Origin of the sequence: Halarcobacter anaerophilus (assembly GCF_006459125.1) — a bacterium.
Classification (GTDB): Bacteria; Campylobacterota; Campylobacteria; order Campylobacterales; family Arcobacteraceae; genus Halarcobacter; species Halarcobacter anaerophilus.
Map to the genome: position 1 here is coordinate 519,045 of NZ_CP041070.1, position 57,671 is coordinate 576,715.

56 protein-coding genes and 1 pseudogene (2 of these 57 cut by a window edge) are annotated in these 57,671 nt (G+C 30.2%); 31 read left to right on the plus strand and 26 right to left on the minus strand.

Going from position 1 to position 57,671, the window contains the following annotated elements:
- The 5 genes in view from AANAER_RS02575 to AANAER_RS02595 are tightly spaced (at most 18 nt apart) and all read right to left on the minus strand, a layout consistent with a single transcriptional unit that may run on beyond the window.
- Positions 1-389 carry the start of a FecR family protein gene (locus tag AANAER_RS02575; protein WP_129082896.1) on the minus strand. Its footprint begins 592 nt before the window's first position, so the window shows 389 of its 981 coding nt (coding positions 1-389); it begins with the start codon at positions 387-389; the stop codon falls past the left edge of the window.
- The gene (locus AANAER_RS02580; protein WP_129082897.1) at positions 382-867 is read right to left on the minus strand and encodes an RNA polymerase sigma factor; all 486 of its coding nucleotides are present in this window, start codon (positions 865-867) and stop codon (positions 382-384) included. Before AANAER_RS02580 ends, AANAER_RS02575 begins: the two co-directional genes overlap by 8 nt.
- Positions 868-876: 9 nt before the next feature.
- Positions 877-1,377, minus strand: a complete 501-nt coding sequence (locus AANAER_RS02585; protein ID WP_129082898.1) for a hypothetical protein — start codon at positions 1,375-1,377, stop codon at positions 877-879.
- Between the two features lie 18 nt (positions 1,378-1,395).
- Positions 1,396-2,976 (minus strand): PepSY-associated TM helix domain-containing protein, encoded by a 1,581-nt coding sequence (locus AANAER_RS02590; protein WP_129082899.1) that lies wholly within the window; start codon positions 2,974-2,976, stop codon positions 1,396-1,398.
- 2 nt (positions 2,977-2,978) lie between these two features.
- Positions 2,979-3,293, minus strand: coding sequence for a hypothetical protein (locus AANAER_RS02595; RefSeq protein ID WP_129082900.1), 315 nt, complete (start codon positions 3,291-3,293; stop codon positions 2,979-2,981).
- Between the two features lie 152 nt (positions 3,294-3,445).
- On the opposite strand from AANAER_RS02595, the gene serS reads away from it, so the two are divergent.
- Entirely contained in the window at positions 3,446-4,684 is a 1,239-nt protein-coding gene (gene serS, locus AANAER_RS02600) for a serine--tRNA ligase (protein ID WP_044416262.1), read from the plus strand.
- Positions 4,685-4,707: 23 nt separating this feature from the next.
- Here serS and AANAER_RS02605 read toward each other — a convergent pair whose 3' ends face one another.
- Positions 4,708-6,699, minus strand: a complete 1,992-nt coding sequence (locus tag AANAER_RS02605; protein WP_129082901.1) for an EAL domain-containing response regulator — start codon at positions 6,697-6,699, stop codon at positions 4,708-4,710.
- 71 nt (positions 6,700-6,770) lie between these two features.
- Positions 6,771-7,148 (minus strand): hypothetical protein, encoded by a 378-nt coding sequence (locus AANAER_RS02610; protein ID WP_129082902.1) that lies wholly within the window; start codon positions 7,146-7,148, stop codon positions 6,771-6,773.
- A gap of 67 nt (positions 7,149-7,215) precedes the next feature.
- Here AANAER_RS02610 and AANAER_RS02615 point away from each other — a divergent pair, with 67 nt between their 5' ends.
- Complete coding sequence (locus AANAER_RS02615) at positions 7,216-8,133, plus strand: glycosyl transferase (protein ID WP_129082903.1); 918 nt, start codon at positions 7,216-7,218, stop codon at positions 8,131-8,133.
- Positions 8,134-8,206: 73 nt separating this feature from the next.
- Complete coding sequence (locus tag AANAER_RS02620) at positions 8,207-8,836, plus strand: LysE family translocator (protein ID WP_044416257.1); 630 nt, start codon at positions 8,207-8,209, stop codon at positions 8,834-8,836.
- A 15-nt stretch (positions 8,837-8,851) separates the two neighbouring features.
- Here AANAER_RS02620 and AANAER_RS02625 read toward each other — a convergent pair whose 3' ends face one another.
- From AANAER_RS02625 to cobA, 5 genes are all read right to left on the minus strand, one after another.
- Positions 8,852-9,601 (minus strand): amino acid ABC transporter ATP-binding protein, encoded by a 750-nt coding sequence (locus AANAER_RS02625; RefSeq protein WP_044416255.1) that lies wholly within the window; start codon positions 9,599-9,601, stop codon positions 8,852-8,854.
- Between the two features lie 8 nt (positions 9,602-9,609).
- Positions 9,610-10,692 (minus strand): amino acid ABC transporter permease, encoded by a 1,083-nt coding sequence (locus tag AANAER_RS02630; protein ID WP_129082904.1) that lies wholly within the window; start codon positions 10,690-10,692, stop codon positions 9,610-9,612.
- Between the two features lies 1 nt (position 10,693).
- On the minus strand, positions 10,694-11,878 hold the full coding sequence (locus AANAER_RS02635) for an amino acid ABC transporter permease (protein ID WP_129082905.1): 1,185 nt from the start codon (positions 11,876-11,878) through the stop codon (positions 10,694-10,696).
- Between the two features lie 79 nt (positions 11,879-11,957).
- Entirely contained in the window at positions 11,958-12,974 is a 1,017-nt protein-coding gene (locus tag AANAER_RS02640; RefSeq protein WP_044416251.1) for an amino acid ABC transporter substrate-binding protein, read from the minus strand.
- A 172-nt stretch (positions 12,975-13,146) separates the two neighbouring features.
- Entirely contained in the window at positions 13,147-13,881 is a 735-nt protein-coding gene (gene cobA / locus AANAER_RS02645; RefSeq protein ID WP_129082906.1) for a uroporphyrinogen-III C-methyltransferase, read from the minus strand.
- Between the two features lie 160 nt (positions 13,882-14,041).
- On the opposite strand from cobA, the gene moaA reads away from it, so the two are divergent.
- Complete coding sequence (gene moaA / locus AANAER_RS02650; RefSeq protein WP_044416247.1) at positions 14,042-15,004, plus strand: GTP 3',8-cyclase MoaA; 963 nt, start codon at positions 14,042-14,044, stop codon at positions 15,002-15,004.
- On the opposite strand, the gene AANAER_RS02655 is transcribed toward moaA, so the two are convergent.
- Together AANAER_RS02655 and AANAER_RS02660 are read right to left on the minus strand one after the other, a co-directional pair.
- Positions 15,005-15,817: a hypothetical protein gene (locus AANAER_RS02655; protein WP_129082907.1), complete on the minus strand. Its 813-nt coding sequence runs from the start codon at positions 15,815-15,817 to the stop codon at positions 15,005-15,007.
- Positions 15,818-15,861: 44 nt separating this feature from the next.
- The gene (locus AANAER_RS02660; RefSeq protein ID WP_129082908.1) at positions 15,862-16,656 is read right to left on the minus strand and encodes an ABC transporter ATP-binding protein; all 795 of its coding nucleotides are present in this window, start codon (positions 16,654-16,656) and stop codon (positions 15,862-15,864) included.
- Between the two features lie 173 nt (positions 16,657-16,829).
- Between AANAER_RS02660 and rpsO the strand changes: the two genes are divergently transcribed.
- The 3 genes from rpsO to AANAER_RS02675 all read left to right on the plus strand — a co-directional run bounded on the left by rpsO (position 16,830) and on the right by AANAER_RS02675 (position 18,693).
- Positions 16,830-17,102 carry a 30S ribosomal protein S15 gene (rpsO, locus tag AANAER_RS02665; protein WP_129082909.1) on the plus strand — a complete coding sequence of 91 codons (273 nt, stop codon included), beginning with the start codon at positions 16,830-16,832 and terminating at the stop codon, positions 17,100-17,102.
- Between the two features lie 143 nt (positions 17,103-17,245).
- Positions 17,246-17,647 (plus strand): Rrf2 family transcriptional regulator, encoded by a 402-nt coding sequence (locus AANAER_RS02670; RefSeq protein ID WP_044416243.1) that lies wholly within the window; start codon positions 17,246-17,248, stop codon positions 17,645-17,647.
- Positions 17,644-18,693 (plus strand): DHH family phosphoesterase, encoded by a 1,050-nt coding sequence (locus AANAER_RS02675; RefSeq protein ID WP_129082910.1) that lies wholly within the window; start codon positions 17,644-17,646, stop codon positions 18,691-18,693. Before AANAER_RS02670 ends, AANAER_RS02675 begins: the two co-directional genes overlap by 4 nt.
- On the opposite strand, the gene AANAER_RS02680 is transcribed toward AANAER_RS02675, so the two are convergent.
- Both AANAER_RS02680 and AANAER_RS02685 read right to left on the minus strand, forming a co-directional pair.
- Positions 18,685-19,320 carry a carbonic anhydrase gene (locus AANAER_RS02680; protein ID WP_129082911.1) on the minus strand — a complete coding sequence of 212 codons (636 nt, stop codon included), beginning with the start codon at positions 19,318-19,320 and terminating at the stop codon, positions 18,685-18,687. The genes AANAER_RS02675 and AANAER_RS02680 overlap by 9 nt on opposite strands.
- Before the next feature lies 1 nt (position 19,321).
- Positions 19,322-20,773: an acetyl-CoA carboxylase biotin carboxylase subunit gene (locus tag AANAER_RS02685; RefSeq protein WP_129082912.1), complete on the minus strand. Its 1,452-nt coding sequence runs from the start codon at positions 20,771-20,773 to the stop codon at positions 19,322-19,324.
- A 149-nt stretch (positions 20,774-20,922) separates the two neighbouring features.
- On the opposite strand from AANAER_RS02685, the gene AANAER_RS02690 reads away from it, so the two are divergent.
- The gene (locus AANAER_RS02690) at positions 20,923-21,798 is read left to right on the plus strand and encodes an AraC family transcriptional regulator (protein WP_129082913.1); all 876 of its coding nucleotides are present in this window, start codon (positions 20,923-20,925) and stop codon (positions 21,796-21,798) included.
- A gap of 1 nt (position 21,799) precedes the next feature.
- On the opposite strand, the gene AANAER_RS02695 is transcribed toward AANAER_RS02690, so the two are convergent.
- A complete protein-coding gene (locus AANAER_RS02695) occupies positions 21,800-22,549 on the minus strand; it encodes a response regulator transcription factor (RefSeq protein WP_129082914.1) in 750 nt (249 codons plus the stop codon).
- Complete coding sequence (locus AANAER_RS02700; RefSeq protein ID WP_044416235.1) at positions 22,549-23,829, minus strand: PAS domain-containing sensor histidine kinase; 1,281 nt, start codon at positions 23,827-23,829, stop codon at positions 22,549-22,551. The genes AANAER_RS02695 and AANAER_RS02700 overlap by 1 nt, the downstream gene beginning before the upstream one ends.
- A gap of 132 nt (positions 23,830-23,961) precedes the next feature.
- Here AANAER_RS02700 and AANAER_RS02705 point away from each other — a divergent pair, with 132 nt between their 5' ends.
- From AANAER_RS02705 to AANAER_RS02715, 3 genes are read left to right on the plus strand one after another with little or no spacing between them, the layout of a single operon-like run.
- Positions 23,962-24,576 carry a hypothetical protein gene (locus AANAER_RS02705; RefSeq protein WP_129082915.1) on the plus strand — a complete coding sequence of 205 codons (615 nt, stop codon included), beginning with the start codon at positions 23,962-23,964 and terminating at the stop codon, positions 24,574-24,576.
- A gap of 11 nt (positions 24,577-24,587) precedes the next feature.
- Complete coding sequence (locus tag AANAER_RS02710; protein ID WP_228711182.1) at positions 24,588-26,234, plus strand: FAD-binding oxidoreductase; 1,647 nt, start codon at positions 24,588-24,590, stop codon at positions 26,232-26,234.
- Positions 26,227-26,553 (plus strand): c-type cytochrome, encoded by a 327-nt coding sequence (locus tag AANAER_RS02715; protein ID WP_129082916.1) that lies wholly within the window; start codon positions 26,227-26,229, stop codon positions 26,551-26,553. The genes AANAER_RS02710 and AANAER_RS02715 overlap by 8 nt, the downstream gene beginning before the upstream one ends.
- A gap of 89 nt (positions 26,554-26,642) precedes the next feature.
- On the opposite strand, the gene AANAER_RS02720 is transcribed toward AANAER_RS02715, so the two are convergent.
- Positions 26,643-27,860: an IS256 family transposase gene (locus AANAER_RS02720; protein ID WP_129083082.1), complete on the minus strand. Its 1,218-nt coding sequence runs from the start codon at positions 27,858-27,860 to the stop codon at positions 26,643-26,645.
- Positions 27,861-27,990: 130 nt separating this feature from the next.
- Positions 27,991-29,439 (minus strand): annotated as a pseudogene (locus AANAER_RS02725) (methyl-accepting chemotaxis protein); the annotation flags it as partial.
- Between the two features lie 154 nt (positions 29,440-29,593).
- Here AANAER_RS02725 and AANAER_RS02730 point away from each other — a divergent pair.
- Positions 29,594-30,025: a CoA-binding protein gene (locus tag AANAER_RS02730; RefSeq protein ID WP_129082315.1), complete on the plus strand. Its 432-nt coding sequence runs from the start codon at positions 29,594-29,596 to the stop codon at positions 30,023-30,025.
- Here the strand turns inward: AANAER_RS02730 and AANAER_RS02735 are convergent.
- Together AANAER_RS02735 and hsrA are read right to left on the minus strand one after the other, a co-directional pair.
- Positions 30,022-31,314: a sensor histidine kinase gene (locus AANAER_RS02735; protein WP_044416228.1), complete on the minus strand. Its 1,293-nt coding sequence runs from the start codon at positions 31,312-31,314 to the stop codon at positions 30,022-30,024. The genes AANAER_RS02730 and AANAER_RS02735 overlap by 4 nt on opposite strands.
- 17 nt (positions 31,315-31,331) lie before the next feature.
- The gene (gene hsrA, locus AANAER_RS02740) at positions 31,332-32,012 is read right to left on the minus strand and encodes a homeostatic response regulator transcription factor HsrA (protein ID WP_044416226.1); all 681 of its coding nucleotides are present in this window, start codon (positions 32,010-32,012) and stop codon (positions 31,332-31,334) included.
- Positions 32,013-32,337: 325 nt separating this feature from the next.
- On the opposite strand from hsrA, the gene AANAER_RS02745 reads away from it, so the two are divergent.
- Together AANAER_RS02745 and fbaA are read left to right on the plus strand one after the other, a co-directional pair.
- On the plus strand, positions 32,338-33,153 hold the full coding sequence (locus tag AANAER_RS02745; RefSeq protein WP_044416224.1) for a peptidylprolyl isomerase: 816 nt from the start codon (positions 32,338-32,340) through the stop codon (positions 33,151-33,153).
- 14 nt (positions 33,154-33,167) lie between these two features.
- Positions 33,168-34,235 carry a class II fructose-bisphosphate aldolase gene (gene fbaA, locus AANAER_RS02750; protein WP_129082316.1) on the plus strand — a complete coding sequence of 356 codons (1,068 nt, stop codon included), beginning with the start codon at positions 33,168-33,170 and terminating at the stop codon, positions 34,233-34,235.
- A gap of 16 nt (positions 34,236-34,251) precedes the next feature.
- On the opposite strand, the gene AANAER_RS02755 is transcribed toward fbaA, so the two are convergent.
- Positions 34,252-34,638: an ExbD/TolR family protein gene (locus AANAER_RS02755; RefSeq protein ID WP_129082317.1), complete on the minus strand. Its 387-nt coding sequence runs from the start codon at positions 34,636-34,638 to the stop codon at positions 34,252-34,254.
- Positions 34,638-35,111, minus strand: coding sequence for a MotA/TolQ/ExbB proton channel family protein (locus AANAER_RS02760; protein ID WP_129082318.1), 474 nt, complete (start codon positions 35,109-35,111; stop codon positions 34,638-34,640). The genes AANAER_RS02755 and AANAER_RS02760 overlap by 1 nt, the downstream gene beginning before the upstream one ends.
- 47 nt (positions 35,112-35,158) lie before the next feature.
- Here AANAER_RS02760 and AANAER_RS02765 point away from each other — a divergent pair, with 47 nt between their 5' ends.
- The 10 genes from AANAER_RS02765 (at position 35,159) to AANAER_RS02810 (ending at position 47,368) form a co-directional block, all read left to right on the plus strand.
- Positions 35,159-36,031 (plus strand): 1-aminocyclopropane-1-carboxylate deaminase/D-cysteine desulfhydrase, encoded by an 873-nt coding sequence (locus AANAER_RS02765; protein ID WP_129082319.1) that lies wholly within the window; start codon positions 35,159-35,161, stop codon positions 36,029-36,031.
- Positions 36,032-36,081: 50 nt separating this feature from the next.
- Entirely contained in the window at positions 36,082-38,991 is a 2,910-nt protein-coding gene (locus tag AANAER_RS02770) for an ABC transporter substrate-binding protein (RefSeq protein WP_129082320.1), read from the plus strand.
- Between the two features lie 79 nt (positions 38,992-39,070).
- Entirely contained in the window at positions 39,071-39,586 is a 516-nt protein-coding gene (locus AANAER_RS02775) for a shikimate kinase (RefSeq protein WP_084593210.1), read from the plus strand.
- Positions 39,583-40,878, plus strand: a complete 1,296-nt coding sequence (hisD, locus tag AANAER_RS02780) for a histidinol dehydrogenase (RefSeq protein WP_129082321.1) — start codon at positions 39,583-39,585, stop codon at positions 40,876-40,878. The genes AANAER_RS02775 and hisD overlap by 4 nt, the downstream gene beginning before the upstream one ends.
- Positions 40,879-40,880: 2 nt before the next feature.
- Positions 40,881-41,177: a DUF2018 family protein gene (locus AANAER_RS02785; RefSeq protein ID WP_228135487.1), complete on the plus strand. Its 297-nt coding sequence runs from the start codon at positions 40,881-40,883 to the stop codon at positions 41,175-41,177.
- A gap of 8 nt (positions 41,178-41,185) precedes the next feature.
- On the plus strand, positions 41,186-42,082 hold the full coding sequence (locus tag AANAER_RS02790) for a polyprenyl synthetase family protein (RefSeq protein ID WP_129082322.1): 897 nt from the start codon (positions 41,186-41,188) through the stop codon (positions 42,080-42,082).
- A 32-nt stretch (positions 42,083-42,114) separates the two neighbouring features.
- A complete protein-coding gene (hemA, locus tag AANAER_RS02795; RefSeq protein WP_129082323.1) occupies positions 42,115-43,413 on the plus strand; it encodes a glutamyl-tRNA reductase in 1,299 nt (432 codons plus the stop codon).
- A gap of 11 nt (positions 43,414-43,424) precedes the next feature.
- Positions 43,425-45,131, plus strand: coding sequence for a proline--tRNA ligase (locus tag AANAER_RS02800; RefSeq protein ID WP_129082324.1), 1,707 nt, complete (start codon positions 43,425-43,427; stop codon positions 45,129-45,131).
- Positions 45,132-45,189: 58 nt separating this feature from the next.
- Entirely contained in the window at positions 45,190-45,999 is an 810-nt protein-coding gene (locus AANAER_RS02805) for a mechanosensitive ion channel family protein (protein ID WP_044416203.1), read from the plus strand.
- The gene (locus AANAER_RS02810) at positions 45,992-47,368 is read left to right on the plus strand and encodes a CCA tRNA nucleotidyltransferase (RefSeq protein WP_170218427.1); all 1,377 of its coding nucleotides are present in this window, start codon (positions 45,992-45,994) and stop codon (positions 47,366-47,368) included. Before AANAER_RS02805 ends, AANAER_RS02810 begins: the two co-directional genes overlap by 8 nt.
- A 13-nt stretch (positions 47,369-47,381) precedes the next feature.
- Here the strand turns inward: AANAER_RS02810 and AANAER_RS02815 are convergent, their stop codons facing one another.
- Together AANAER_RS02815 and AANAER_RS02820 are read right to left on the minus strand one after the other, a co-directional pair.
- Positions 47,382-48,188 (minus strand): mechanosensitive ion channel family protein, encoded by an 807-nt coding sequence (locus AANAER_RS02815; protein ID WP_129082326.1) that lies wholly within the window; start codon positions 48,186-48,188, stop codon positions 47,382-47,384.
- A 48-nt stretch (positions 48,189-48,236) separates the two neighbouring features.
- A complete protein-coding gene (locus AANAER_RS02820) occupies positions 48,237-49,472 on the minus strand; it encodes an apolipoprotein N-acyltransferase (protein WP_129082327.1) in 1,236 nt (411 codons plus the stop codon).
- A gap of 28 nt (positions 49,473-49,500) precedes the next feature.
- Here AANAER_RS02820 and yajC point away from each other — a divergent pair, with 28 nt between their 5' ends.
- The 7 genes from yajC to leuS form a co-directional block, all read left to right on the plus strand.
- Positions 49,501-49,773 (plus strand): preprotein translocase subunit YajC, encoded by a 273-nt coding sequence (gene yajC / locus AANAER_RS02825; RefSeq protein ID WP_129082328.1) that lies wholly within the window; start codon positions 49,501-49,503, stop codon positions 49,771-49,773.
- A gap of 73 nt (positions 49,774-49,846) precedes the next feature.
- Positions 49,847-51,412: a protein translocase subunit SecD gene (secD, locus tag AANAER_RS02830; RefSeq protein WP_129082329.1), complete on the plus strand. Its 1,566-nt coding sequence runs from the start codon at positions 49,847-49,849 to the stop codon at positions 51,410-51,412.
- Positions 51,412-52,380 (plus strand): protein translocase subunit SecF, encoded by a 969-nt coding sequence (gene secF, locus AANAER_RS02835; protein ID WP_129082330.1) that lies wholly within the window; start codon positions 51,412-51,414, stop codon positions 52,378-52,380. The genes secD and secF overlap by 1 nt, the downstream gene beginning before the upstream one ends.
- 449 nt (positions 52,381-52,829) lie before the next feature.
- Complete coding sequence (locus AANAER_RS02840; protein WP_129082331.1) at positions 52,830-54,164, plus strand: hypothetical protein; 1,335 nt, start codon at positions 52,830-52,832, stop codon at positions 54,162-54,164.
- 133 nt (positions 54,165-54,297) lie between these two features.
- Positions 54,298-54,780, plus strand: coding sequence for a hypothetical protein (locus AANAER_RS02845; protein WP_129082332.1), 483 nt, complete (start codon positions 54,298-54,300; stop codon positions 54,778-54,780).
- Between the two features lie 79 nt (positions 54,781-54,859).
- Positions 54,860-55,204 (plus strand): DUF6394 family protein, encoded by a 345-nt coding sequence (locus AANAER_RS02850; RefSeq protein ID WP_044416188.1) that lies wholly within the window; start codon positions 54,860-54,862, stop codon positions 55,202-55,204.
- Positions 55,205-55,206: 2 nt separating this feature from the next.
- A protein-coding gene (gene leuS, locus AANAER_RS02855) for a leucine--tRNA ligase (protein ID WP_129082333.1) crosses the window boundary here: on the plus strand, positions 55,207-57,671 show its 5' portion. It continues 1 nt past the right edge of the window; only the first 2,465 of its 2,466 coding nucleotides appear in the window; the start codon lies at positions 55,207-55,209; its stop codon straddles the right edge of the window (only 2 of its three bases are visible, at positions 57,670-57,671).

The window sequence follows — 57,671 nt, forward strand, 5'->3', positions numbered from 1 at the left end:
GAACCGTCAGGTAAAATGATTTTTTCAGGATTTATTTTTGTAATAAAGCTTTTTTCATAATTTGGTTGGAAGTAGTAATTAAATCCTTGAAAAAAACCTGCAAAAATCACTATTAAAAAGCTTGCAGCAACTGCATAAGTCTTTAATTTTTCAAAAATTTTTGTTTTTTTTGCCCCTTTTTGTACTTCGTCCATAAGGTTTTCAAGGTAGTCTTCGTTTAAGCACTGGCATAATGCTTCAATTTTATTTAGATCTTCATAGGCTTTTTTATTCTCTTTATCTTCATTTAACCATTTTTCAAAATCGATTTTCTGATTGGGGGTAAATCCTTCTTTATTACAGGCAAACCAATAAGCAGCTGCTTTGTCAATCTGTTTTTGTTTATTCATTTATATCCCAATCCTGCAATGATATTTGCTCTTTTATTTTTTGTGTAGCTCTTGTAATATGTTTTTGGGCTGCATTTGTACTTATTCCCATTTTTTGGGCAATTTGCTGTCTTGTAAAACCTTTGATAAAGTGTAAAACAAATGCCTGTTTACTTCTTGAAGGAAGTTTTTCTATAGCCTCTTTTATCAAATTTTCTTTTAAAATATTAAGTATTTGTTCTTCCGGTTGTTCTTCTTTTGGAATTGTATACTCTTCTTCTTCAAAAATAACTTTTTGGAATTTACTGTTTTTTCTTGAGTCGTCTATTACAATATTTTTTGCAATTTTATATAAAAAAGCTCTTTCGTTGTTTATTATTATTTTCGAATCAACTTCAAGAGCTTTTGTATATGTTTCTTGTACTATTTCTGCTGCATACTCTCTATTTCCGACCATTCTTTGTACGAAGTTTTGCAACTCTTTGTAGTAATGCAACATAAAGATATATCAGCCTTCTTGTTTTATCTGCTTTAAGATTTTATTTGTATTTTTTGAACTTATATAAAGTGTCAATATTATTAGAAGAAGTCCTAAAATAAAAAGAATTATAGTAGGATTGCTCCACTCATTTGTAAGATTACTTGCTTGAGACAGCTTTGTACTTGTTTTTGTAACTTCAGCTTTTATCTCTTTTTCAAAACCTTCTAAAGGCGCAATTCCTTCTTTTACAATAGTATGCCCAGGACCGCCGTCAAGAACTATTTGATAAGGTTCTTTGGGAATTTCTGCGGTTAATTCACTATCTTCGGGTAATCTTTGTTTAAACAGGATTTTTCCGCTTAAAAGAGATTCAAATCTAATTAAAGCTCCTGCTGCCGAATCACCTGTACTAAACTCTCCTACAACTGTAACCGTATTATCTTCATTATTTATTACATTCATCAAAAGGGTGTGTGCCTGTGCGATTGTTGCAGTTAATAAAAGTATTAAAACAGCTATTTTTTTCATAAGTTATCCTTTCTAAATTTAAAGTTTTTTTGTCCAAAATTCTTGAATCTTTTCTCTTTTTTGAGGAAGTTTTAATCCTGCATAAAAAAGAATAGAGCCGAAAATTATCAATCCTATGTCTACGCTTAAAATAGTCGTCATATTTTTATTCCAAAGTTCAACAGGAGAAAATCCGCTGTTGTAAAAATGAAAAATCGAACTAAGTATAAATAAGATTCCGCCTAGTTTTAAAAACTCTTTTGCCGCTTGATAAGAGTTGATTCTGTAAAATGCCCAAGTTAATGTTCCTATCCAAAAAAGAAAAAATATCCCTTTTTGCCAAAGAAATCGGTCCGGCATATCAAAAGGCAGAATCCACTGAAGAGTAAATAAAACTCCCGTTGCAGGTATAACTCCTACCATAACCGCCAAAGATAATTTGCCCATCCAGTGATAAACGGGAATATCTTTTGGGAATTTTCTTGCTCTTTTTTCAAGCCAGAGAAGAACTCCGAAACCTAATGCAAAAGCGGAAATACTCATAATAAGAGCAACAATAAGTCTGGTGAAAATATCAACTCCGAAAAGAAGATGTAAAAACATCATCGAATCGTAAAAAAGTCCCGACCAATGTTTATCCATAACTTTTTGTTGGGCAACTACACTTCCGTCTACACCCCTTAAAGTAACGCTTGGTTTATTTGAAATACCGTTTAAAAATGGCATATAAGGGTTGTATCCTTCAAGTTTTGCCGTTGCACTTGAATCTGTCCAGTTTGTTAGTTTGATTCTTTGATAATCTATATTAGGATTAACCTCTTTTGCTCTTTTTATAAGTTCATTCATTGTAAGCATAGGAACGGAATCATTCTTTTTTTCGATTTTTGCTTGTTTGGGAAAAAGAACAGGACCTGCTAACTGCCATACTTGGTTTGCTTCTCCTTTTGAAGCCAGATATGCCATAGGAGCTGAGCCTTGATAACCTATATTCATCATGGCTCCCGTTAGGGTAATGATTATAAAAGGCGGGAAAACCCAAGTAAAAATTTTTCTATGCCATTTTGAGAATTTACTAGAAGCATTTTTCCCTTTATCTTTATATTTGATAATTAAAACCTGTAATAAGCCTCCAATTACCAAAAACATTCCCGCAACTGCCATAAAACCGAAAACTAAATACCCAAAGGTTTTAAAAGGTCTTCCATAATGCATTGAATTTAAAAACCACGCTAATTGGGAAGCTTTATCCTCATTTTCTACCTCTTTTGCGGTATTGGGATTAAAGACTTTTGTTTTTGTAAATTGTGCAGAGATTCTAACGGCAGGATCTTCCATATATCCCGGAAGAGTTATGGTAACTCCGTTTATTTTAGGATATTCGGGATCTTTTAAAACAGGATCAATCATTGAAGAGTAATCAATTTTCGTAAGTTCGGGGATTGCATAATGTCTTGAAGGTTTTTCCCAAACTTGGATAAAAGGTAATAAAATTGCAAATATTCCGAAAAACACGGCTATATACATAAGCAGTGAAAAACTTATTCCTGTTGCCACATGGACTCTTTGTAACCTTTGTTTAAATATTTTACTTGCCTCTTTTTGTATATGTTTTGAACCCATTTTTACCCCAGATTATATAAAATAGCTATAAGTATTGCAAAAATAAAAGTAGGAACAAATACTCTTTTAAGAGCGCTTAGTTTGGTAGGAGACAAACTAATCCAAAGTGCTGCAAGTGCCCAAACCAAAGTATTAAGAAGTATGGGAACGATAATCGATTCCCCGGGCTTTCCCGGAATAATATAAATACATAAAGTCATACCTAAATATGCAACGCTTAGGCCACCTAAAACAGCGCACAGTGTTCTAAAAAGTCCAATTTTTTTACCGCTTTTTTCGGGTATTGACAACTCTTTGTAAAGAGAATAAAAACTCATTTAATATCCTATAATAACTTCTAATTTTGAGAATTATAATCATTTAAATGTAAAAGAGGTCTTAATAAAAGTTTAATCATGACAAGCAGATTTGATTTAACTTATTATGGAAAAAATTAGGTATAATTGCAAAAAATTTAAGAAAGAGTGTTATGATTGATATAAAACTATTGCAAAAAGATTTTGAAAATGTAGCCGCTGCATTGGTGAGAAAAGGTGTAAGTAGTGAAGTTTTAGACAATCTTAAAAGTTTGTCAGAAGAGACTAAAATAAAAAGACAAAAAATGGAAGAGGTTACTGCTTCTCAAAATAAACTCTCAAAAGAGTTTGGACGATATAAAAAAGAGGGACTTGATATAGCCTCTTTGCAAAAAGAGATTAGTGACTTAAAATCAAAAAAACAAGAGTTTGAAGAGGAAGTTAAAACTTTAGAAGAGAAATTATCTTCTGTTGCCCTTGGTGTTCCAAATCTTCCCGATGATATTGTTCCAAACGGAGCAGATGAAAATGAAAATGTAGTTATTGAAAAAATAGGAGAACAACCAAACTTTGATTTTGAACCAAAAGAGCATTGGGATTTGCCAAACGGCTGGCTTGATTTTGAAAGAGGCGTAAAAATTGCAAAATCAAGATTCTCTGCAATAAGAGGTGAGGGTGCAAGACTTGAAAGAGCTTTGATAAACTATATGCTTGATTTTAACAGAAGCAGAGGTTTTCATGAGTGGTATGTTCCTTTTATGGCAAACTCAAATACTCTTCAAGGAACAGGACAGCTTCCTAAATTTGAAGATGATTTGTTTAAAATAGAAGGAGAAGATTTATATCTTATTCCGACAGCAGAAGTAAGTCTTACAAATCTTTATAATGATGAAATAATCTCTGAAGAGGAACTTCCTTTACTTTTAACTTCTTATACTCCTTGTTTTAGAAAAGAAGCGGGAAGTGCTGGAAGAGATACAAGAGGACTTATAAGACAGCATCAGTTTGACAAAGTTGAGATGGTATCTATTACAAAACAAGAGCAGTCAGATGAAGTTTTTGAAAAAATGGTATCTTGTGCAAGTGATCTATTAAGCTCATTAGGGCTTGCACACCAAAAAGTTATGCTTTGTACGGGAGATTTGGGTTTTAGTGCAGCAAAAACCATTGATCTTGAAGTTTGGCTTCCGGGACAAAAAAAATATAGAGAGATTTCATCTATTTCAAATACAAGAGATTTTCAAGCAAGACGTGCAAAAATCAGATATAAAGAGGGCAAAAAAAATATTTTGGCTCATACTTTAAACGGTTCATCTTTGGCTGTGGGAAGAACTTTGGTTGCAATTATGGAAAACTATCAACAAGCAGACGGTAGTGTAAAAATACCTGAAGTTCTTAAAAAATATATGTAGTTATATAAGAGGGAATTTGCCTCTTATATAAGTTTTTCGGGTTTCCCGAAATAAAAACCTTGAGAGTAATCGACTCCAAGTTCGGTTAAAATATTATAGATATTTTCATTTTCTACAAACTCGGCTATTGTTTTTATTCCCTGTTTTTTTGCAAAAACGACAAGTGTTTCCACTAAATTTCTACTAAAATCATCGTGTTCAATATTTTTTATAAGGCTTCCGTCTATTTTTAGAATATCAGGAGAGTACTCTAACAATCTTTCAAAATTTGAGTAACCGCTTCCGAAATCATCAATAGCAATTTGGACATTTCCTATATCTTTTACTAATTTAATAAAATCTTTTACTTTCTTAAAATCTTTTATATTTTCATCTTCTAAAAGTTCAAAGGTTACTCTGCCTTTATATTCAGGTTTGCTTACAAGTACGATAAGCCTGTTTCTAATTATGTCGTTTTCAATATCAATAGCGGAGATATTAATGCTGATATTGTCTTTTATATGATCTAAAATCTCAAAAGAGTTTTCAATAACTCTATTAGTAATTTTTGTGTAGTAACTTCCTTGTTTCGACGTTTCTAGGAAAAAATAAGGAGAAACTATTTCATCTTTTTCATTTATAAGTCTGACAAGAGATTCATACTTTATAATTTTTTTGGTTTTATTATCAATTATAGGTTGGAAAAAAGATATTATTTTCGATTCATCTAAAGCTTTTTTTACCATTTGAATTGTTTCTATATTCTTTTTTGCATTCTCTTGGGCTTCACTTACTAGATTATTGGCAAAAATAAGATTCTTTTTCTTTTCTATTGCTTTTTCAACTCCGTACTTTACATTTTCATAAAGATTTTTCGTGCCGTAACTGTAACTTACGATAACAGAAATATCATACTCAATATTTTCAAGTTTTATAGTACTGTTTTTTGTATTTTTTATAAATTCGTGAAGCTGCTCTTCTATATTGATTTCAGGATAATTTGCTATTAATTTATCAAAATCTTCCGTAATAACGAAACAACCATCCCCCAAAGAGTAGATTTTTTCAAAAAGCTCTTTGTTTGGCATATGATCTAAAATGGTTTTTCCGTATATCTGCTCAATTTTTTCAACAGTCTTATTATCATAAAACTTATCCAAAATATCAAAGTTTTCAATTTGAATCATTATAAGCAAAGAGTTTCTATTTGACTCTAAAGAGCTTAACATCTGCTTCTTTTCACTCATAATTTCACTAATATCGTTTCTAAGAGCAATATACTCTAAAACATTTCCTTCTTCATCTAAAAGAGGTTTTATTACTGTTTTTACATAATAAGGTTTGCCGCTTTTTGAGAGGTTTTTAATTACTCCTTCCCAAGGTTTCTTTTCTATACTTATGGTATGCCAAAGATCTCTAAAAAACTCTTTTGAATTATCGGGATGTCTTATAAGGGCATGGGATCTTCCTATTAACTCCTCTTTTGAGTATTCCGAAATTTTTACAAAGTTTTCATTTACGAAAGTTATTATACCCGTAGGATCGGTTTTTGAGATAATTGAACTTCTGTTGGTGATATCTTGATACTGTTTTAATATGGAAAGATTTTTATTATTTTCTTTATAAATAAGAGTTTTTTCTATAGCTTTAAATAATACTCTTTTAAATTGTTCAGGTTCAAGAGGTTTTAATATAAAACCGTCGATTCCTGCTTGAATAGCTTTAAACAAATACTCTTGTTCACCGTATGCGGAGATTACTATAATAGGAATATGAGGGGCAATTTTTCTAATACTTTCTATTAACTCGATACCGTTCATTTTAGGCATATTTATATCAGTTAAGACAAGATCGTATTTACATGATTCAACCTTTGCAAGTCCTTCTTCTCCGTCAAATGCCAAATCAATTTTATCAAGAAAGAGATTTAAAATTTTATAAACGGCATTTGCGACATCTTTATTGTCTTCAACATATAAAGCTCTTAGATCTTTTGCGTTTTTTATTAGATTATTAGAAAAATCTTTATTACTCATTTTTAAACTTTTTGGTATAAGATAAGCTAAAACTTTAGCATAAAAAACTTAAATCTATAATTATCAGTCCTCTATTTGACATATACTCTCGCATCAAAAAGTTTTTTTCCGAAGTAGACTTTTAGAACTCCTTGTTCTACCCCATAATGTTTAAAAATAAGAATTTTCCCGATCAGAATTTTTTTATTAAATACAGGTTTTGAACTCTCATAATGCCCCAAAGAGTTTCCTATAAAAACCCGCGGTTTTTGGTTGAAAAAATCTCCTCTTACATAAATTTTCGTAAAACAAGTCCCGTTATAATCGTTTTTGGTTTTTTTAATATGTTGAATATTTTCCCCCTTTCCTTTTTCATCGTTTATAGCTACGGCAAAAGCTTGTTTTACGTCAGAAGAAAAAGCAAAAAGTTGTGTATATAAGAGACTTAATAAGAGTATTATAATTTTCATACCCTATTTTACTACAACTTTGTGGATTTTTTGTGATAATATTAAAAAAATTTTAAACGGATATGCAATGAACTTTTTTAAATATATAAAAGCGGTCGGAACAGGACCAAAATCAAATAGAGATTTAACAAAAGAAGAGATAAAAGAGGCTATCGAAGCTATACTTGAAAAACGTTGCGAGAGTGAACAAGCCGCAGCTTTTTTAATGCTTTTAAGAGTTAAGTTGGAATCAGAAGAGGAGTTAAAAGGGTGTTTAGAAACTTTTGACAAATATATAAAAAGAGAGAATATTCCTGAAAGTATTGAGCTTGGATACTCTTATGACGGGAAAACAAAGCAGCCTTATATTTTCCCTTTATACGGGGAAATCTTAAAAGATTTTTTTAAAAAATATAAAGATTTGAAACCTTTTGAAATAGTAATAAGCGGAGATAAACTTCAACCTGCAAAAAACGGAATTACCGTAAAAGAAGTGGCAAAAACGGTAAGTTTGGAAAATAATATTCACTTTTTTAACAGAAAAAAATATTTTAAAGAGTTATCAAAACTAACCTCTCTTAGAAGAAAACTCTATATGAGAACTATTTTTAACACCGTTGAAAAACTACTTAATCCTGCAAATTCAAAATACGCTATAACTTCAGCTTTTCACAGACCTTATGTTGAAAAATATAATAAACTTTTTGGAAAAAACTATGAAAATCTTCTTATCGTAAAAGGAAGTGAAGGCTCTTGTGAAGTTTTTAATAATTTTAAATATTGGATAAAAGATAAAGAAGAGATTATAGAAAAATCCGTAAATCTGAAAGAGTTGGGAATTGAATATAATAATGAGTATGAAAACATCTCTTTAGAAGAGAATATAAATATTATAAATAATCCCTCAGAAGAGCTGATAAAGATTGTAAAACTAAATGTTGCAATACTTCTTTTTAGCGCAAAAAGGGTAAGTTCTATTGAAGAAGCTTATAAAATGTTAAATTAATAAAAAGTAAAAAAAGCAAAAGCAAAGTTTTTAATTTTTTGGTATATAATCCGATTTTATTAAAGGCTATGCTTTGGATTTTATAAATATTACTTTACTTTTAGTTTTTATACCCACTTTTTTTCTTGTATCTATTACTCCTGGAATGTGTATGACTTTGGCTCTTAGTATGGGTATGAGTATAGGTTTAAAAAGAACTTTTTATATGATGTACGGGGAGTTAATAGGAGTAGGTCTGGTTGCTACATCTTCCGTAATCGGGGTTGCAACAATAATGCTGAAATATCCTACTATTTTTCTTTTTTTAAAATATGCAGGAGGAGCTTATTTGGCTTATCTTGGTATTCAAATGTGGAGATCAAAAGGAAAAATGGCACTAAAACTGGATAAAAGCTGTGACTTTAATATCTCTAAAAAAAGTCTTGCTATGCAAGGATTTATAACTGCTATTGCAAATCCCAAAGGGTGGGCTTTTTTTATAGCTCTTTTGCCGCCTTTTATTGATGATTCTCTGCCTATGGCTTCCCAACTTCCTATTTTGATTTTTATGATTTTGTCTTTAGAATTTTTATGTTTGATTATTTATGCAACGGGAGGAAGTACCTTAAGAAAAATTTTGCAAGATAGTTCAAATGTAAGATTAATAAATAAAATCGCGGGAACTTTGATGATAGGAATAGGAATCTGGTTAGCTTCGAGCTAAAAGAGAAATTCTCTTTTAGTGATCTAATATCTGTTCTAAAAATAGTTTTAATCTGTCAGATTGAGGATTTTCAAAAAATTCAATAGGAGTATTCTCTTCTACAATTTGTCCTGCATCCATAAAAATAACTCTGTCTGCAACTTTTTTTGCAAATCCCATTTCATGAGTTACACAAATCATAGTAATCCCGTCTTGGGCAAGTTCCGTCATTACATCCAAAACTTCACCGATCATTTCAGGATCCAGGGCAGAAGTAGGTTCATCAAAAAGCATAATATCAGGATTATTACATAAACATCTAGCTATTGCAACTCTTTGTTGCTGACCTCCTGATAACTGATTTGGATATTTATGAGCTTGTTCAGCAATTTTAACTCTTTCTAAATAGTGCATTGCAGTCTCTATAGCTTGTTTTCTAGGAACCTTTGAAACCCATGTCGGAGCGAGAATAAGATTTTCCAAAATAGATAGATGAGGAAAAAGATTAAAGTGTTGAAATACCATTCCCACATGTTTTCTAATCTCTCTTATTCTTTTAACATCTTCTGTTAATTCCATCCCTTCCACAATAATTTGTCCCTCTTGAAAAGGTTCAAGTCGGTTTATACACCTGATAGTTGTTGATTTACCCGAACCCGAAGGTCCGCAAATTACTATCCTTTCACCTTTTTTTACTTGAAGATTAACATCTTTTAATACATGAAAATTTCCATACCATTTATTAACATTACTCATTTCTATCATATAATCAAAATTTCTAGCCATTTTTTTTCCTATTCTCTATGATTTGTATTAAATCTATTTTCAACTGTTTTTGCATATTTTGACATGCTAAAGCATATTATCCAGTATATGAACGTTACAAACACATACCCTTCTGTCTCAAATCCAAGCCAATTTGCATCTGTTGCAGTTAAAGTAACCATCGCAAGCAGATCGAATAATCCTATGATTAATACAAGAGTTGTATCTTTGAACAGTGATATAAAAGCACCTACAATATTCGGAATCGAAATTTTAAGTGCTTGAGGAAGTATAATTAAACTCATTGCCTGCCAATAAGAAAGACCGATAGAATCGGCAGCTTCATATTGACCTTTTGGAATTGCCTGAAGACCTCCTCTTATAACTTCAGCTATATATGCCGCTTGAAACAGTGTAATTCCTATTAAAGCTCTTAATAATTTGTCAAAGTTCATACCTTCAGGGAAAAACAGAGGTAAAATTACCGAAGACATAAATAAAAGGGTAATTAAAGGTACTCCTCTTATAAACTCAATATAGATAACACTTATAGTTCTTATTATAGGCATATTTGATTGTCTTCCCAAAGCAAACATAATTCCAATAGGAAAAGAGACAAAAATCCCTACTGAAGCAACAACAACAGTAAGCATTAATCCACCCCATTTTTGAGTAGGAATTATCTCTAAGCCCAAACCTCCGTGAAGAAGGATAAAAGAGATTATCGGGAAAAGAACTATTAATGATATTCTAAATTTCGCATTTCTTATTTTCTTAAATAAAATTACGAAAAGGATAAAAATCCCGATAATTAAGTTTGGTCTCCAATATTGCTCTTCAGGATAAAATCCATAAATAAACTGGTTAAATTTTTCATAAATAAAAATCCATCTTGCTCCATCTCCTGTAATCTCATCTTTCGTTCCGCTCCAAGTTGCATCAAAAATAAGCCAATTTAAAAGAGGCGGAAGAATATATAAAATAAGAGTAAAAGATAGTATTGTTAATATTGAATTAGGAAGAGAAGAAAAAAGATTCTCTCTAATCCAATATGTGGCACTTTTCGTATTTACAGGAGCAGGTCTAGCTTGTTTTTTCTCATAAATAGCCATCTTATCTCTCCTTTATTCTTGTTTTTGCATTAAAATAATTCATTATTAAGGATATTACAATGCTTATTATCAGGTAAACTGCCATAGTCATTAAAATAATCTCAATAGCTTGACCTACTTGATTAAGTGATGTTCCCGCAAATACGGTTACTAATTCGGGATATCCGATTGCAGTTGCCAGAGAGGAGTTTTTTGTTAAATTTAGATATTGGTTAATAACAGGAGGAATAATCACTCTTAAAGCTTGAGGAAGTATGACTTTTTTTAGAATTATATAATCTTTTAATCCTAAAGCATTTGCAGCCTCTTTTTGTCCTTTTGGAACTGCTTCGATTCCTGCTCTTACGGCTTCTGCTATATAAGTTGCCGTATAAATACTTAAAGCAAATGCCAAAGCCAAAAGTTCAGGAATAAAAGTAATTCCGCCTTTAAAGTTAAAGCCTTTTAAAGCAGGGTAATCCAAACTTGCAGGCATACCGCTAATAAAAAATACTAAAGTCGGCGCACCTATAATAATAGCTGTAGAAGTTAAAACTATGGGAAAATCTTCTCCCGTTTCATCATGTCTTCTTTTAGACCATTTATTAAGATAAAGAACTGCTATAATTGCTAAAACAAAAGCAATAATTACAGTTATAAATCCGCCTTCTAATACGGGTTTTGGTATATAAAGACCTCTATTATTAAAAAAAACGGAATCTAAATATGATAAAGATTGTCTGGGTGAGGGTAGTGAGGCTAATACAACATTGTACCAAAAGAGAATTTGTAAAAGTATAGGAATATTTCTGAATGTCTCAATATAAATCATCGAAAGTTTTGATATCATAAAATTCTTTGATAATCTACCGATTCCTATTAAAAGACCTATAACAGTAGCAAAAAAGATAGAGATTCCCGATACTAAAAGAGTATTTAACAAACCTACTAAAAATACTCTGCCGTGAGTATTCGATTCATCATAAGGTATAAGTGTTTGAAGTATCCCGAATCCTGCTTCATTGCCTAAAAAATCAAATCCTGTATTAATCCCACGTTTTTCAATATTTATAAACATATTATTTAAAACAAAATATGTAAATAAAAATATAGCTGCAAGTGCAACTATTTGATAGATAATTGCCCTGTTTTCAGGGTTATTATAAAATGCAACGGATGGTTGAGCTTTTCTTTTGTATTTCGTCATTTTTTCACCTTAAATTATAAAAAGAGGAGAAAAAAGACCCCTCTTTTTTGTAAAAAATTAGTAGAAGATAATCTTTTGATTATCTAATAGGAGCCCCGTATTGAATTCCACCGTCTTTCCATAATTTGTTTAAGCCTCTTTCAATTTTTAAAGGAGAGTCTTTACCTACATTTCTATCAAATACTTCACCGTAATTTCCTACATATTTGATAATATTGTATGCCCATTTATTATCTAATCCTAAATATTCACCGAATTTTCCTGTTTCCCCTAAAAATCTTTTGATAGATGGATTTGGACTTTTTAACATTTCATCTACGTTTTTAGAAGTAATTCCCAATTCTTCCGCATTTAACATAGCAATATGAGTCCATCTAACGATTTTAAACCATTTATCGTCGCCTTGTCTAACAACAGTTCCTAAAGGTTCTTTTGAAATAATTTCAGGTAAAACTTTTGCAGAATCTGGATCTTTTAAAGTAGTTCTTAATCCATATAATTGAGAAGCATCAGAAGTTAAGACATCGCATCTTCCAGTCTCAAATCCTTCAATTGTTTGAGCTGATGTATCATAAGTAATAGGCTTATACTCCATTTTATTGGCTTTAAAATAATCAGTTAAGTTTAATTCAGTAGTAGTTCCTGCTTGAATACAAACTGTAGCGCCGTCAAGCTCTTTTGCCGAATTAACACCGATTTTTTTTGAAATTAAAAAACCTTGACCGTCATAATAGTTAACAGCAGCAAATGTTAATCCTAATGATGTGTCTCTTGTAGCTGTCCAAGTAGTATTTCTAGCTAGCATATCAATTTCACCGCTTTGAAGTGCGGTAAATCTCTCTTTTGCATTTAAGTGAGCATATTTTACTTTTGACGGATCTGCAAAAATTGCAGCGGCAACGGCTCTACAAGCATCAACATCAATTCCTTTCCAAACACCGCTTGAATCAGGAGAAGCAAAACCCGGAAGACCGGTATTAAGACCACAACTTAAATAACCACTTTTCTTTGTATCTTCTAAGGTATCAGCTGAAGATACCGTTGCAGCAAGGGTTAATGCTGCAAGACCTAATGAGACAGATTTTAGTAATTTCATTTTTCTTTCCTTTTTTTAGTTTTGCACTACTATTATATAAATCAATTGTAGCAACTAGATAGCAAAAATCATTATAATAGAAAAATATGCAATTTATTTGAAACAATTTGTATAATTTATATGCAATTTTTGGTTTTAACAAGGAAAGAATCTATAAGCACAGAAGAGAGTATCAATCAAACCATTTTAAATCATTTCTCAGCTTTACTACTTCTCCTACAATGATAATAGAGGGAGATACAGCATCTTTTGATTTTTGAACAATCGTTTCTAAAGTTCCTTCTATAACTTTTTGATTTTTTGTTGTTCCGTTTGAGATAATTGCACAAGGGTAATCTTTGGGTTTGCCTACTTTAAGAAGATTTGTAATGATTAATTCAATATTATGAAGCCCCATCAAAAATATAATTGTTTCATCTTCAATAAAAGAGTTCCAATTTATATCGGCAATATTTTCACTGGTTTTTCTATGCCCCGTAACTACTCTAAAAGATGGAGTTATTCCTCTGTTTGTAACGGGAATTCCAGCATAAGCAGGAACTGAAATAGCAGAAGTTACTCCGGGAATAATTTCAAAAGCTATGCCTCTTTTTTTTAGATATAAAGCCTCTTCTCCTCCTCTTCCGAAAACAAAAGGATCTCCGCCTTTAAGTCTTACTACTTTCTCATATTTTAAAGCATTTTGATAGATTATTTCATTTATTTCATCTTGAGGAACTCTGTGAAAGCCTTTCTCTTTTCCTACGAAAATAAGTTTTGCCTCTTTTTTTGCCTCTTTTAAAATCTCGGAGTTGGCAAGTCTGTCATATATGATTACGTCTGCATTTTGAATAGCTTTTAATGCTTTTACGGTAAGAAGTTCAATATCTCCCGGACCTGCACCTGTTAAATAAACTTTACTTTTCATTATTACTCTTTTTTTGCAAAAAGTATATCTAAAAAATTTTTTATATCTTTTAACTTTTAATCTAATTGTAAGACGAAATTTAAGTTTTAAATTACTTTGATATCCTCAAATTTAAGGTTAGTTATAATAAGCTAACAAAATTTTGAAAGGGGTAAGGTTAATGTTAATTGACGGGCATGGAAGGAAAGTAGACTATTTACGAGTCTCTGTTACGGAAAGGTGTAATTTTAGATGCCAATACTGTATGCCTGAAAAACCGTTTTCTTGGGTTCCAAGAGAAGAACTTTTAACTTATGAAGAACTTTTTGAATTTATCAAAGTGGCTATTGATAAAGGAATAAACAAAGTTAGAGTTACAGGTGGCGAACCACTGTTAAGAGAGGGACTTGAAAACTTTATTAGAATGATTTCAGAGTATAAAGAGGGCTTGGATTTAGCTCTTACTACAAACGGATATCTTCTTCCTAAAGTAGCTCAAAAATTAGCTGATGCTGGTCTTAAAAGAATCAATATCTCATTGGATTCTTTAAAAGAAGAGGTTGCAGCTAAAATTGCGCAGAAAAATGTTCTTAAAACAGTGTTAAAAGGTATTGAAGCAGCAAGAGTTGCAGGACTTAAAATAAAAATAAATTGTGTTCCTTTAAAAGGAATTAATGAGAGTGAAATTATTGATTTATTAGAGTTTTGCAAAGAAAGAGGGTATGAAATAAGATTTATTGAATATATGGAAAACGACTATGCAAGCAAATATGCAAAAGGTCTTGATTCTGTAGAGATACAAAATATAATCAAAGAAAAATATACCTTTAAAAAACTTGAGAGATGCGGTACTTCACCATCACAAGAGTATGAGTTAGAAGACGGTTATAAGTTTGGTATTATAGAACCGCACAAAGATGATTTTTGTTCAACTTGTAACAGAATAAGGTTAACGGCAAGCGGTGTTTTGATTCCTTGTTTATATTATGAGGATGCTCAAAGTATAAAAGAGGCAATTAAAGCCAAAGATATAAAAAAAGCAGTAGAGATTTTAAAAGATGTTTTAAAAAACAAACCGGAAAAAAATAGATGGACTGAGAATTCAGAGATTTCGGCAAGAGCTTTTTATGAGACGGGAGGATGATTAAAATCCAATCTTCTGTCTCCCCATCTCTTTTAGCATTTTTAAATCTTCTTTTCTTTTTACTTTGTAAAATTCGACAAAATATCCAAAAGCGTTAGAACGAAGATAGATAAAGCTCTCTTTTTTATTTTCATTTCTTACTAAATATTCATTATTGGCATTTTTTTCTACTATTTTATAATCTTTATATAATGATTCGATTTGAAGTCTCAAGGACAAAAACTCTTTTTTGTTTTTTGAAATAACTCCCATATAATAAGAATCTTTTTCTTCTTTTGTAAATTTTTGTTGTTGAAAAATATCAATATTCAACTCTTCTATAAGTTTTGAAAATTTTATATCTTGAGGATTTCCTAAACCGTTTTTAAGCATATATCTTGAAATATTTTCTGCTTTTTTTAAGCCAAAACTATATAAAAACCCGTCTGTTAATTCTATTTGGGAATCATCTTCTAAAATAAAAGTTACGGTAAATCTTGAATATATATTTCCTGTTAGATAGTTTACTTCGCTTTTTACCTCTTTTATACTGCTTTTATCTATATTCACCCTTTTTAGAAGTCTTTTATTATCAAAAAATTCCCAAGATACCTCTTTGTCGTTAATATTAAAATGAAGAGTTCTTTTTACGAATAGACAATAAAAAATTGATACTATTTCAAAAGAGCAAAGTGCTACAAAAACAATAAATAAAATTGTATAAATCAATTCATTTTTTAAGTGACCTTGGTACATAACCAAAGCAAAAAATCCAAAAGCTACCAGCATAAAAATTTTGTATGAAATGGCTCTTTGTAAAACATATATCTGCATAAATTAATTACCTTTATAAAATTAGAAGTCTAGCATTTTTATTATTAGTTTATTGTTTTTACATAGTATCTTTGATTATCACAACCTAATTCAATTTTTGATTCAAATACTGTTGAAATATTCTCCGAATTTAAAATATCTCTTTTTTTACCTTGTTTAAAAATCGTTTTATTGTAAACTAATGCAATATTGTCAATTTCGGGGAAAACCTCTTCAAAATGGTGCGTTACAAGTATAATTGAAGAGTATTTGGATAGTTTTCTTATAACATTTAAAAAACTGCTCTGTGCTTTTATATCAAGACCTACTGTTGGTTCATCAAGAATAAAAGCTTTTGGTTTATGAACTAAAGCTCTTCCTATAACACAACGTCTTAACTGTCCCGTACTCATATGCTGAACTTTTTTGTCTTTTATCTCTGAAATTTCCAAAAATTCCAAAACTTCTAAAGCTCTTTCATGTTGCTCTTTGGTGAAATCTTGATGTTTAAAAATACCGATTGAACTGTAAAATCCGCTTAATACGACTTCATAAGCAGTTAAAAAATTTCCGTGTTCAGAAAAATAGTTATGCAAATCATTCGTAATAATTCCAAGATTTTTCTTTAAATCAAAAATACTCCATCTATCTTTCCCAAAAATCTTTTTTTGGAATTTATATTTTGTATTTGGATATAAATCATTTGAGATAAGTTTTATAAAAGTAGATTTTCCGCTTCCGTTTTGTCCTAGGATTGCCCAATGCTCTCCTTGCTTTATCTCTATATTTATATTCTCCAAAACAGGTTTTACTTCATAACTTACATAAATATTTTTAAAATCTATAATTTTTTCATTCATTTTAGTATAATACCTTTGCTAAATATTGTTAGCGTATTATATAGAAATATTGTTAGTTAAAGCTTTTCTTTTAAATTAGATCAATGCTTAAACGAAAATTAATATAACTTAGTATAAAATTCGCGTCCACTTAAGTTTAAGTGAGATTAAATATACCTATTAGGAGGTCTATTATGGCTTTAGATCAGGAAGTAAAAGCAAATATTATTGCGAAATACAGAAGAGATGAAAAAGATACAGGTTCTGCGGAAGTTCAAATTGCTGTTTTAAGTGAGCAAATCAAAGTTCTAACTGAGCATTTAAAAACAAACAAAAAAGATCACTCATCAAGACTTGGTCTTCTAAAAATGGTTGGTAAAAGAAAAAGACTTTTAGCATACCTTAGAAAAACTGATTATACTAAATTTACTTCTTTAGTTGCAGATTTAGGAATTAGAGCTAAATAAATTTTATTTTTGCTTTTTCTAAAAAGGTTGCAAGATAACTTGCAACCTTTTTTTTTAATAAAGATTAAAATTAGTTGACAAAAATAAACGAAATTAATAATTGTTCTTGTAAAATAAATAAAAATTAAAAAGATTGGAAATATATGCTACTTACAAAAAAGAGTGAATATGCCTTATTATCACTGATATCTATTGCTAAAAGTGATGCACCTAAAAATGTTGATGTATTATCTCGTGAGTTAAATATTCCTAAATCTTTTTTGGCAAAAATTATGCAAAATCTTGCAAAAAACGATATTGTTAAATCACATAGGGGAGTAAACGGTGGATTTGTTCTTAAAAAACCCTATGACAAAATTACGATTTTAGAAATAACAACCGTTGCTGAAGAGAAAATTCCTTCTGTTTTTGAATGTTCTCCTTCGGTATCTTCTTGTCCGTCAGACTTGGCAAATGCATGCAGTCTTTGGCCGGTATTAAACAATTTACAAGGTAGAATAAATGTCTTTTTAGAGGAACTCACTCTAAAGGATATTGCTTCATGATTCTTTTTCATTTATCTCATACGGATTTAGATGGATATTCTTGTCAACTTTTAACAAAAGAGTACTTTAAAAAGGGATTTTTCTATAATGCAAATTATGGATTAGAGGTTAAACTTAACCTTAAAAAAATAGTTTTTGATTTACAAGATTACAAAAATGAAGAGATTCTTTTTTTAATTACTGATTTGAATCTGACTTTACAAGAAGCAAAAGATTTAAATAAAAACATAAACGAATTGAATTCAAACGGGTTTAATATAAAACTTCAACTGCTTGACCACCATGCAACGGGGCAAAAAAGTTCGGAAATGTTTGATTGGTATTTTCTTGATACTAAAAGATGTGCTACAAAAATCACATATGCATATTTAGATGAAACTTTTAATGCTTTTTCAAAAGAGGAGAAGCTCTGGATTGAACCTTTTGTTTTTGCCGTAAATGCGATTGATATCTGGGTTGATATTGAAACTTCAGGTTTTGAATTTGGAAAAGTTTTACTGACAATGGTTAGTCGTGTTAGGGAGATAAACGGAACTCTTTTCCCTGATTTAAACAGAGATTTTAGAATTTATCTTTTAAAAGAATCTTTAAAATATATAAATGAAGAGAATGCAAATATAAAGCTAGACAATGAAATTCATTTTATGAAGAAAAATTTTCTAAGAGGTGAGGGCAAAGATGACACTATAGACAATCTTAGTGCCAAATATTTAGTAAAATCATTGGAAAATCTAAAAGAAAAATTAACGGTTTTTTATAAAGGGCACAAAGGATTGTTAACTTACACTTTGGGTTCTATATCTATTCCTGCAAATGCTTTTTTAGTGGAAAATGAAGATTATGATTTTTTTATTGATATAAGCAGAAAAGGAAATACCTCTTTTAGAGCAGACGGAAAAGTTGATGTCTCTTTAATTGCCCAAAAACTAGCAGACGGGGGAGGACACCCCAACGCTGCCGGTTGTAGATTTGATGACTTTAAAGAGAGCATCGATTATAAAATTGTTAAAAAATTTATCCAAGATAAACTGGATTCTTTAGCATAAATCTTCAAATTTTTTAGTTTGGGTGTTATAACACTCAATTGTTCCGTCTTCTATTTTATAATGCCAAGCATGAACATCAAGAGCATTCTCTTTTAATCTTTTTTTAACTTCGGGAAAAGTTAAAAGGTTTTCAAGCTGGTGAACAACAGATCTTTTTTCGGTTTCAGTATAAACTCTCTCTTTATTTGTTGAAAAATCAAACTCTTTTAATACCTCTTCTTTTGCTTTCATACCAAGTTGCAGCCACTTTTTCATATGTACTAAAGAGTTATTATCTTCTAAGTTTTGATATAAAGATCTGCATGCTCCGCAGTTTGAGTGGGCGCAAATAATAATATGTTTTACGTTAAGTACCGATATTGCAAACTCAATAGCCGCTGTTGTACCGTGAAAATCGTTATCATCTTTATATGGAGGAACAAAGTTCCCCACATTTCTTATAATAAACATATCTCCTGGTTTTGAAGAGATAATCATATCAGGGACAACTCTGCTATCGCTGCAACCTATAAATAAAATTTCTGGAGTCTGTCCTTTTTCCACAAGTGTTTTAAAATCGTTTTTATAATCTTTGAATTTTGTATTTCTAAAGAGTTTGTTTCCGGCTTTTAAATCTTCTATATTCATATTAATTTCTCACTTTTAGATTTTTTGATTTAATACTTTTTATAAACTGCATAATTTTTGACATTTTTTTCTCTTCATCTTTTAAGTGATCTTTTGCACCTAATTTGAATTTATCCATTTTGGTGTCTAAATAGCTCGTTGTAAGGTTTCCTTCTTTAAAATCTTCATCTCTTACAATCTCTCTGTGAAGTTCTATATTTGTAGGAAATCCTTCTAAAACAAACTCATCTAAAGCACGTCTGGCTTTTTTTACTGTTCCTTCCCAATCTAATGCCCAAACAATAAGTTTCCCTATCATAGAATCGTAATTTGCAGGAACTTTATATCCTGTATAAGCAGCAGAGTCTAATCTAACACCTGGACCGTTTGGAGTTAAATATTTTTCAATTGTTCCGACTGACGGCATAAAGTTTTTTTGAGGATTCTCTGCATTTATTCTAAACTCTATTGCATAACCTCTAAAATTAATCTCTTCTTGCATATATTTCATTTTATCGCCGTCTGCAATTTCTATCATTCTTTGAATAATATCAATACCGCTTGTAATCTCAGTTACCGGGTGTTCTACTTGGACTCTTGTATTCATCTCTATAAAAAAGATATTATCATTTTCATCAACTAAAAATTCAACTGTTCCTACACTTTCATAACCTAATTTAAACATCGCTTTTGTTGCAATTCTATAAAGCTCTTTTCTAACTTCTTGATTTAATCTAGGTGAGGGTGAAATTTCAATAACTTTTTGGTGTCTTCTTTGAATAGAACAGTCTCTTTCTCCTAAGTGAACTACGTTACCGTATTTATCTGCTATAATTTGTACTTCTATATGTCTTGGATTTTCTACATATTTTTCAATAAAAACTTGACCGTTCCCAAAAAATTTCAAAGCTTCATTTGTAGCAGTATCAAACATAGAATCAAACTCTTTTTCTTGTCTTACGATTCTCATTCCTCTACCGCCTCCACCGAATGCAGCTTTAATAATAATAGGATAACCGATTTGTGAAGCTATTTTTTTTGCCTCTTTTTTATCTTCGATTGGCTCATTTGTACCTTCTAAAATTGGAACACCTACTTCTTTCATAGCAACTTTTGAAGCCATTTTATCTCCAAAGAGTGCTATGTGTTCAGGTTTTGGACCTATAAAAATAATTCCGTTTTCCTCACAAGCTTTTGCAAAATCCGCATTTTCACTTAAAAAACCGTATCCAGGGTGAATAGCATCACAATTTGCTTTTTTAGCCATTGAAATTATTGTCTCATAATTTAAATATGCTTGGATTACATCTCCTAGAATAGGATAACACTCATCGGCTTTTCTAACCCATAATCCTTCAACATCTGCTTCTGAAAAAATTGCTACACTCGTAATCTCTAACTCTTTACAGGCTCTAATTATTCTAAGAGCAATTTCCCCTCTGTTTGCTATTAATACTTTTGAAATTTTGTTCATAAACTTTTACCTTCCCTAAGTTTTTCTTTTATTGTATGATTTAAAAAAGAAAAATTCTTTATCTTTTGTGCCAATTATTTTGTTTTTTAGTGTTTCAAAAATTGTTCTTTCGTGCTTAATATTTAGTCTATTTTTGGTAATATTATTTTATGAGAAAAGAGACTTTGCAAAAAAGAGTAAAAATAGCAAACGATATTATGTACTATATTTACACCCATATCGATACGCATATTGATTTAGAAGAGTTAAGTTATGATTTGGATATCAGTAAATACCATATGCATAGAGTTTTTAAAGAAGAGTTCGGAAAAAACATATATGAAAATATAAAATCCATACGGCTTCAAAAAGCTGCAAATCTGCTTTTAACCAATAAACTCTCAACAATATCGAATATAGCAAATTTATGCGGATACAGTTCTCACTCCTCTTTTATAAAAGCTTTTGAAAAAAGATTTGGAATGTCTCCCAAACAGTGGAGAAACAGTGGATATAAAGAGTACTCTTTTAAAATTTTGCAACAATCAAAAAGGGCGATGAAATCAACCGCAGATTTTTCAAAACTCTCACCTACTATTGTAAAAATGCCTGAAATAGAGTGTTATTATATAAGAAACAGGGGTTATAACGTAAATGTAAAAGAGACTTGGCAGAAACTTCAGACTCTTATTTTAAATAATGATATAAAAAACTATAAACAAATAGCACTTTTGCATGACAATCCTACTACAACGCCTCTTACTGAGTGTCAATATATTGCTTGTATTCAAACCGATGAAAAAAAAGAGGTTTTATCTCAAAGAGTTCCCAAATTTAAAATCTCCAACGGAGTTTATGCAAAATTTGATTTAAAAGGGCAGCATGGGGATATGCTTAAATTTATCCGTTGGGTTTATCATGAGTGGTTGGTTAACAGTGAATATGAAACAACGACAAAACCCTCTTATGCAGTTTATCATAAGAATAATTTTTTAAGTGAAGATAATGTTTTTGAGATAAGTTTTTATGTTTCAATTAAATTTTGATCTAATCAAACTCTATTTTATATCCTAATTTAGAGTATGAAAAAATCAGATTCTTATTTGTTTTTTGTCTTAGTCTGAAAAGCACACCTCTTAAAGCACCTTCTCCGACAACTTCGCCGTCATATAAATAGTCTTCAATTATTTTATTTGAAACAATACCGCTTTTATGCTCTGTTAATATATCAATTAAATCAATCTCTTTTTTATTTAACTCAATCTCTTTTTTTTCCAAAAATAGTTTTTTATTTTTTTTATCAAAGATGTAACCGTATTTTAAGGGTATAAATCTTTTTTTTGTTTCATTCTCTTCATTAAATGTTTTTTCAAGAGCTTTTAGATGTTTTTGTTTAGTCTCAAGTTTATTTTCAAGCTCTTTTTTTATATCAAATTTTTTTAGTGCCAACTCTACGGCAGCTTTTAATTCCGCATCTTTAAAAGGTTTTATTATATAGCCGTAAGGCTCGTGTTTTAACGCTCTGTCTATTGTATTGTTTTTATCATTTGCTGTTAGAAAAATAAAAGGAATATTATACTCTTTAGCTATTTGTTCACTTAATTTTATTCCGTCTACATCTCCTTTTAATGTAATATCTAAAAGGACTAAATCACAACTGTTTTTTTCTAGTAATTTAATAGCTTTTTTTGAATTATTTGCAATCCCTGTTACTTTGTATCCAAAATCAAAAAGAGCCTCTTTTATATCCAAAGCAGTTACTACTTCATCTTCTACAATTAAAATATTTTTTTTCATTACTCCTCTTCATCTTTTATTTCATACTCAATTTCACAAAAAAATCCTTTTGAAGAATCAATTTTTAATTCTCCTTCTAACTGAAACTCTACTATTGATTCTATTAACTGCCATCCCAAAGAGTGGCTGTTTTTTAACTTTTCAATTGAACAGCCCGAACCATTGTCTTTTAATCCGAAAGATATTTTTTTTGAACCGATTTTATGAATAAATATATCAATTTTTCCTGAATTTATTCCTTTAAAAGCGTGTTTAATTGAGTTAAGTAAGAGTTCATGAATAATTAAACCCGTTAAAACAGAATAATTTATACCAAGATTTATATTTTTTGAGACATTTACATATATTTTTATATTGTCTTTTATATTATATATATCTTTAATGGCACTAATCAATTTTTTTAAATACTGTTCTATATTTATAAAAGTTAAATCATTTCCTTGATAAATAATTTCATGTACTAAAGCAATAGCATAGATTCTACTTCTTGTTTTTTCTAATTGATTAATTACTATATCGTTTTTTTCTCTTCTTTTTTGCATTGATAATAAAGAAGAGAGAACTTGCAGATTGTTTTTTACTCTATGGTGAATCTCTTTTATTAAAATCTCTTTCTCTTTTAAAGAGGTTTTTATAATATGCTCTTTTCTTTTCTGTTCTGTTATATCTCTTGCAAAAGCACAAACAAACTCCTCTTCGCCGTTTGCCGAAAAATAGTTTGCTGCTATAAGACAAGGAAAAGTTTTTCCCTCTTTTGTTGTTAGTTCCGATTCAAAATAGTTAAACTGCTTTTTTTTATCTATTATTATTTTCTCTACAATATGAAATCTTTTATCTATTTTTGAAATATGAGTATTATATAGTTCTTCTTTTGTATAACCTAAAATTTTGCATAAACGATTGTTTACGTAGACTATTTTTCCCTTAAAATCAAACCAATATATGGCATCTGCTGTATTATCAAGAACAAAATTAATTAATTTGAGATTCTCCTTTTCCTGCTTTTTAAATTTGATTAATTTATCTTTTGTCTCTTTCTCTCTTTTTGCAATACTTTGTAAAAAAAAATAGAGTATAAAACTTACTAAAATAAAAAAAGTGATACCTATAAACAAAGGTAAATTTGTATAGTTTTCATGATTGTTTTTTAAAATAAACAAAGAAACATTATTTACTATGATGATACCCGAGATACTTACGATTAGGAAAAGGAAAGTATAAAGTTTTGCTTTTTTTTCATTCTCTATTCTTGCAATTTCATTTAAAATTTTATTAAACATTTTAACCTCATTTGATTTTGAAAAATGATTATAGTCCTTTTTTTATTAGAGAATAAAATTTTTCATTTGAGCGTTTTTTGAGATTTTTCTTTTTTATAATTACATTTATAGATAAGTATGAAAGGAGTTAATATGAATAAACTTTCCAGAAGGTCTTTTCTAAAAACTACAAGTTTAGGTATGACTTTCATGGCTACGCAAATGTATTCTCAAGGTTTTTCAAATCTACTTTTAAAAGATGCAAAATTTGAAAAAATAAAATTGGATTACGTAATCTTTGATAAAGGGATTAAACAAAGTGAAGAGTTTGCTTTGAAAATGAAAGCTTTGGGCACAAAAGTTTTTGAGGTAGATAAAGATATATCCTCAATGTGGAGTGAGATTATAAATCCAACTTGGGGCAAAGAAAAAGATACGGCAATTGTAGGTTTAACCTCTTATGAAACAATGTTTGTATTACAAAAAATTGCTTTTGATAAGAATATGGTTTTATATTATAGTGCCCAACATGATTTTAATGAAAAAAATATAAAACATAAAATAAATACCTCTAAAACGGTATTGGAAAATATAGAGAAAAACTTGAAATATTATAGTTGGAGTGATACTTTAGCACTTAATTTAAATAACTATCCATATAAAAAAATGGATATGCAAAATGAAATTCAAACAGAATATGAAAATAATGATAAAAAAAATATAGTTTTATACTCTTGGATTATGGCTCCAAGAAAAATAGCTTGTTAAAGGATATGTAGATGTCGGAAAATAAAAAAATGATATTACCCCACAAAGTAAATGAAAAAGATTTTTTAAATGCTATAAAAGAGTTTGAAAAAGTTGTAGGAAAAGAGTGGGTATATAAAGAAGAGGAAGATATAAATCTTTACAGAGATGCTTATTCTCCTTGTTGGGATGAACCACAAGAACCTATTCCTTCTTTGGCTGTAGCACCAAAAGAAGTAGAAGAGGTACAAGAAATAGTAAAAATAGCAAACAAATATAAAATTGCAATTTTCCCTATTTCAACAGGGAAAAATCTAGGTTACGGTTCTTCTGCTCCAAATAACAGAGGTGATGTTGTAATAGATTTAAAAAGAATGAATAAAATAATTGAGGTAAATGACAAAAGAAATTTTTGTATTTTAGAACCTGGAGTCTCTTATTTTGATCTATATGAATATTGTGAAAAAAACAATTTAAATGTAATGATGGATATGCCTGATCCAGGTTGGGGAAGTCCTGTGGGAAATTCACTTGATCATGGCTGGGGATATATGTATGGACAATATAGAGACCACTTTGGAGCACACTGCGGAATGGAAGTTGTTCTTCCAAACGGTGAACTAATGAGAACGGCAATGGGAGCACTGCCCGGGTCTAAAACTTTTGCGGAGAATAAATACGGATACGGTCCATATGTTGATGGGCTCTTCTCTCAATCAAATTTCGGGATTGTAACTAAAATGGGATTTTGGATGATGCCAAAACCTGAACACTATACACTAGCAGTATTAACAGTTCCCAAAAGAGATGACCTTATACCTTTAGTTGAAATTATGAACTATCTTGAGGACTCATCTATTATAGGATGGCCTTTGTACAGAAGTCCTCTAAATCCTGAATACGGAAAAGCTATGAACCCTGAGTTAAAATCTTATCTTACATCAAAAAACGGGAAACCTGATATTGATAAAATTCAAGATTATGCTTTAAGAAATAAAATTCCTTATTGGAAAATAGATATTCCAATTTATGGAAACAAAGATTCGGTAGAAGCAAATGTTAATTATATAAAACAGAGATTTTCTAAAGCAATAGACGGGGCAGAAATTGAAGTTATAGAGGATTATGATTTACCTTTAACTAAAGAGCAGAAAAAATCTTTAAAACACAAAGTAACTCTTGGAATACCAAATCTTGAAATATTTTGGCTAAGTACAAGAGGTGAAAACTTTGCTCCAAAAGACGGACATGTTTGGTTCTCTCCAATTATTCCAAGAGATGGGAAAGAGTTATTAAAATGTCAGGAAATATATATCGATACTTTTCATGAGCTTGGAATGGAATCAATGATTACTCCATTTTCCCACCCAAGAACTTGGATGTATAGAGCCTTCTGTTTTATGATAGGTTTTGCAAACTCAAGGGAAGATAAAGAGATAAATGAAAAAATGAGAAATGTTTATAATACTATGGTAAAAGTAGCTGCAAAACACGGTTGGGGAGATTATAGAGCAGGTCCTGTTTTTCAAGATGCTGTATCGGGAGTTTATAATTTTAACGACAGCATATTAAAAAGATTTGCAGAACAACTAAAAGATACTATTGATCCAAATGGAATTATAGCTCCGGGAAGAGGGGGAATTTGGCCAAAAAGATTAAGAGGAGAAAAAAATGATTAAAAAAACACTATTATTGATCTTTTTTACAGGTCTGCTATTTGCAAATGATACTAATAAATTTAATGAAGGTAAACAAGTATTTGATAAATGGTGCATTCATTGCCATGGAGTAGGAATGCCTGCAACAGATGCTTTATCAATTGTATATAAAGATACAGAAATCTCTCCTGTTTTAGAAGAAAGAAAAAATCTCGATAAAAGTTTTATTGAATATGTAGTAAGAAACGGAAGATTTAGTATGCCGTTTTTTAGAAAAATAGAGATTAACAATAAACAATTAGAGAGTCTGGCTTTCTATCTATCAACAAAAAACAGATAAATATCGCTAGTGTAAAACTGACTATTATATTTAATTCTATATTTGAGACTGTTTAAAAATCTGTGTCAAGTAACTAATTGTAACTAAAGTTACACCTCTAAAAAATCATCTAACCTTCCCTCGAAAAATATTGCTAACTGAGAGAGAGTTAGATTCCAGTTTCTAACTGGCATTGTCCATTTTTCACTTGCATTTTGTATCCCCATATATAATAATTTTAATAAAGAATTTTCATTTGGAAATGCTCCTTTTGTTTTTGTTAGTTTCCTAAATTGTCTATGAACAGACTCAATAATATTGGTCGTATAAATCACTTTTCTAATTTCAGGTGGATACTTAAAATAAACAGATAGATTTTCCCATTTATTATGCCAAGATTGAAGTACAATAGGATATTTTTTACCCCATTTCTCATCAAGTTTTAGAAGTTCGTCTTCTGCTATCTCTTTTGATACTGCTTGATAAACAGGTTTTAAATCTTTCATAAATTCTTTATGGTTTTTAGAAGCAACATATTTCATTGAATTTCTAATTTGATGAATAATACATAGTTGTACTTCTGTTTTTGGAAATATTGTTTTTATTGCTTCAGGGAAGCCTTTTAAACCATCTACACTTGCAATAAGTATATCTTGCAATCCTCTGTTGTTTAAATCACTTAAAACACTAAGCCAGAAGTTTGCACCTTCACTCTCACTTAGATAAAGTCCAAGTATCTCTTTTTTACCATCTAAACGAAGTCCTAAAACAGTATAAACTGCTTTTGACACATATTTACCACCATCCTTGATTTTATAATGGATTGCATCTAACCATACAAAAGGATAAATTGTTTCTAATGGTCTACTTTGCCATGCTTTTACTTTATCAATAATCTTATCCGTAATTGCACTTATTGTTGCAGTTGATAATTCTACTCTATATATCTCTTCAATATGTTTAATTATATCTCTATAGCTTAATCCTAAGCCATACATTGAAATTATTCTTTCTTCTATTTCATTTGAAATTGTTGTTTGATTTTTCTTTACTAGTTGTGGTTCAAAAGATCCTGCTCTATCTCTTGGTGTATTTAGTTCAAATGTTCCATCTGTTGATTTTATTGTTTTAGATGTTTTACCATTTTTCCTATTCTTATTTCCTGATAATACATCATCTTTTATATGAGATTCTACTTCTGCTTCTAATGCAGCTTCCACTAATTGTTTTACTAAGGGAGCAAGTACACCATCTTTCCCACTTATTTTTTTACCAGCTAAAAGTTGTTGAACTGCTTCATTAAAATCAAACTCTGTTTCTTTTTTCATTGTCAATCCTTGATATTATTTTATCAGATTGACACAGAATTTTTAACACTCCCCTATATTTTGATATCTATTTAGAAAAAAAGAGAGTCTAAAAATCTCTCTTTTTTTATTAAAATTATGATGCCATCTCTTTATTAACATTTTTTGCTTTTACATTATTTTTACCTATAAACTCTTTTTCATTTGCATCAGCAAGAATGATTTTTGCGATTTCATCGGTTTGAATTGCAATATCATGTGTTTGACTTGCTATAGCTGCATTTTGTTGAGTTTGTTGATCAAGACTATTTATTGCATCATTAATCTGAACTATTCCTAATTGTTGTTCTTTGGAAGCACTTTCAACATCAGAAATTAAGTTTATTGTTTTTGAAATATTTTCCGTTAATCCAATATATCCTTCAATCATTTTGTCGGATATACTTTTCCCTTTGTTTGCTTTTGTTGTAGCATTTTCTACTAAATTTTTAATATCTTTTGCCGCTTCTGCCGAACGTGAAGCAAGATTTCTTACCTCTTGTGCAACGACTGCAAAACCTTTACCTGCTTCTCCCGCAGTTGCCGCCTCAACTGCTGCATTTAAAGATAAAATATTTGTTTGAAAAGCTATTTGGTCGATAATTGTAATAGCATCATTTATCGCATTTACTTCAACATCTATTTCATTCATAGAAGTTGTTGTTTGCTGAGCTAGCTCTTTACCTTCATTTGCTGATAGGGTTACTTGGTTTGCAAAACTTGCCATTTTTACAATACTGTTTGTATTTTGTGAGATATTACTTGTAATCTCTTCAAGTGCTGCCGCTGTTTCTTCTAATGAAGCTGCAGCCTCATTTGAATTTTGATTTAAAATATCAACATTTTGTAGTAAAACATTTGAACTTTCATCAAGGGTTAATCCATTTGCTTTATTTTCAACTAACATCTCATTCACCACATTAGCAAGATTATTTAGTCCAACCGCTGTTTCTCCTTTGCTTTTTGTAATTCTATGTGAAAAATCTAGTTTCTGAAAAGATTCAAGAGCTTTTGTTATTTCATTTAAATCTCCTGCAACTTTTGATGAAACAATACTAAATAGCTCATTGATTCCATCTTTAAGTTCTTCAATTGCTTCATTTTTAGTAGATTCTTTTATTGTTTGATCCATTATTCCTGTTTTTGCAATATTAATTGATTCTTTTACAGAATCAATTACCTTTTTTGAGTCTGTAATATCTTGTGCAAATTTTACAACGCGAATAACTTTCCCATTACTGTTTTTTACAGGGGTATAAGATGCTTGAATCCAAATTGAAGTTCCATCTTTTTTAATTCTTTCAAATTCATTTATATTAGAAAGCCCGGAATTTAAGTTTTCCCAAAATTTTGTGTATTCTATAGAAGTGATATAAGTTTTATCACAAAATATTCTGTGATGCTTCCCCACAACTTCTTCTAATGTATAACCTAATGCATCTAAAAAATTTTTATTTGCATGTAAAATTGTACCATCTGGTTTGAAAGATATAATTGCAAAGTTTTCTTCCATTGCAGATAATCTTCCTGCTTGTTCTTCATTTTTCCCAAAACCAAACATAATAAGACTCCTTATATTATTTTAAATAATTCTTTTTTGTTCTTTTATTTTATTTTTATTAGAATATCATACGATGGTATTTGAATAGTAATAAATTTATGTGTTTTTACTAAAAAAAATAGTACTTTTATAAAAAAATAAAAAGGATAATAAAATGGAGTGTGAATTTCCGACAGTAAACAGTAATAATGAAGAGATAAAAAAGATTTTTGACAATACAAAAACAATTGCGATTATAGGTCTGTCTCCAAATGAGAGTAAAGCTAGTAATATGGTTGGAAAATATTTAAAAGAATCAGGATTTAAAATAGTTCCCGTTTATCCAAAAGAGGAAGAGATTCTAGGAGAAAAAGTTTACAGAAGTTTAGAAGAGATACCTTTTAAAGTTGATTTGGTAGATATATTTAGAAAACCCGATGTTATAGGACATGTTGTTGATGCAGCTATAAAAAGAGGGGATGTTAATACCATTTGGACTCAACTTGGACTTGTAAATAATGAAGCAGCTCAAAAAGCCGAAAAAAGCGGTATGAAAGTAGTACAAAATAAATGTACTAAGATTGAACATAGGGCAATTTTCGGTTAATCTTTTTTATGATGAGGTTTGTTTGGCAAAATAATCGTTGCCACACAACCTGATTTTCCGTCTTCTCTGTTTTTTAGTGAAATTGTTGCTCCAAGGGCATCTGCCGCATTTTTAGCTAAGAATAGACCAAGTCCCGCACCGCTTTCTTCTCCCATTCTTTTAAATGGGGCAAAAAGGTCTATTGATTCATCAATACCTTTCCCATCATCGGTGATTGTTATACTTGTCTCTTTTTTTGTTTTGTTTAATCTTATTGCAATAGATTTATCGTCAGGAGTAAATTTAATTGCATTTTGTACGAAGTTTTGAATAATTTGATTTATAAGAGTCGGCTGTAAGTAGACTTCATAGTGATTTACATTTGAAAAAAAGGTTAATACTATTTTTTTCTTAGCACTTAACATTCTATAATCATTTGTTTTTCTTTGTAAATATCGGACTAAATCTATCTCTTCAGGTTTTTCAAATTGTGCACCTTCTGCTCTTCCTATATCTAAAATCGAACTAATCATTTTATTCATATCATTTATCTGTTCAACTGTTAATTTCATAGTATCTTGATATTTCTCAGGAGTTCTAGGTTTCATCAAAGTAACTTCATTTTTTAGTTTCATTACTGCAAGGGGAGTTTTTAGCTCATGGGCAACTCCTATGAATAACTCTTTTTTAAATTTTATATTTGTTTCTATTCTTGCCATTAAAGAGTTAATTGAATTTGCCAAAGGATGAAACTCGATAGGAAGATTGTCTTTTTTTATCTGTGTTAAATAGTTTTCATCCATATTTGATAATTTGTTTGTAATTTGAATAATAGGTCTAAGTAAAGTTTTAGATACGGTAAAAGCATAAAAAACAACCATAATCAAACCGCCTAATGAGATAAGAAGAAGATTATTAAAGATTCTATTTAACATATCCAAAGAGGAGTTGATATTTTTTACTATTTTTATATATTCTCTTTTTTGAGGGTTAAATAGATACAAAATCTGCATATAGTGGTCATCTTTTACTCTAAAAGTCGTATATGCTGTTTGGGGTGTATGTTCAAGTTTTACAATATCTACGTTAATACCGCTGTGTGTAATAATATTAAAACTTTTTGTGTCTACATTTGTAGATTTACTGATTTTGTAAATTAATCTTGCGTCTTTATAAAGCGAGTCTTGAATTTCATCAAAAATTGTTGATTTTGTATAACCGTAGAAAATAGCAGATAAAATTAAAATAAAGAGTGAAGTAGCAAGTACAAGTTTTCTATGAAACTGTTTGTAAATGCTATTCACACGCATAATATTGACTTCTATAATTATGCTTCTTCGTTAGAATCAGGATAACAGAATCTATATCCTCTTCTTCTAATTGTTTCGATAGTTGAAATATTTAACGGTTTATCCATTTTTTGTCTAATTTGGTTAATTGCAACTTCAATTACGTTTGGAGTTACTAATTCCGGTTCTTCCCAGATAGCGTCTAATAATTGTTCTTTTGATACGATTTGATCTCTATGTCTTGCAAGGTGAGTTAATACTTCAAAAGGTTTACCTTTTAACTCAATCTCTTCACCGTTGAATTCGATTTTTTCTTCATCAGGATTAATTGAAAGTTGTTCAATTTCAATAACATTTGTTCCGCCAAATCTTAATCTAGCTTCAATTCTTGCTAATAAAATATCAAAATCAAATGGTTTTTTTATATAATCATCTGCACCTGCTTTTAGTGCTTCAATTTCCGAATCTTTATCATCTCTTGCCGAAAGGATAACTACGGCAGTTCTTGAGCTTCTGTTTTTTACTATTTTACAAAGTTCAATACCATCACCATCCGGTAACATCCAATCTGTTAATACTAAATCATAATTTCTAATATCGATGAAATACTCAGCGTCTTTATAGTTTTCTGCTGCATCTACTTGATAACCAAAATCTGTAAGACCTTCTTGTAAAGTTCTATTTAGTGTAATTTCATCTTCAATAATTAATATTCTCATATAGATTTCCCTTATTTTTCGTTAGCTTAAATTTAAGTTAAGTTTAAATTTTGACGGAATTATATCATAAATATAGTAAAATTTAAAGGTTTTTTAAGCTAAATTTTAAAATTTATTTACAAAATGTACAAAAATGTAAAAAAAACTACGAAAAAAAGCCTCTTCTAAGGGAATAAATTAGTTTTTAAATTAAAATTTATTTTTATCTATTTTAAAAAAATCTTAATGTAAACAAGATAAAAAATTAAAAATATTATAGTTAACTTTTTATTAGTAAAAAAAAGGTAGAATACTTGATACTAAATTTTTAAGGAAAATAATAATTATGACTAAAAGTAAAAAAATCGTAACTAGTTTAATAGCAACATTAGCACTTTCAACTCTATCTTTGAATGCTGCTGATTATGGTTCTGTAAATGGAGATGCTATCACAAAAGATGATATTTCAACAGTTATCAGAAACCCGAATATTGATTTTGAAAAGCTTCCTAAAAAAACAAAAAATCAAGTTTTGGAACAAATCGTTGAAAAAAAACTTTTAACTCAAGAGGCTCTAAAAAGCGGAATAAAATCTGATAAAAAATATAAAGAGGCTTTGGCAAAAGTAGAAACTGAACTTGCTTTAGAGATTTGGATGCAAAATGAATCTAAAAAAATAGAAATCACTCAAAAAGAGGAAAAAGATTTTTATAACAAAAATAAAGAAAAATTCAAAGTTCCTGCGACTTTAGAAGCAAGACATATCTTAACTAAAACAGAAAAAGAAGCAAAAGATATTATTAAATCTTTAGATAAAGCAAAAAATAAAAAAGATGAATTTATCAAATTGGCAAAAGAAAAATCAGTAGGTCCTAGCGGTCCAAAAGGCGGTTATCTAGGAAAATTCCCTGAAACACAAATGGTTCCTGAATTTTCAAAAGCAGCTAAAGCTTTGAAAAAAAATACATATACAAAAGCTCCTGTTAAGACTCAATTCGGATATCATGTTATCTATTTGGAAGATAAACAAGAACCTACTACATTAACTTTTGATAAAGTTCAAAACAGAATTAAACAAGTAATTTTCCAAGAAAAATTCCAGAAAAAAATCAAAGCTCAAGCTGATGCACTAAAAAGCAAAGCAAAAATCATAATTAAATAATTTAGGAGTGGTAGATGGCTGTTTTAGATATTGTTAACCCGGGTGTTCTAAGTGGTAGTGAAGCAAAAAAAGTTTTTGATTATGCAAAAGAGAACAATTTTGCAATTCCTGCTGTTAATGTTGTAGGTACAGATTCTGTTAATGCAGTATTAGAAGTTGCGGCAAAAGTTAATTCTCCTATTATTATTCAATTTTCTAATGGTGGAGCACAATTTTTTGCAGGAAAAGGACTTAAAAGTTCTGATGCCGCAGTATTAGGCGGAATCAGCGGGGCTCAGCATGTACATATTATGGCAAAAGCTTACGGTGTTCCCGTAATTTTACATACGGATCATGCGGCAAGAAAACTTTTACCTTGGATTGACGGATTATTAGAAGCAGGAAAAGCTCATTTTGAAAAAACAGGAAGACCGCTATTTACTTCACATATGTTAGATTTATCTGAGGACTCTTTAGAAGAGAATGTAGAGACTAGCGTAAGCTATTTTAAACAGATGAATGAAATAGATATGTTAATAGAGATTGAACTTGGTATTACAGGCGGTGAAGAAGATGGAGTAGATAACTCGGATGTTGATAATTCACTTCTTTACACTCAACCTCAAGAGGTTTCTTTCGCTTATGAAAAGTTAAAAGAGGTTGGTGACAATTTTACAATTGCTGCATCTTTTGGTAATGTTCACGGTGTATATAAACCGGGTAATGTTGTATTAAGTCCGATTATTTTAAATAATTCGCAAAAATATATTCAAGAAAAACATAAAACTTCGGAAAAACCAGTTAACTTTGTATTTCACGGAGGTTCGGGTTCTGCTTTAGAAGAGATAAGAGATGCTATTAGTTACGGTGTAGTAAAAATGAATATCGATACTGACACTCAATGGGCATTTTGGAACGGAGTTAGAGGTTTTGTAGCTAAAAACCATGATTATTTGCAAGGTCAAATAGGAAACCCTGAGGGTGAAGATAAACCTAATAAATCATATTATGATCCAAGAAAATGGTTAAGAGCGGGTCAAGAGTCTATGATAGCAAGACTTGAAACTGCTTTTTCAGACCTTTGTTCTTTAAATAAAAACTAAGCAAACAGCTTAGTTTTTATTTCTTCTCTTCCGTTACAAGAGCCAGATTATTTAAATTGTGTTTTTGTAATAAATCTAAAACTTTTGTTACTCTGTCATATTTTGTATTTTTGTCAATTTTTACGATAATAGGTTTTTTCTTATCTTTGATTGCTTTTAGACTCTCTTCTAAAGATTCAAAATTTACTTCAATTCCTCTAATTGCAACTTTTTTTTCATTAAGTTCTATAAAAACTTGATCTTGATCTATTTCTATAGCTTTTGCAGTTGATTCAGGAAGATTCAGCATTAATGCCAGTTCATCTTTTTTAAATACTGATGTAACAATAAAAAATATTAATAGAATAAACACGACGTCAATTACGGGTGTTAAATCTAATCCTATATGTTCTCTTCTTTTCATTAGTTAAGCAACTCTTTTTTTGCTTTTAACTCAATAGAATCAATAAGTGAAATAAAATAGTTATAAGCTATTAAATGGGGAATTGCAACGATAAGACCTGCAATAGTCGTAATAAGTGCAATAGAAATTCCTCCTGAAAATATAGTCGGATCTCCTAAACCTTTTTGGGTAATTTGTTCAAAAGCTTTATATACTCCGTAAACAGTTCCCAAAAGTCCAAGTAATGGAGCTACGGAAGCAATATTTTTTACATAAGTAAGACCGTTTTCCAATTTTTTAATTTCATACTCTATTTGTATTTCCAAAGTTTTTGTATGTGTTGAATCAATTCTTGTTTTGATTTTTTCTATTATTGCATTTTTTCTGGGAATTGTAAAAAATTTCCACAAAATTATAGTAAATCCAATGATATTTAAAAATATCAAAATATAAACTATTATGCCGCCTTTATCAATATATTCTAATAAACTCATAAATCCTCTTATAAAAAATTTTCCCCTATTTTAGTATAATTTGGTTAATGAATTATAAAAACTCCCCGATAGAAAAAATAAATTTTAGAAAAAAAGATATCTTTATAAAAAGAGATGATCTTTTGGATGCCTCTTTTTCCGGCAATAAAGCCAGAAAATTTTACTATTTTTTAGTAAATGATTTTAATGACGTCGAAAAAATAGTAAGTTACGGTTCAGCTCAGGCAAACTCTTTATACTCATTGTCCGTATTAGCCAAATTAAAAAATTTGAAATTGGACTTTTATGTAAATCATATAAGCAGTTTTTTGAAAAACAATCCCAAAGGAAATTATAAAAAAGCTTTGGAAAACGGTGCAAATATTATTCAAAAAAGTGATTGCGATTTGCAAGAGTTTATAGAAAAAAATTTAAGCAAAAAAGAGCTTTTTATAGAAGAGGGCGGAAGAGTAAAAGAGGCTGAGTTTGGAATAAAAATATTAGCTGAGGAGATAAAAAAGTGGGCGCAGGAGAATAAAATAGAAAATTTGAAAATAGTGCTTCCTTCAGGAACGGGGACAACAGCACTGTTTTTACAAAAAAATTTGCCTTTTGAAGTCTTTACGGTAGCTTGTGTGGGCGGAAGCGAATATCTAAAAAAGCAGTTCTTTCATCTTGAAAAAGAAGAAAAATATTATCCTAAAATAATTCAAATGCCTAAAAAGTATCATTTTGGAAAGTTATATAAAGAGTTTTATGAAATTTGGAAAGAGCTAAAAGCTGAGACTAAAATAGAATTCGATCTGCTTTATGATCCTTTAGGCTTTTTAGCTCTATTTTCTTCTGATTTTTTTGATTCAAAAACTGTTCTTTATATCCATCAAGGCGGAATTTTAGGAAATGAGACAATGAGTGAGAGATATAAAAGAAAATATAGTTAATATTTTAATAATTTTTTAGTTAATATATAAAAAAATTTAGGATATTAACTTTGGTCTGTGTTTTTAGAAGTCTTCTGTTTTTTTTATTTACAACTATACTTTATGCCTCTTCTAATAAAGAAAATGTATCTGTTCAGTTAAATTGGAAATATCAATTTGAATTTGCAGGTTTTATTGCCGCAAAAGAGAAAGGTTTTTATGATAACGCAGGATTAAATGTAGAAATAAAAGAGTTTAATCCCCAAATAAATATTTTAAAAGATTTAAAAGAAGAGAAGAGCACTTTCTCCGTATATGATTTTTCTGTTTTAAGTTTAGAAAAACAGAAAGACTCTATTATGCTTATTGCAAACTATTTCAAACGTTCAGCTTTGGTTTTTGTAACTAAACAGGATATTATAACCCCTTTTGATCTTAAAAACAGAGTTGTTATGATGGAAGGCGAGCAAGTAGAGTTATCAACTTTAAATGCACTTCTTAGAAAATTTAATATAAGCAAAAAAGATTTCACCTTTAAACAGCACACTTTTAATCCCCAAGATTTCATAGACGGAAAAGTAGATGCAATGAGTGCATACTTTTCAAATGAAATATATGAATTAAAAAAATCTCACACTCCTTTTAATATAATTGATCCTCAAGCTTACGGGATATACGGTTCGGGAGTAAATGTTTTTACGACAAAAAAATTGATTCAATCAAATCCCGAACTTGTAAAAAAATTTATAACGGCAACAAACAAAGGCTGGGAATATGCTTTAAAAAACAAAGATGAACTTGTAAATATTATTTATGAAAAGTATTCAAAACAAAAAACAAAAGAGGCACTTCTTTATGAAGCAAAACAGATAGAAAAATTAATGATGCCTTCAATTTACGATATAGGAGAGATAGATAAACAACTTTTGCAAAGAAGTGTAAATGAGTTTGTTTCAGAAGGTTTGCTTGAAAAGAGATTTTCTATCAATGATATAGTTTTTGATCTGTATAAAGAGAAAGATACTCAATTAACTTTTACGGAAAAACAAAGAGAGTATATTAAAAACAAAGATGAAATTACTATGTGTATTGATCCCAACTGGATGCCTTATGAGAAGTTGGAAAAGGGCAAATTTATAGGAATGACATCTGAATATATTCCTCTTATTTCCAAAAGAGTGGGAATCCCTATAAAACTTCTTCCTACAAAAGATTGGGGTGAGTCTATTTCTTTTGCAAAAAGTAGAAAATGCGATATTTTTTCTTTGGCTTCTGCCACACCGTCAAGATTAAAATATATGAATTTTACGACTCCTTATCTTACTTTTCCTTTGGTTATTGCTACAAAATCCGAAGAACTTTTTATTCCAAATCCCGATGACTTAATCCCTGAGAAAAAAATAGGAGTGGTAGAAGGTTATGCAATAGAGGAGATTTTAAAACGAGTCCATCCAGATAATAAAATAGTAGAAGTAAAAAATGTTGATGAAGGGATGGCAAAAGTTGCCAATGGAGAACTATTCGGTTTTGTTGATGCTCTTCCTACAATTGCTTATTCTCTTCAACATAAATATTTATCGGAACTTAAAATAAGCGGTAAATTTAATTATAACTTTGAATTGGGAATCGGTGTTAGAAACGATGATCCTATTCTTTTTGAACTTTTACAAAAAGCAGTACAGTCAATTGAAGAGAAGCAAAAGCAGGAGATATTAAATAATTATATTTCCGTAAGAGTTGAATCAAATTTTGATTATACGCTTTTTTATCAAATTGCAACGGCTTTTTTATTAATAGCTTTTTTCCTTTTATATAGACACTTTCAGCTTGCAAAACATAATAAAGAACTGCAAAAACGGCAAAAAGAGCTAAATAATTCAAACAAAGAGTTAATCTCCACAAAGAAAAAACTAGAAAGCTCTCTTAAGGATTTTGAAATTCTTTTTGATTCTGTTATGGAAGCAATTTTTATCTTTGAAAATGAAATTTGTATAGATGCAAATGATATAAGTTATAAAATGTACGGTTATAACAGTAAAGATGAAATAATAGGAAAACACTTAAAAGAGTTTATTCCAAAAGAGACTTATGAAGGTCTTATAAAAAATATAAGAAAAAATCAAAGCTCTGTTTATGAAGGAAAAGGAATAAAAAAAGACGGAACGATGATAGATGTTATTTCTAAAGGAACAAATGCTATTTCAAATAATAAAAATATAAGAATATCCGCAATAGTTGATATAACCGAAACAAAACAAAAAGAACAGCTTCTTTTCCAACAATCAAAAATGGCGGCAATGGGACAAATGCTGGAAAATATAGCTCATCAATGGAGACAGCCTTTAAGTATGATAAGTTCAATTGCTACAGGTTTGGAGTTAAAAAAAGATTTAAATATCTCAAATATTGAAGAAGAGAGAGAAGATTTACGAAAAATAAATGATACCGTGCAGCATCTTTCCGTAACAATTGAAGATTTTAGGAACTTTTTTAAATCAGATAAAAAAAGAGCGGAATTCTCTATTTTAAAAGCTGTTGAAAAGTCTTTGCAGTTAGTAGGAAAAGTATATGAGATAAAAGGTATACAAATAGTTTTTGAAAAGAGTGAAGATGTAATTATAAAAAGTTATGAAAATGAGTTTGCGCAGGCTTTAATAAATATATTTTACAATGCAAAAGATGCTTTGGAAAAAGTAGAAGGAGAAAAGTTCGTTTTTATAGATTTAAAAGCAGATGATAACTTTTTATACCTAAGCATAAAAGATAATGCAAAAGGAATAGATGAAACGATTATAAAAAATATTTTCGAACCCTATTTTACGACAAAACATCAGTCTCAAGGTACTGGAATAGGTCTTTATATGACACAAATGATTATAGAAAAACATATGAAAGGAAGCATTGAAGCAAAAAATTCAAAATATACTTACAATAAACAATCTTATATTGGAGCGGAGTTTATTATAAAACTTCCCCTTTAAACCAAATTTTACCCTAGTCATTTATTTTTTACTAAATTTTAGATATAATCTTCTGATTTAATCATTATAGGAAATTTTATTGAGTAAGAAAAACAATATAATTCTAATTGGATTTATGGGTGTAGGCAAAGGTACTATAGCAAGAGCTTTAGTTAAAAAAACAGATTTTTTTGCTGTTGATACCGATGACTTAATAGAGAGTGCAGAGAATAAAAAAATAAAAAAAATTTTTAAAGAAGAGGGTGAATCTTACTTTAGAGATTTGGAAAAAAAATGTGCTTTATGGCTTGAAAAAAATGTTGACAATACCGTAATTTCAACTGGTGGAGGTTTTTTCAGACAAGAAAATATCCACAAAATAGGGAAAATAATCTATTTGGAATCAAGTTTTGAAGGGATATTAAATAGAATTCATAGCGCACCAAATGCAAAAAATAAACTCAAAAAAAGACCTCTGCTTTCAGATTTAGAAGAGGCTAAAAAATTATATAATCAAAGAATTAAAGATTATGAAGAAGTAGCCGATATTAAAATTGATGTGGAAAATAGAACTATAGATGAGATTGTAAAAGATATATTAGGAAGTATATTATGAAAATAATAAAAACAACAGCTTCAAACTTTGATGAAGAGTTTGAAAATATTTTAAGTAGAGCAAAAACCGATATTAAAGAGGTATCGGCAATTGTTACAGGTATAATTGATGAGATAGTACAAAGCGGTAATGAAGCTTTAAAATCTCACATACAAAAATTTGATAAATGGGAAGTTAAAAGTGACGAAGAGCTTATGATTTCTCAAGAAGATATGAAAAAAGCTTACGATAACATAGATGAAAATCTAAAAAAAGCTTTACATACGGCTTATGACAGAATAAAAAAATACCATGAAAAACAGCTTCCTAAATCATGGGTGGATTTTGAAAAAAACGGAACAATATTAGGGCAAAAAGTAACTCCTGTAGATAAAGCCGGACTTTATATTCCGGGAGGAAAAGCAGCCTATCCAAGTTCCCTTTTGATGAATGCAATTCCCGCAATCGTTGCAGGTGTTGAAGAGATTGTAGTTTGTACGCCTACACCAAATAATGAAGTAAATGAACTTCTACTTGCTGCATGTCACATCTGTAATGTAAGCAAAGCTTTTAAAGTAGGAGGAGCCAGCGCTATTGCAGCTATGGCATACGGAACAAAGACAATTCCCAAAGTTGACGTAATAACAGGTCCGGGGAATATATTTGTCGCAACGGCAAAAAAACTTGTATTCGGTGAAGTAAACATTGATATGATAGCAGGTCCAAGTGAAATTGGAGTTTTAAGCGACAGCAGTGCAAAACCCAAATATCTGGCAATAGATCTATTATCTCAAGCAGAACACGATGAAATGGCAAGTTCAATTATGATAACAGTAGATGAAAATATTGCAAATGAGACTTCAGTTGAGGTTGAAAATTATTTAAAAAATTTAAGCAGAGAAAAAATTGCAAGAAAATCTATTGAAGACAGAGGTGCAATCATAGTTGCAAAAGATATGGAAGAAGCAATAAAATTGATGAATGAGATAGCTCCTGAACACTTAGAAGTTATGACAAGCAATCCTTTTGAACTTTTACCTAAAATCAAGCATGCAGGAGCTATTTTCTTAGGTGAAAATACACCTGAACCAATAGGTGATTATATAGCAGGACCGAATCATACTCTTCCAACAGGAAGTACGGCTAAATTTTACAGTCCTTTAAATGTAGAAAACTTTTTAAAGAAAAGTTCAATTATCAACTTCTCTAAAAATGCGATTGACGAATTAGGAGAAGCTTGTGCTATTCTAGCAGATACGGAAGGTTTAACCGCTCACGCAAAATCAGTAAGAGTTAGATTAGAAAGTAAATAAGTATGTCAAAAGATTGGTTTATTGAGGACGAAAACGATATATTTTTTGGAACCGTTAAATCAAAATATTTTGATGTTACAAGAGGTGCAAATAAAGAGATTGTTGAAGAAGAATTCGACAAACTCTTAGAAAAAGTTGCAGTAATGGAACTTCTTTTATCAAAAGATAAAGAAGAAGATTTTGATATTGATAGACTGATTAAAGAGTATATCTTTCAAAATCTTGATGAAATAGAAAATATAAAAAAAGATTTATATTTAGAACTTACAAGCAATATAGTTAGTAAGTTAGAATCATAGGGTTTATAGTGGAAGAGTTAGAAAAAGTAAAAGATAAGATAAAAGATTTTATTTTAGAATGCAAAGATGAGAAGAGTTTAAAGTTATTGGATCTTTTACCGACAGGTAAAATGCTAAGAAGTAAATTGATTTTAAAAATTGCAGGGGTAAATGAAGAGTCTATAAAACTATGTGCAATAGTTGAGATGATTCATGCCTCTTCACTTTTACATGATGATGTAATAGACGAAGCAGATACAAGAAGAGGAAAACCCTCTATTAATGCCTTGTTTGACAATAAAACTTCAATAATGTTCGGGGATGTTTTATACTCTAAAGCCTTTACCGAACTATCTCAAATGAATAAAGATATTGCATACACAGTCTCAAATGCCGTAACTTTGTTAAGTATCGGTGAGATGTTAGATGTAGATTTGACTGACTCTTTTAATACTTCATATGAAAAGTATCTTGATATGATTTATAAAAAAACAGCCTCTTTAATTGAAGCTTCTGCAAAATCTGCCGCAATTTTGAGCAATAAAAACAGAGACAAATATGCACTGTACGGTAGAAATTTAGGTCTTGCCTTTCAAATGATTGATGATATCTTAGATATAACGCAAGACAGTGCTACTTTAGGAAAACCTGCAATGCTGGATTTTGTTGAAGGTAAAGTTACGATTCCTTATCTTTTATTATATGAAAGAGTGGAAGATAAAAAAAGACTGCAATCTTTATATAAAAAGAGTTTATCAAAAGAAGAAGAAGCTTGGATAAAAGAGCAAATGTTTGAAACAAAAGCTTTAAAAGATTCTATAAACAAAGCAAAAAATCTCGGAAATGAAGCAATTCAAGCTGTAAAAGATGAAAACAACGAATCTTTAGTAGAGATAATGAGTGCAATGATAAACAGAGAGTTTTAAAATATTTAAGATATGCAAAGAGAGTTAATATTATGAGTTATTTAAGTATTAGTTTTTCCCATAAAAATACAGATATTCAAACTAGAGAAAAACTGGCATTTCCCAATGAAGAGAATAAAGATAGATTTTTAAAACAACTGCTAGACGATGAAAATATAGAAGAAGCAATACTTTTATCAACATGTAACAGAGTAGAAATAATAACTTCGGTTGAAAGTACGGCAAAAGCCTCTAAATCAATAATCCAAAAATTGGATAATTATTCAAAAATCGGTTTTGAAGATCTTTATGACAGAGCAGATATATATGAAAATGACGGGGCAATTCATCATCTTTTCTCAGTTGCTTCGGCTCTTGATTCTTTGGTAATAGGAGAAACACAAATAGTAGGACAGCTAAAAGATGCTTTTAGGTTCTCTTTATCTAAAAATTATTGCGAACAAAATCTTCCAAGAGCTTTGCATTACTCTTTTAAATGCGCCGCAGCTGTGAGAAATGCTACAAGTTTGGGAACGGGTTCTGTTTCTGTCGCAAGTACGGCAGTTGCAAAAGCAAAAGAGATAATAAATGATACCGCCGGAGTAAAAGCACTTGTAATAGGTGCAGGAGAGATGAGTGAATTAACTATAAAACATCTTCTTTCAGCAGGATTTGACGTGGTTTTAATAAGCCGTGATACAAAAAAAGCACAAATGCTGGCAGATACTTTTGAAGAGCATATAGATGTTAAAGAGTATTCAAAATTAGAAGAGTTGTTAAATGAAATTCCTGTAATGATAACGGCAACTTCTGCTCCATATCCCATTATTAAACAAGAAATGGTAAAAGAGTGCAGTTTTGAAAGATTTTGGTTTGATATAGCAGTTCCAAGAGATATTGACGATATTGAATCTTCTAATTTGATGATTTACTCTGTTGATGATTTGCAAGATATAGTAAACAGTAATATGAGTTTAAGAGCCGAACAGGCAAAAACTGCATATGCAATAGTAAATAAAATGTCACTGGAATTTTTTGACTGGTTAAAATCTTTAGAAATTGAACCTGTAGTAAAACATATGTATTTAAAAGCCGAAGAGATTATTGATAAAAAAGTTGAACATGCTATGAAAAAAGGTTTTATACATAAAGATGATGAAGCAAATATAAGAAAACTTTGTCAAACCGTGATAAACGAGTATCTTCATCAGCCTCAAAAAAAGATTAAATCAATTTCAAAAGATAATCAATGCGATATCGTAGTTGGAACACTTCAATCAATTTTCGGCTTGAAGTCAGATACAAACAGATTAAACAGCCATAATTGCGATAAATTTAAAATAAATGAATAGGATATAATTAAATGAAATTTTCTCAAATGTTCATACCGACAACAAAAGAGACCCCAAATGATGCAACACTGCCTTCTCACCAGTTTCTTGTAAGAGCAGGTTTTATTTTACAAACGGGTGCTGGAATATATGATTATATGCCCCTTGGTAAAATTGTATTGGATAAAATAAGAGCCGTAGTAAAAGAAGAGATGGATAAAAGCGGAGCAAACGAAGTTCAATTCGGTTTTGTAACTCCTTTATCTTTTTGGGAAGAATCAGGAAGAGCTACAGCAATGGGACCTGAGCTTCTAAAATTTAAAGATAGAAAAGGAATGGGTTTCGTATTAAGTCCGACAAATGAAGAAGCTGTCGTAAATATGATTAAAAATAGAATCACATCATATAAAGATTTACCGATAAATCTTTATCAGATTTATACAAAATTCAGAGATGAGGCAAGACCTAGATTCGGACTTATGAGAGGAAGAGAATTCCTGATGAAAGATTCTTACTCTTTTCATGCTACAAAAGAGGATTTAGTAAGAGAATTTCATGTAATGGAAGAGACTTATAAAAATGTTTATACAAGACTCGGACTTGATTTTAGAGTAGTTTCAGCTGATAGCGGAGCTATCGGTGGAAGCGGTTCAAAAGAGTTTATGGTTTTGGCAAACTCAGGTGAAGATACTCTTGTTATCTGCCCAAATTGCGAGTACGGTGCAAATATTGAAGCAGCTACTAGAAAACCTGTGAAAAAAGAGCCTTTAGAAACAAAAGAACTTCAAAAAATAGAAACACCTAATTGTAAAACAATTGCAGAAGTTAGTGAGTTTTTAAAAGCAGATCCTTTTTACTCTATGAAAGCAGTTATGAAAAAAGCTGTTTATGAAGAATTATCTGAAGTTGTTTTGTTTTTTGTAAGAGGAACAGATGAACTTGAAGAGACAAAAGCCTGCAATGCAGCAGGAGCTTTGGAGCTTGAAGATGCGAGTGAAGAAGAAGTTAGAGCTGCAAATCTAGTTCCAGGATATTGCGGAATAATAAATCTTCCCGAAAATATAAAAGTTTTTGTAGATGAAGAATTAAAAGAAGAAAATAACTTAGTTTGTGGAGCAAATGAAGAAAACTTTCATTATGCGGGAGTTGATTTAACTTCAATGCAAAATCTTAATTTTGCCGATTTAGTAGCTGTTCAAGAAGGTGATATTTGTTCTTGCTGCGGCGGAAAACTTGAATATAAAAAAGGTATTGAAGCGGGGCATATTTTCCAGTTAGGAACAAAATACTCTGAAGCAATGGATGCAAAATTTTTAGACTCAAACGGAAAATCTCAACCTTTTGAAATGGGATGTTACGGTATCGGAGTTTCAAGATTAGTAGCAGCCGTAATTGAACAAAACCATGATGAAAAAGGTTGTATCTGGACAAAAGAGACTGCACCTTTTATTGTAGACGTAATTGTATCAAATGCAAAAAAAGATGAAGAACTAGAAGCTGGGATGAAAATCTATGAAGCATTAAAAAATGCCGGGGTAGATACAATCATTGATGATAGAAAACAACAAAGATTCGGTTTTAAAATGGGAGATTTTGAGCTTATCGGATTCCCTTATGCAGTTGTAGTAGGTAAGAAATTAAAAGAAGGCTCTGTTGAAGTAGTAGATAGAAAAACTTTGGAAAAAGTTGAAATCTCTATTGATGAAGTTGTTAACTATTTAATTGAAAAAATCAAATAACTTAATGACTTATTTGTAATCTTAATATGATATAATTTAAAAAACTTTAGGAGAGTATATGAATAGTGTAGAGACTGTTTCTGATATGATTGGACTTTATGCACTTAATGTTGCAATTGCAATTGTAATATTTGTAGTAGGTAAATGGTTAGCAAGAAAAATTGCAGATTTTGCCAATAAAATGATGTTAAAAAATAGTAAAGTGGATGCAACTTTAGCAAATTTTTTAGATGACATTATTTACTATGTTTTAATAGTAATTGTAGTTTTAACAGCACTAAAACAGTTGGGAGTTGATACAACTTCGTTCTTTGCTATTTTAGGTGCGGCAGGTTTAGCTATCGGTTTGGCTTTAAAAGATTCATTGGGAAATCTTGCATCAGGTGTTATGATTATTCTTTTTAGACCTTTTAACGTAGGAGATTTTATTAATGCAGCAGGCGTTACGGGAAAAGTTGAAGAAGTTTCGATTTTTAATACTATTTTAATTACTCCGGATAACCAAAAAATCATTGTGCCAAACGGTTCAATTTCAAGCGGTTCTATTACAAATATAAATGCAAAACCTGAAAGAAGAGTCGATTTGCTTGTAGGAATATCTTATGATGATGATATTAAAAAAGCAAAAAATATTTTAACTTCTCTTGTTGAAGCAGATGAAAGAGTTTTAAAAGACAAAGGAATTACGGTAGCTGTTTCGGAACTTGCAGACTCTTCTGTTAATTTTGTAGTAAGAGCTTGGGTAAAAACAGCTGATTATTGGGATGTAAAATTTGACTTAACGGAAAATGTAAAAGTTACATTTGACAAAGAGGGAATTACAATTCCTTATCCGCAACAGGATGTACACCACCACAATAATGATTAATATCCCCGAAATATTAGAGGATATTTTATATGAGCTTAAAAGTATCGGTGTTTTGCCGATACTTGTAGGTGGCTGCGTTAGAGACTCGCTTTTAAACCTTCCTTCAAAAGATTATGATATTGAACTTTTCAATGTGGACTCTTTTGAAAAAGTAGAAAAATCTTTAAAAAAATTCGGCAGAGTTAAAGAGGTCGGAAGATCTTTTGGAGTAATACTTCTAACTGCACAAGAGTATAGTTTTGATTTTGCATTGGCAAGAATTGAAAAGAAAATAGATAAGGGTCATAAAGGTTTTGAAGTTGATACCTCCGCTTCTCTAAGTTATAAAGAAGCAGCTTTAAGAAGAGATTTTACTATAAATTCAATAGGTTATGACTATTTTGAAAAGAGATTTTTAGACCCTTATAAGGGAATCAAAGATTTAGAAAACAAAATTCTAAGACATATAAAAGATGAAACTTTTATAGAAGATGCCTTAAGGGTCTATCGAGCCGTGCAATTTTGCTCAAGATTTAATCTGAAACTTGATTTTAATACTCAAAAGCTTTGTAAAAAAATGGTAAAAACAGAAGAGTTTAAAACTTTGCCCAAAGAGCGTATTTTTGAAGAGTTTAAAAAACTTTTTTTAAAATCAGAAAAACCATCACTTGGATTTAATCTTTTAAAAGAGTTGGGTATTTTAGACTATTTTCCTGAATTAAAGGCTTTAGTAGGCTGTATACAAGATAAAGAGTATCATCCTGAAGGTGATGTTTGGATTCATACTTTAATGAGCCTTGATGAAATGGTTAAAATAAAAACAGGTGAGCAATACAGGGATCTTTATCTTTTTTATGCAGTTTTATGCCATGATTTTGGAAAACCTTTTTGTACAAAAGAGATAAACGGAAGAATAACTTCACACAAACATGAAGCTTTGGGAGTCGAACCTGCAATTAGTTTTTTGAGCAAAATCACGAGTGAAAAAAAATTTATAGAAAAAATTATCCCTTTGATTAAAAACCATTTAGCACCATTTCAATTATATAAAGCGCACTCTTCACTAAAAGCCGTAAAAAGACTCTCTTTAAAGTGTAATATTGAAGATTTATGTTTAGTCTGTTTGGCTGATTGTAAAGGAAGAACAATTCCAAATAAAGAAAAATGTGATGAAGCCGTAAAATGGCTTTTAGAAAAAGCGGTAGAAATGAATATCTCAAATGAAGCTTTAAAACCTTTTGTACAAGGAAGAGATTTAATAACATTGGGAATGAAACCCTCAAAAGAGTTTAAAGAGATTTTAGATTATGCTCTAAATCTGCAAATAGACGAAGAGCTGCAAAAAGATGAGATTTTAGAAAGAGTAAAAAAGAGATTTAAAATAGAGTAAAAATACTCTATTTTTATGAATTTATAATGTGTACATCTCTTTGTGGAAAAGGGATTGTGATATTGTTTGCATCAAGTGCTTTTTTAATCTCTTCTCTTAGTCCAAAATATACATCCCAGTAATTTTCCGTATTACACCAAGGTAAAACCAAAAGATTAACCGAACTATCCGCAAGTGCATTTACTCCTACAATACATTGAGGATCTTTTAATACATTTTCATTTTTTGCAACAGTATTCAAAATAACCTCTTTTGCTTTGTCAATATCGCTCTCATACGAGATACCGATTTCCATATCGACTCTTAAAGTTCCGTTTCCTGAAATATTAGTAATCGAGTTTGATGAAATAACAGAGTTTGGAATAATAATAGTTTTATTTTGATAAGTTGTTAGAATAGTATTAAAAATCTGAATCTCTTTTACTTTTCCTACATGACCTTGCGTTTCAATTAAATCACCTATTTTATAAGGTCTGAAAATTAGTAATAAAACTCCTCCTGCAAAGTTAGACAAAGAGCCTTGCAATGCTAAACCTACAGCTAAACCTGCTGCACCTAGAACTGCTACAAATGAGGTTGTTGCGATACCGACCATTGAGGCAACAGATATAAAAAGTAGTATTTTTAATATCCATGAAGTAAGACTTTTAAGAAAAGGAATTAAAGTTTTATCTGTTTTTGAAGCAATTAAAGTTTTTTCTAAAATTTTTTCAACTAATTTTATAGCCCATAAACCCAAAATAAGAGTAACAATTGCCAGTGCAAGTTTGGGTGCATATTCGATTGCCAGATTTAGAATCTGAGAGATGTATTCTTCCATAAAGAAACCTTTAAATTTAAATTTTGATGAATATTATCAAAAAATAATTTAAGGTCTTATTATAGTATTTTTACTGCCGTTTACCGAATGAAAAATAGTAATATTATATTTTTTTGCATAATATTTTAAAAGCATTTTCTGCAAAGTAGGCTCAGTTGAGGGAGTAAACCAAGCATTGTTTGAAATAGCTATCATATATTTTACTCCATCTAGATTCTGAAAGATTTTATCACTGGTAGCTTCATAACAAATGGCATTTCTAAACTTTACACCGTTTATTACAAAATCCGTAGGAGAGGCTGCTTTTTTATAATCCTCGGCTCCGTCAAAAAAGATTTTATTAATAAAGTCTGTTAAGAATTTAGGAAATGGAATCTCTTCTCCAAAAGGAACTAAAACAACTTTTTTTGCAACCAAAGCTTCACCTTTTGAAATATGGTATGTTGCATTATAATAATTTCCCTCTTCTAAATATAATGCTCCGGCAATGATATCTATAAAATGAGATTTTTTAAGAAGCTTTGCCAAAAGTTCATGTCTTTTGTTTAATACTACGGGAAAAACGGTTTCAGGAAGAATAATAAGATTTTTCTTCTCTTTAATGGCATTATCTATTAACTTTAAATTATTCTCAACCAAATCAGGAATATTTGATTTCAACCATTTTTGATCTTGGCTAATATTTAACTGGGGCATTGAGATTTTTATATTAGGGGGATTTTCAATATATTGACCGCTGTTTGTATATGTAAAAAGCAGAGATATAACTGCCAAAATTTTAGTTTTTTTAGGAAATTCAATTAAAATAAAAAGGGATAATAAAATAAGTGCAAAAGAGATTTTGGAAGTATCTAAGAAACTGTTAATAAAAAGAAGTTCAGGTATAAACCAATTAAAACCAAAAGGGTGGATAAAAGAGAGAACGAAGAGAATAAAAGCCCTGTAAAAAGTAAAATCAAATACTCCTATAATAAAGAAAATAATTCCATAACCTAAGCCGAAAAACAAAGGAATGAAAAATGAAAGATATCCTAAATTGTAGTATTCAAAAGAGTTCCCTACCCAAAAAAACCAAAATATACCTATAAAATATCCTGCTACAAAAAGAGCTTTTTTATCTATTTTAAGCACTAAATATAGTGAAACAAGTCCTAAAATCGTATCTAAAATTTTGTATTCTATATTAAAATGGGCAAGGTAAATAAAGGCGCTGAAAAATAAAGAAGTTATCAAGCCTTTTATTATATAAGTTTTGTTAAAATTGTCGCGTTTTACTAAAAACATAGAAAAAACTTTTTTAAAAGGAAATTGAATGGAAGGTCAAAGTGCAGATTTATTAAGCTCATTACTACCTCTTGTTGCATTGTTTGCAATTTTTTATTTTCTAATTATCAGACCGCAGCAAAAACAAGCTAAAAAGCATAAAGAGATGATTGCAGCTCTGAAAAAAGGTGATAAGATTGTAACAAATGGTGGCTTAATGGTTGAAATTACAAAAGTAGAAGATGACTTTTTAGTAGTTAAAAACCACGATAACTCAGAAATGAAGCTTGCAAAAGAGTTTGTTGCAAAACTTCTAGACTGATGAAAATTTTAAAACATGTATTTTCTACATGTTTTAATTTTCTATGTTTACACTTACATTTTAAGGACTAAGATTGAAAATCTTTAATTATAGACTTGTTATTTTTATTTTAAGTATCATTTTTGGAATTGTCTTCTCAATCCCCTCTTTTTTACAAACCGAAACAGGAAAAAAAATATCTTTAGGACTTGATTTACAAGGTGGTTTGCATATGCTTCTTGGTGTAAAAACCGATGAAGCCGTGACCTCTAAAATAAAATCAATAGCAACTTCGGTTAAATATTTTGCCGATGATGAAGAGATATTAATAGAAGATTTGGGTATTAAAGATGATAATGTTGTTTTTACGGTATTGGATAAAGACGAACTTCCAAGAGTCGATAAAATGCTGGACAATATCAAAGGCTTGAATATTACAAAAGAGGGATTGGATTATAAAATTTCTCTAAGTAATGAAGAAGAGCTGAGAACAAAAGATTTGGCAGTTGCCCAAGCCGTTGAAACTATCAGAAACAGACTTGACCAGTTCGGTTTGGCTGAACCGAATGTTATAAGACAAGGGAAAACAGATATCGTAGTTGAACTTCCGGGTATTAAAACAGTAGCAGATGAAAAAGCTGCAAGAGAGCTTATCTCAAAACCTGCAAACCTTGAACTTATGGCAGTTGATGAAGAGAGAGCAGACCAAGTTTATAATCTCACAAAATATCAAGCGGCACAATACGGGGACGTGATTTTAGAAGATACAAGTAATCCTCAGATTAAATATCTTGTAAAAGAGATTCCTATCTTAAACGGAAGTCAAGTAATAGATGCAAAAGTAGCTTTTGATCAATCAAACCAACCGATAATCAATTTTACCTTAAATTCAAGCGGAGCAAGAATTTTCGGTGATTTTACCGGTAAAAATGTAGGAAAAAGATTAGCCGTAGTTCTTGACGGAAAAGTATACTCAGCTCCAAATATCAGAGAAAGAATCGGTGGAGGAAGCGGACAAATTTCAGGCGGCTTCTCGACAGTTGAAGCGGGAAATGTAGCAATTGCTTTAAGATCGGGGGCTCTTCCTGCTTCCGTAGAACTTTTGGAAAAAAGAAGTGTCGGTCCTAGTTTGGGAGCGGATTCTATTCAAGCTTCTATGATAGCACTTATTTCAGGTTTTTTAGTAGTATTTATTTTTATGATTATTTATTATAGAAATGCAGGAATAATTGCAAATGTTGCCTTAGTATCGAATATATTTATTATAATATCCGTAATGGCAATGTTCGGAGCGACTTTAACTCTTCCCGGGATGGCAGGTATAGTTTTAACAGTAGGTATGGCTGTTGATGCCAATGTAATTATCAGTGAAAGAATCAGAGAACTTTTAAGATCGGGAATGTCAATTCCAAAAGCGGTAGAAAACGGTTATGCAAATGCAATGAGTGCAATTTTAGATGCAAATATTACGACTATTTTAGTAGCAGTAATCTTATACGCTTACGGAACAGGACCTATTAAAGGTTTTGCAGTAACTATTTCAATAGGTATTTTAGCATCAATGCTAACTGCAATATTAGGAACACACGGTATCTATGAGGCATTAATGCCAAAAATGTCAAAAGATAAAAACTTAAATAAATGGTTTGGGATTAAATAATGGAAATATTTAAAAGCGAAAAAATATATGATTTTATGGGAAAAAGAATCCCGTTTCTTGGAGTCTCTGCTGTTTTAATTATTGCATCGATTTTTTTACTTGCTACAAAAGGGTTAAATTTTGGTATTGATTTTGCAGGAGGAACAATAGTTCAAGTAAAATATGAGCAAAAAGCGCCTATCGATAAAATCAGGGAAGTATTAAAAGATACCGAATATAAAGGTTCATCAATAACAGAATTCGGTACACCGCAAGAAGTTGTTATTAGAATTACAGGGTCATCTTCAAATTTGAAAAACGATATTAGTGATACAATGCATAAACTTCTTGATCCAACAGGTAGTTTTGAAATCAGAAGAGTCGATATGGTTGGACCAAAAGTCGGTGGAGAGTTAAGAGAAAAAGGGATAATGGCTCTGTCTCTTGCTTTAATAGTGATTTTAATTTACGTATCATTTAGATTTGAATGGAGATTTGCCGTTGCTTCAATTTTAGCTCTGGCTCACGATATTACAATAGCAATGGGAGCAATTTCACTTTTCAGCGTTGAAGTAAACTTGGATATTTTAGCGGCAATTTTAACAATCCTTGGATACTCGCTAAATGACACGATTATCGTATTTGACAGAATCAGAGAAGGAATCCAAACTTCAAAAGAGACAGAATTAAATTCAGTTGTAAATGAATCTGTAAGCAGAACACTATCAAGAACAACACTTACTTCATTGACAACATTCTTTGTTGTTGTAACACTTTTTGCTTTCGGTGGAGAAATAATTCACGGATTCGCATTTACAATGTTAGTTGGTATTATAGTAGGTACATATTCATCAATCTTTATAGCCGCATCTTTCTTAGTACAGTTAAAATTCTCAATAGCAAGTTTTAGAGAAAAAGAGGCTGAGAAATTAAAAAGAAAAAAAGAAAAAGAGAAAATAAGAGCTATGTATGAAAAGGGAACGGTTTAAAAACTGTTTTCTTATAATTTTCATAAAGGAGGTGGTTTTTAACTGCCTCCTTTTTTTATTATTGCATTTTAATTAACTCTTTATTTTCAAAAAGCTTTTATTCTTTTAGTACCATTTTATTTAAATTGGTATCGTGTTAAATTTACATCAAAAAATTTGCAACTCCATAAAGTCCAGACTTTGTTGAAGCCGGAAGGTTTTTAATTCTTTTCGGAAAAGCCTGAGAATGTTTGAGATAAAAAGGTGACTTAATGTCACGTTTTTATTGAGTTTCGCAAGGCAGAAAATAATTACAAATCTGGAGGGAATCTTTGCCTTCAACAACCGTCTGGTTATTTTTTGCCATACTTTTTTCAATAAAAAAGTATGAAAGCGAGGAGTTTATCCCTCAAGAAAAAATACAAGATATTTTAAATATAATAAAAACAACAATTTTATTTAGGAAAAATATGGCTGAAAAATCATATAAGTGTGAATCTCCAAATTGTAATAGAAAATTTGATGAATATGAAAGAAGTTTAACTAATTCAAATAACTGTATTTTTCATTGTAATAAAGATAATTGGTATGAGTTAGAAGGTGAAAATAAAAATTGGCAAATATCAGAAGAAAAGAGAGAATATTTTTGGAAAAAATTAAATGAATCAATAATTGAACAAAATATTTATAGGTCAGATAAGCTTTTGAATAGGTATAGTTTTAAAAATTTTATATTCCCATATAACTATGGTAATTTTTTTCCTAGAGATACTTTAGATGTTACTAATTTTTCAAAAATTAGTAAAGATATTTATTTTGAAGAGTGCGTTTTTCTAGATAATATAGAATTTAGTTTTATAGTATTTGATGGAGTAGTTTCCTTCTGCGACAATTTATGTTCTTCTGAAATAATGCTATCAAATTGTGAATTTAAAACTTTAGTAGCAATAAAAAATGAAAAAGAATTCAAAGGAACTTTCAATTTTTATAATTCTAAGTTTTTTGATGAAGTAAGAATTGAAAATTCTCATATAAGAGAGTTGGAATTATTTTCTTGTGAATTTAATTCATTGTTTAATTTAAATAATTCAATTCTTCATAAAATAGATTTTGAATATACAAAGTTAAAAGGGGTAAGTTCCTTTAAGAATACTAAGTTTATTAATAAATTAGATTTAAGTAATTCTTTAATTTCAGGAGAATTAAACCTTTTAGGTATAGAAGTAACTGGAATAAACCGCGAAACTGCAAGAATTATAAAAAACTCTTTTGAACAACAAAACAATATAATAGAAGCAAATAAATTCTATGCCCTAGAAATGAAAGAAAGAGAAAAAGAACTAGAAGCAGATTTAAAAAAAGGTAAAAACTTTTTTGAATGGCTAGTTTTTAAAATACATGGAATATCATCAAATCATTCACAAGATTGGCTACTAGCACTATTTTGGATAATAAATTTTACTTTTGCAATAGGGATTATAGAAAATAATTTTAGTATGTTTGGCGTAAACTTTATTTCATTTATACCGTTTATTTTTATCATGACGATTTCTTTATGTTTATCAACTTTAGAAAACATTTTTAAAAATATATTTCTAATATTTTTTTCTTTAATATCTTATGGACTATATTCGCTTATTACATGTGATTTTCAATTGTATAAAGTTGTAAATCATATTAATCCATTTTCTGTAATGAATAGTTGGGATAATTTAACTTTTGGAGAATTTCTTTACAAAATTATAATCGCATATCTAATCTACCAACTAATAATTTCAATAAGACAAAATACAAGAAGAAAATAGATGAGTAAAACTCTCTAAAAAATAATGAAATTGAAATAAAATCATTATTCTTAACATTTTTTTAATATAAAATAATGCTATAATATAAAAAATAACTTTAAAATATAAAAATTTTTTAAGACGAGATAACCAAATGAACAAAGATAAACTAAAACAGGTAAAAGAAAGCTTTGATAAAATAACATCCCAAAACTCTACAAATTGGAAACTGGTACTATTTTGGATTTTTTGTTTAGAAGTTGTTGCAGCTATTGTGGAATTTATCTGGGTTGATAAATATGTTGAATACTCGGTAAAAGTTCCACATACACCTACTGTTGAAGTATTAGTAGGTCTTGGAGTTACTATCTTTGTCTGGTTTTGTATATATACTATTATTTATGATGATACGAAAAACAGATTTAGACTGCTTATACTTACTTTAATAGGACTCTATTTTGTTGTAACAAATGATTTCAGTTTGCAGTTTTTATTAAACAATTTAAATCCTCTGCATTTTTTTGAACTTGATTTCGGTGCAGTTTTGATTTTAGAACTTCTTTTTAAACTTATAATTCTTTATTTGATTTATCAACTTATTATAAGTGCAAAGAAAAATAAGCAGGATATAAAGTAATAAGCCCACCTCTTAAAAGTCATTTTTTAACATATTTTAGGTAAAATATTGGCTTTAAGAAAACATATGAAGGATAATCATGGATTGGGGTAAGGTAACTTATATATTCTTTTCGCTCATGTCTTTAACTACTACAGCAGGGTTTCTTTATGAACCAAACGCAGTAGCACTTTTTTTAGCAGCAGGGGTCAATGTTATTTCAACAATATTAAAAATCGGTGTTAAAAATCTGCTGGCAGCTGAATTGTTAGCTAGTTCATTAGTTGCGGACTTACACCTTATTCCCTCTTTTATGGTATTAACTTTTATAGGAGATGAACCTATGGCTACTTCTCTTGCAATAGGAGCAATAGTAGCAAATATATTCTCAATAGCTTTAGCATTGATTGAGAGTGCAAAAAGTCAAGATAAGGAAGAGTATTAAATATGGAGTATAATCCAAAGGAAATAGAGACAAAGTGGCAAAACTATTGGAAAGAGAATGATAGTTTTGAACCTCAAGAAGATTATAAAAAAGATAAAAAATATATTTTAAGTATGTTCCCTTACCCAAGCGGTAGAATTCATATGGGACATGTAAGAAACTACTGTTTAGGTGATGCTTTTGCAAGATATTTTAGAAAAGCAGATTTTAACGTACTTCATCCCATAGGATGGGATAGTTTCGGTATGCCTGCGGAGAATGCGGCGATAAAACATAAACTTCATCCTAAAAAATGGACTTATGAAAATATAGATTATATGAGAGATGAATTAAGAGCTTTAGGTCTCTCTTTTTCTACTACAAGAGAGTTTGCTACTTCTGACGAACTTTATACAAGATGGGAACAAGAGTTTATTATAAAAATGTATGAAGAGGGACTTTTATATAGAAAATCAACAAATGTAAATTGGTGTCCTCATGATTTAACCGTATTGGCAAATGAGCAGATTGAAGAGGGGTGCTGCTGGAGATGCGGAACTCCTGTAATCCAAAAAGAGATGCCCGGTTATTACATAGCTATTACTAAGTATGCTCAAGAGTTGTTAGATGATTTAAAAACTTTAGAAGGACAATGGCCTTCACAAGTTTTAACTATGCAAGAGAATTGGATAGGAAGAAGTGAAGGTTTAGAGTTTAGTTTTGAACTCTCTAAAGAGTCAAGATACAAATTAGATAAACAGTTTGATTCATATAAAGTTTTTACAACTAGACCCGATACGATTTACGGAATCTCTTATTCTGCTTTGGCTCCTGAACATCCTATAGTTAAATATATAGTAGAAAACAAACTTTTAAGTGATAGCAAAATTGAAGCAATTAAAGCTATGCAAAAAGTTAGCGAAAGAGATAGAGCAACAATGCCAAAAGAGGGAGTATCTTTAGAAATAGAAGTTATTCACCCTTTAACTGCTCAAAAAATTCCTGTTTGGGTTGCCAATTTTGTTCTAAGTTCATACGGTGGAGGTGCCGTAATGGCAGTTCCTGCGCATGACGAAAGAGACTTTGAGTTTGCCAAAGAGTATGATTTACCTATAAAACAAGTGATTGTAGGAGATTCGGGATTAATTGAAAATATGACTGAGGCTTATACAGGTGAGGGTAAATTAATAAATTCTGAAGGTTTTTCAGGACTTAAAAATACAAAAGCAAAAAAATCGATAATCTATCATTTTGAACAAAACTCTTTAGGTTCAAAACAGATTAATTTCAAACTAAGAGACTGGGGAGTTTCAAGACAGAGATACTGGGGGGCTCCTATTCCTTTTGTTCATTGTGAAGATTGTGGATTGGTTCCTGAAAAAAGTGAAAATCTGCCTATTTCTCTTCCTGAAGATGTTGAAATAACAGGAGAAGGAAATCCTTTAGATACTCATCCTACTTGGAAACATTGTAAATGTCCAAAATGCGGTAAAGATGCAATAAGAGAGACAGATACTCTTGATACTTTCGTGCAATCATCTTGGTATTTTTTAAGATATGCAACAAATCCAAAAAAATGGACTAAAGAGGGAGTTTCAAAAAAAGACAGCGATTATTGGATGGATGTAGATCAATATATCGGTGGAATTGAACATGCAATTTTACACCTTTTATATGCAAGATTTTTTACAAAAGTTTTAAATGATTTGGGATATACGAACTCAAGAGAACCTTTCAAAAGACTGTTAACGCAAGGAATGGTTTTAAAAGACGGTGCAAAAATGTCTAAATCAAAAGGAAATGTTGTAGATCCTGATTTAATTGTAGATAAATACGGTGCAGATACGGCTAGACTTTTTATCCTTTTTGCAGCTCCTCCTACAAAAGAGTTAGAGTGGAATGACAGTGCCGTTGACGGAGCTTTTAAATTTATTAAAAGATTTGCGGACAGAAGTTCTAATGTTACATTTAAAGCTGTAGAAAACTTTAAAAACATAAATCACTCTGCACTTTCAAAAGATGAAAAAGAGGCTAGAAGAAAAGTTTATGAGGCTTTACAAAAATCAAATGACGTATTTAATAAAACCTACGCTTTTAATACTTTAATTGCAGCTTCGATGGAAGCTATGAACGCACTTCAAGCACAAAACAACGAACTTGTTTGGGCAGAAGGTTATTATATTTTAACAAATATTTTAGAACCTATTATCCCTCATCTATCTTGGGAACTTGCAACTAAACTTTTCAAAAGAGAAAATTTTAATGATAAAATTGAAGTAAAAGATGAAGTTTTTGAACTTGATTCGATTACTCTTGCTGTTACAATTAACGGTAAAAAAAGATGCGAAGTTGAAATCTCGGCTGATGCTTCAAAAGATGAGATTTTAACAACGGCAAAAAATAGTGCCTCTAAATGGTTAGAAGGCAAAGAGTTGATAAAAGAGATTGTAGTACCGAATAAATTGGTAAATTTGGTTGTAAAGGGTTA

Bases quoted from the DNA above. Each gene is read 5' to 3' on its own strand.
- hemA (WP_129082323.1), top strand. From the start codon at position 42,115: ATGAGTTATTTAAGTATTAGTTTTTCCCATAAAAATACAGATATTCAA.
- AANAER_RS02695 (WP_129082914.1), bottom strand. From the start codon at position 22,549: ATGAAAAAAAATATTTTAATTGTAGAAGATGAAGTAGTAACTGCTTTG.
- AANAER_RS02755 (WP_129082317.1), bottom strand. From the start codon at position 34,638: ATGAAAAGAAGAGAACATATAGGATTAGATTTAACACCCGTAATTGAC.
- fbaA (WP_129082316.1), top strand. From the start codon at position 33,168: ATGGCTGTTTTAGATATTGTTAACCCGGGTGTTCTAAGTGGTAGTGAA.
- AANAER_RS02815 (WP_129082326.1), bottom strand. From the start codon at position 48,188: ATGGAAGAATACATCTCTCAGATTCTAAATCTGGCAATCGAATATGCA.
- AANAER_RS02580 (WP_129082897.1), bottom strand. From the start codon at position 867: ATGTTGCATTACTACAAAGAGTTGCAAAACTTCGTACAAAGAATGGTC.
- AANAER_RS02845 (WP_129082332.1), top strand. From the start codon at position 54,298: ATGAACAAAGATAAACTAAAACAGGTAAAAGAAAGCTTTGATAAAATA.
- AANAER_RS02585 (WP_129082898.1), bottom strand. From the start codon at position 1,377: ATGAAAAAAATAGCTGTTTTAATACTTTTATTAACTGCAACAATCGCA.
- AANAER_RS02680 (WP_129082911.1), bottom strand. From the start codon at position 19,320: ATGAATATAGAAGATTTAAAAGCCGGAAACAAACTCTTTAGAAATACA.
- serS (WP_044416262.1), top strand. From the start codon at position 3,446: ATGATTGATATAAAACTATTGCAAAAAGATTTTGAAAATGTAGCCGCT.
- AANAER_RS02805 (WP_044416203.1), top strand. From the start codon at position 45,190: ATGAATAGTGTAGAGACTGTTTCTGATATGATTGGACTTTATGCACTT.
- AANAER_RS02605 (WP_129082901.1), bottom strand. From the start codon at position 6,699: ATGAGTAATAAAGATTTTTCTAATAATCTAATAAAAAACGCAAAAGAT.
- AANAER_RS02625 (WP_044416255.1), bottom strand. From the start codon at position 9,601: ATGGCTAGAAATTTTGATTATATGATAGAAATGAGTAATGTTAATAAA.
- AANAER_RS02640 (WP_044416251.1), bottom strand. From the start codon at position 12,974: ATGAAATTACTAAAATCTGTCTCATTAGGTCTTGCAGCATTAACCCTT.
- AANAER_RS02810 (WP_170218427.1), top strand. From the start codon at position 45,992: ATGATTAATATCCCCGAAATATTAGAGGATATTTTATATGAGCTTAAA.
- cobA (WP_129082906.1), bottom strand. From the start codon at position 13,881: ATGAAAAGTAAAGTTTATTTAACAGGTGCAGGTCCGGGAGATATTGAA.
- AANAER_RS02800 (WP_129082324.1), top strand. From the start codon at position 43,425: ATGAAATTTTCTCAAATGTTCATACCGACAACAAAAGAGACCCCAAAT.
- moaA (WP_044416247.1), top strand. From the start codon at position 14,042: ATGTTAATTGACGGGCATGGAAGGAAAGTAGACTATTTACGAGTCTCT.
- AANAER_RS02675 (WP_129082910.1), top strand. From the start codon at position 17,644: ATGATTCTTTTTCATTTATCTCATACGGATTTAGATGGATATTCTTGT.
- AANAER_RS02850 (WP_044416188.1), top strand. From the start codon at position 54,860: ATGGATTGGGGTAAGGTAACTTATATATTCTTTTCGCTCATGTCTTTA.
- AANAER_RS02715 (WP_129082916.1), top strand. From the start codon at position 26,227: ATGATTAAAAAAACACTATTATTGATCTTTTTTACAGGTCTGCTATTT.
- AANAER_RS02765 (WP_129082319.1), top strand. From the start codon at position 35,159: ATGAATTATAAAAACTCCCCGATAGAAAAAATAAATTTTAGAAAAAAA.
- AANAER_RS02690 (WP_129082913.1), top strand. From the start codon at position 20,923: ATGAGAAAAGAGACTTTGCAAAAAAGAGTAAAAATAGCAAACGATATT.
- AANAER_RS02655 (WP_129082907.1), bottom strand. From the start codon at position 15,817: ATGCAGATATATGTTTTACAAAGAGCCATTTCATACAAAATTTTTATG.
- AANAER_RS02590 (WP_129082899.1), bottom strand. From the start codon at position 2,976: ATGGGTTCAAAACATATACAAAAAGAGGCAAGTAAAATATTTAAACAA.
- rpsO (WP_129082909.1), top strand. From the start codon at position 16,830: ATGGCTTTAGATCAGGAAGTAAAAGCAAATATTATTGCGAAATACAGA.
- yajC (WP_129082328.1), top strand. From the start codon at position 49,501: ATGGAAGGTCAAAGTGCAGATTTATTAAGCTCATTACTACCTCTTGTT.
- AANAER_RS02710 (WP_228711182.1), top strand. From the start codon at position 24,588: ATGTCGGAAAATAAAAAAATGATATTACCCCACAAAGTAAATGAAAAA.
- AANAER_RS02685 (WP_129082912.1), bottom strand. From the start codon at position 20,773: ATGAACAAAATTTCAAAAGTATTAATAGCAAACAGAGGGGAAATTGCT.
- AANAER_RS02705 (WP_129082915.1), top strand. From the start codon at position 23,962: ATGAATAAACTTTCCAGAAGGTCTTTTCTAAAAACTACAAGTTTAGGT.
- AANAER_RS02700 (WP_044416235.1), bottom strand. From the start codon at position 23,829: ATGTTTAATAAAATTTTAAATGAAATTGCAAGAATAGAGAATGAAAAA.
- AANAER_RS02670 (WP_044416243.1), top strand. From the start codon at position 17,246: ATGCTACTTACAAAAAAGAGTGAATATGCCTTATTATCACTGATATCT.
- AANAER_RS02615 (WP_129082903.1), top strand. From the start codon at position 7,216: ATGAACTTTTTTAAATATATAAAAGCGGTCGGAACAGGACCAAAATCA.
- hisD (WP_129082321.1), top strand. From the start codon at position 39,583: ATGAAAATAATAAAAACAACAGCTTCAAACTTTGATGAAGAGTTTGAA.
- AANAER_RS02660 (WP_129082908.1), bottom strand. From the start codon at position 16,656: ATGAATGAAAAAATTATAGATTTTAAAAATATTTATGTAAGTTATGAA.
- AANAER_RS02820 (WP_129082327.1), bottom strand. From the start codon at position 49,472: ATGTTTTTAGTAAAACGCGACAATTTTAACAAAACTTATATAATAAAA.
- AANAER_RS02595 (WP_129082900.1), bottom strand. From the start codon at position 3,293: ATGAGTTTTTATTCTCTTTACAAAGAGTTGTCAATACCCGAAAAAAGC.
- hsrA (WP_044416226.1), bottom strand. From the start codon at position 32,012: ATGAGAATATTAATTATTGAAGATGAAATTACACTAAATAGAACTTTA.
- secF (WP_129082330.1), top strand. From the start codon at position 51,412: ATGGAAATATTTAAAAGCGAAAAAATATATGATTTTATGGGAAAAAGA.
- AANAER_RS02720 (WP_129083082.1), bottom strand. From the start codon at position 27,860: ATGAAAAAAGAAACAGAGTTTGATTTTAATGAAGCAGTTCAACAACTT.
- AANAER_RS02735 (WP_044416228.1), bottom strand. From the start codon at position 31,314: ATGCGTGTGAATAGCATTTACAAACAGTTTCATAGAAAACTTGTACTT.
- AANAER_RS02840 (WP_129082331.1), top strand. From the start codon at position 52,830: ATGGCTGAAAAATCATATAAGTGTGAATCTCCAAATTGTAATAGAAAA.
- AANAER_RS02635 (WP_129082905.1), bottom strand. From the start codon at position 11,878: ATGACGAAATACAAAAGAAAAGCTCAACCATCCGTTGCATTTTATAAT.
- AANAER_RS02745 (WP_044416224.1), top strand. From the start codon at position 32,338: ATGACTAAAAGTAAAAAAATCGTAACTAGTTTAATAGCAACATTAGCA.
- AANAER_RS02630 (WP_129082904.1), bottom strand. From the start codon at position 10,692: ATGGCTATTTATGAGAAAAAACAAGCTAGACCTGCTCCTGTAAATACG.
- AANAER_RS02730 (WP_129082315.1), top strand. From the start codon at position 29,594: ATGGAGTGTGAATTTCCGACAGTAAACAGTAATAATGAAGAGATAAAA.
- AANAER_RS02785 (WP_228135487.1), top strand. From the start codon at position 40,881: ATGTCAAAAGATTGGTTTATTGAGGACGAAAACGATATATTTTTTGGA.
- AANAER_RS02760 (WP_129082318.1), bottom strand. From the start codon at position 35,111: ATGAGTTTATTAGAATATATTGATAAAGGCGGCATAATAGTTTATATT.
- AANAER_RS02610 (WP_129082902.1), bottom strand. From the start codon at position 7,148: ATGAAAATTATAATACTCTTATTAAGTCTCTTATATACACAACTTTTT.